General features: G+C 66.1%; 46 protein-coding genes. 27 read left to right on the top strand and 19 right to left on the bottom strand.

Going from position 1 to position 43,864, the window contains the following annotated elements; genetic code table 11:
- From Mrose_RS07580 to Mrose_RS07570, 3 genes are all read left to right on the top strand, one after another.
- A partial coding sequence (locus Mrose_RS07580) for a 2-oxo acid dehydrogenase subunit E2 (protein WP_119277041.1) occupies positions 1-945 on the top strand: 945 nt, incomplete at its 5' end.
- Between the two features lie 7 nt (positions 946-952).
- Positions 953-1,561, top strand: a complete 609-nt coding sequence (locus Mrose_RS07575) for a 5-formyltetrahydrofolate cyclo-ligase (protein WP_245969692.1) — start codon at positions 953-955, stop codon at positions 1,559-1,561.
- A gap of 184 nt (positions 1,562-1,745) precedes the next feature.
- Positions 1,746-2,429, top strand: a complete 684-nt coding sequence (locus Mrose_RS07570) for an HAD family hydrolase (RefSeq protein WP_182482723.1) — start codon at positions 1,746-1,748, stop codon at positions 2,427-2,429.
- Between the two features lie 57 nt (positions 2,430-2,486).
- Here Mrose_RS07570 and Mrose_RS07565 read toward each other — a convergent pair whose 3' ends face one another.
- Positions 2,487-3,194 carry an MIP/aquaporin family protein gene (locus Mrose_RS07565; protein WP_275052655.1) on the bottom strand — a complete coding sequence of 236 codons (708 nt, stop codon included), beginning with the start codon at positions 3,192-3,194 and terminating at the stop codon, positions 2,487-2,489.
- A gap of 62 nt (positions 3,195-3,256) precedes the next feature.
- Here Mrose_RS07565 and Mrose_RS07560 point away from each other — a divergent pair, with 62 nt between their 5' ends.
- Together Mrose_RS07560 and Mrose_RS07555 are read left to right on the top strand one after the other, a co-directional pair.
- Entirely contained in the window at positions 3,257-3,718 is a 462-nt protein-coding gene (locus tag Mrose_RS07560; RefSeq protein ID WP_182482722.1) for an HD domain-containing protein, read from the top strand.
- A 133-nt stretch (positions 3,719-3,851) separates the two neighbouring features.
- Positions 3,852-4,133 carry a YiaA/YiaB family inner membrane protein gene (locus tag Mrose_RS07555; RefSeq protein WP_119277028.1) on the top strand — a complete coding sequence of 94 codons (282 nt, stop codon included), beginning with the start codon at positions 3,852-3,854 and terminating at the stop codon, positions 4,131-4,133.
- A gap of 134 nt (positions 4,134-4,267) precedes the next feature.
- Here the strand turns inward: Mrose_RS07555 and Mrose_RS07550 are convergent, their stop codons facing one another.
- Positions 4,268-5,056 carry an enoyl-ACP reductase FabI gene (locus Mrose_RS07550; protein WP_119277026.1) on the bottom strand — a complete coding sequence of 263 codons (789 nt, stop codon included), beginning with the start codon at positions 5,054-5,056 and terminating at the stop codon, positions 4,268-4,270.
- 237 nt (positions 5,057-5,293) lie between these two features.
- Here Mrose_RS07550 and Mrose_RS18570 point away from each other — a divergent pair, with 237 nt between their 5' ends.
- Both Mrose_RS18570 and Mrose_RS07545 read left to right on the top strand, forming a co-directional pair.
- Positions 5,294-5,518, top strand: a complete 225-nt coding sequence (locus Mrose_RS18570; protein WP_147371585.1) for a hypothetical protein — start codon at positions 5,294-5,296, stop codon at positions 5,516-5,518.
- A gap of 83 nt (positions 5,519-5,601) precedes the next feature.
- A complete protein-coding gene (locus Mrose_RS07545) occupies positions 5,602-6,132 on the top strand; it encodes a DinB family protein (RefSeq protein WP_119277024.1) in 531 nt (176 codons plus the stop codon).
- 179 nt (positions 6,133-6,311) lie between these two features.
- Here the strand turns inward: Mrose_RS07545 and Mrose_RS07540 are convergent, their stop codons facing one another.
- Entirely contained in the window at positions 6,312-6,554 is a 243-nt protein-coding gene (locus tag Mrose_RS07540; protein ID WP_119277022.1) for a hypothetical protein, read from the bottom strand.
- A 694-nt stretch (positions 6,555-7,248) separates the two neighbouring features.
- On the opposite strand from Mrose_RS07540, the gene Mrose_RS07530 reads away from it, so the two are divergent.
- The 6 genes from Mrose_RS07530 to Mrose_RS07505 all read left to right on the top strand — a co-directional run bounded on the left by Mrose_RS07530 (position 7,249) and on the right by Mrose_RS07505 (position 14,872).
- Positions 7,249-7,755, top strand: a complete 507-nt coding sequence (locus Mrose_RS07530) for a (2Fe-2S)-binding protein (RefSeq protein ID WP_119277019.1) — start codon at positions 7,249-7,251, stop codon at positions 7,753-7,755.
- 70 nt (positions 7,756-7,825) lie between these two features.
- A complete protein-coding gene (locus tag Mrose_RS07525; RefSeq protein ID WP_119277017.1) occupies positions 7,826-10,210 on the top strand; it encodes a xanthine dehydrogenase family protein molybdopterin-binding subunit in 2,385 nt (794 codons plus the stop codon).
- Between the two features lie 74 nt (positions 10,211-10,284).
- Positions 10,285-11,118 (top strand): FAD binding domain-containing protein, encoded by an 834-nt coding sequence (locus Mrose_RS07520; protein ID WP_119277015.1) that lies wholly within the window; start codon positions 10,285-10,287, stop codon positions 11,116-11,118.
- A 254-nt stretch (positions 11,119-11,372) separates the two neighbouring features.
- Positions 11,373-12,278, top strand: coding sequence for an AAA family ATPase (locus Mrose_RS07515; RefSeq protein ID WP_119277013.1), 906 nt, complete (start codon positions 11,373-11,375; stop codon positions 12,276-12,278).
- Positions 12,275-13,495: a vWA domain-containing protein gene (locus Mrose_RS07510; protein WP_119277012.1), complete on the top strand. Its 1,221-nt coding sequence runs from the start codon at positions 12,275-12,277 to the stop codon at positions 13,493-13,495. The genes Mrose_RS07515 and Mrose_RS07510 overlap by 4 nt, the downstream gene beginning before the upstream one ends.
- A 126-nt stretch (positions 13,496-13,621) precedes the next feature.
- On the top strand, positions 13,622-14,872 hold the full coding sequence (locus Mrose_RS07505; protein ID WP_119277010.1) for a TCR/Tet family MFS transporter: 1,251 nt from the start codon (positions 13,622-13,624) through the stop codon (positions 14,870-14,872).
- A gap of 290 nt (positions 14,873-15,162) precedes the next feature.
- Here the strand turns inward: Mrose_RS07505 and Mrose_RS07500 are convergent, their stop codons facing one another.
- Entirely contained in the window at positions 15,163-15,642 is a 480-nt protein-coding gene (locus tag Mrose_RS07500; protein WP_119277008.1) for a macro domain-containing protein, read from the bottom strand.
- Between the two features lie 150 nt (positions 15,643-15,792).
- Positions 15,793-16,863 (bottom strand): C45 family autoproteolytic acyltransferase/hydrolase, encoded by a 1,071-nt coding sequence (locus Mrose_RS07495; protein ID WP_119277006.1) that lies wholly within the window; start codon positions 16,861-16,863, stop codon positions 15,793-15,795.
- A 120-nt stretch (positions 16,864-16,983) separates the two neighbouring features.
- Between Mrose_RS07495 and Mrose_RS07490 the strand changes: the two genes are divergently transcribed.
- The 3 genes from Mrose_RS07490 to Mrose_RS18565 are packed head-to-tail and all read left to right on the top strand — an operon-like array spanning position 16,984 to position 18,294.
- Positions 16,984-17,523 (top strand): chromate transporter, encoded by a 540-nt coding sequence (locus Mrose_RS07490; RefSeq protein ID WP_119277004.1) that lies wholly within the window; start codon positions 16,984-16,986, stop codon positions 17,521-17,523.
- On the top strand, positions 17,520-18,041 hold the full coding sequence (locus tag Mrose_RS07485; RefSeq protein WP_119276997.1) for a chromate transporter: 522 nt from the start codon (positions 17,520-17,522) through the stop codon (positions 18,039-18,041). Before Mrose_RS07490 ends, Mrose_RS07485 begins: the two co-directional genes overlap by 4 nt.
- A gap of 49 nt (positions 18,042-18,090) precedes the next feature.
- On the top strand, positions 18,091-18,294 hold the full coding sequence (locus tag Mrose_RS18565; protein WP_147371584.1) for a hypothetical protein: 204 nt from the start codon (positions 18,091-18,093) through the stop codon (positions 18,292-18,294).
- Between the two features lie 40 nt (positions 18,295-18,334).
- On the opposite strand, the gene Mrose_RS07480 is transcribed toward Mrose_RS18565, so the two are convergent.
- Both Mrose_RS07480 and Mrose_RS07475 read right to left on the bottom strand, forming a co-directional pair.
- Positions 18,335-19,147, bottom strand: coding sequence for a GNAT family N-acetyltransferase (locus tag Mrose_RS07480; protein WP_119276995.1), 813 nt, complete (start codon positions 19,145-19,147; stop codon positions 18,335-18,337).
- A 37-nt stretch (positions 19,148-19,184) separates the two neighbouring features.
- On the bottom strand, positions 19,185-20,150 hold the full coding sequence (locus Mrose_RS07475; RefSeq protein WP_119276994.1) for a GNAT family N-acetyltransferase: 966 nt from the start codon (positions 20,148-20,150) through the stop codon (positions 19,185-19,187).
- A 31-nt stretch (positions 20,151-20,181) separates the two neighbouring features.
- Here Mrose_RS07475 and Mrose_RS07470 point away from each other — a divergent pair, with 31 nt between their 5' ends.
- Positions 20,182-20,376 (top strand): hypothetical protein, encoded by a 195-nt coding sequence (locus Mrose_RS07470; RefSeq protein ID WP_119276992.1) that lies wholly within the window; start codon positions 20,182-20,184, stop codon positions 20,374-20,376.
- On the opposite strand, the gene Mrose_RS07465 is transcribed toward Mrose_RS07470, so the two are convergent.
- From Mrose_RS07465 to Mrose_RS07445, 5 genes are all read right to left on the bottom strand, one after another.
- Complete coding sequence (locus Mrose_RS07465) at positions 20,373-21,434, bottom strand: GNAT family N-acetyltransferase (RefSeq protein ID WP_119276990.1); 1,062 nt, start codon at positions 21,432-21,434, stop codon at positions 20,373-20,375. The two genes, Mrose_RS07470 and Mrose_RS07465, sit on opposite strands and share 4 nt — an antisense overlap.
- A 105-nt stretch (positions 21,435-21,539) precedes the next feature.
- Positions 21,540-22,511 (bottom strand): GNAT family N-acetyltransferase, encoded by a 972-nt coding sequence (locus tag Mrose_RS07460; RefSeq protein ID WP_119276988.1) that lies wholly within the window; start codon positions 22,509-22,511, stop codon positions 21,540-21,542.
- Positions 22,508-23,455, bottom strand: coding sequence for a GNAT family N-acetyltransferase (locus Mrose_RS07455; RefSeq protein WP_119276986.1), 948 nt, complete (start codon positions 23,453-23,455; stop codon positions 22,508-22,510). Before Mrose_RS07455 ends, Mrose_RS07460 begins: the two co-directional genes overlap by 4 nt.
- Positions 23,452-24,399 (bottom strand): RIO1 family regulatory kinase/ATPase domain-containing protein, encoded by a 948-nt coding sequence (locus Mrose_RS07450; protein ID WP_119276984.1) that lies wholly within the window; start codon positions 24,397-24,399, stop codon positions 23,452-23,454. Before Mrose_RS07450 ends, Mrose_RS07455 begins: the two co-directional genes overlap by 4 nt.
- Before the next feature lie 342 nt (positions 24,400-24,741).
- On the bottom strand, positions 24,742-25,443 hold the full coding sequence (locus tag Mrose_RS07445; protein WP_119276982.1) for a class I SAM-dependent methyltransferase: 702 nt from the start codon (positions 25,441-25,443) through the stop codon (positions 24,742-24,744).
- 150 nt (positions 25,444-25,593) lie between these two features.
- On the opposite strand from Mrose_RS07445, the gene rsmI reads away from it, so the two are divergent.
- Together rsmI and pfkA are read left to right on the top strand one after the other, a co-directional pair.
- Positions 25,594-26,391, top strand: coding sequence for a 16S rRNA (cytidine(1402)-2'-O)-methyltransferase (gene rsmI / locus Mrose_RS07440; protein ID WP_119276981.1), 798 nt, complete (start codon positions 25,594-25,596; stop codon positions 26,389-26,391).
- Between the two features lie 76 nt (positions 26,392-26,467).
- Positions 26,468-27,436 carry a 6-phosphofructokinase gene (gene pfkA, locus Mrose_RS07435; protein ID WP_119277035.1) on the top strand — a complete coding sequence of 323 codons (969 nt, stop codon included), beginning with the start codon at positions 26,468-26,470 and terminating at the stop codon, positions 27,434-27,436.
- A 114-nt stretch (positions 27,437-27,550) separates the two neighbouring features.
- Here the strand turns inward: pfkA and Mrose_RS07430 are convergent, their stop codons facing one another.
- From Mrose_RS07430 to Mrose_RS18560, 7 genes are all read right to left on the bottom strand, one after another.
- Positions 27,551-27,757, bottom strand: coding sequence for a cold-shock protein (locus Mrose_RS07430; protein WP_027891870.1), 207 nt, complete (start codon positions 27,755-27,757; stop codon positions 27,551-27,553).
- Between the two features lie 157 nt (positions 27,758-27,914).
- A complete protein-coding gene (locus Mrose_RS07425) occupies positions 27,915-28,391 on the bottom strand; it encodes an 8-oxo-dGTP diphosphatase (protein ID WP_119276979.1) in 477 nt (158 codons plus the stop codon).
- Positions 28,388-28,738: a carboxymuconolactone decarboxylase family protein gene (locus tag Mrose_RS07420; protein ID WP_119276977.1), complete on the bottom strand. Its 351-nt coding sequence runs from the start codon at positions 28,736-28,738 to the stop codon at positions 28,388-28,390. Before Mrose_RS07420 ends, Mrose_RS07425 begins: the two co-directional genes overlap by 4 nt.
- An 18-nt stretch (positions 28,739-28,756) precedes the next feature.
- A complete protein-coding gene (locus Mrose_RS07415) occupies positions 28,757-29,428 on the bottom strand; it encodes an HAD family hydrolase (RefSeq protein ID WP_119276975.1) in 672 nt (223 codons plus the stop codon).
- 47 nt (positions 29,429-29,475) lie between these two features.
- Complete coding sequence (locus Mrose_RS07410) at positions 29,476-30,756, bottom strand: sensor histidine kinase (RefSeq protein WP_119276974.1); 1,281 nt, start codon at positions 30,754-30,756, stop codon at positions 29,476-29,478.
- Positions 30,753-31,430, bottom strand: a complete 678-nt coding sequence (locus Mrose_RS07405) for a response regulator transcription factor (protein ID WP_119276972.1) — start codon at positions 31,428-31,430, stop codon at positions 30,753-30,755. Before Mrose_RS07405 ends, Mrose_RS07410 begins: the two co-directional genes overlap by 4 nt.
- A 149-nt stretch (positions 31,431-31,579) precedes the next feature.
- Positions 31,580-32,059 (bottom strand): hypothetical protein, encoded by a 480-nt coding sequence (locus Mrose_RS18560; RefSeq protein ID WP_147371583.1) that lies wholly within the window; start codon positions 32,057-32,059, stop codon positions 31,580-31,582.
- Positions 32,060-32,285: 226 nt separating this feature from the next.
- On the opposite strand from Mrose_RS18560, the gene Mrose_RS07395 reads away from it, so the two are divergent.
- From Mrose_RS07395 to Mrose_RS07360, 8 genes are all read left to right on the top strand, one after another.
- On the top strand, positions 32,286-33,677 hold the full coding sequence (locus Mrose_RS07395; protein WP_119276968.1) for a TolC family protein: 1,392 nt from the start codon (positions 32,286-32,288) through the stop codon (positions 33,675-33,677).
- Positions 33,674-34,720 (top strand): TolC family protein, encoded by a 1,047-nt coding sequence (locus Mrose_RS07390; protein ID WP_119276966.1) that lies wholly within the window; start codon positions 33,674-33,676, stop codon positions 34,718-34,720. The genes Mrose_RS07395 and Mrose_RS07390 overlap by 4 nt, the downstream gene beginning before the upstream one ends.
- A 65-nt stretch (positions 34,721-34,785) precedes the next feature.
- On the top strand, positions 34,786-36,249 hold the full coding sequence (locus Mrose_RS07385) for an efflux RND transporter periplasmic adaptor subunit (protein ID WP_119276965.1): 1,464 nt from the start codon (positions 34,786-34,788) through the stop codon (positions 36,247-36,249).
- Positions 36,246-39,581 (top strand): efflux RND transporter permease subunit, encoded by a 3,336-nt coding sequence (locus tag Mrose_RS07380; protein WP_119276963.1) that lies wholly within the window; start codon positions 36,246-36,248, stop codon positions 39,579-39,581. The genes Mrose_RS07385 and Mrose_RS07380 overlap by 4 nt, the downstream gene beginning before the upstream one ends.
- 83 nt (positions 39,582-39,664) lie before the next feature.
- Positions 39,665-41,026, top strand: a complete 1,362-nt coding sequence (locus Mrose_RS07375; protein WP_119276961.1) for an efflux RND transporter periplasmic adaptor subunit — start codon at positions 39,665-39,667, stop codon at positions 41,024-41,026.
- A complete protein-coding gene (locus Mrose_RS07370; RefSeq protein ID WP_119276959.1) occupies positions 41,023-41,739 on the top strand; it encodes an ABC transporter ATP-binding protein in 717 nt (238 codons plus the stop codon). Before Mrose_RS07375 ends, Mrose_RS07370 begins: the two co-directional genes overlap by 4 nt.
- The gene (locus Mrose_RS07365; RefSeq protein WP_245969690.1) at positions 41,736-43,028 is read left to right on the top strand and encodes an ABC transporter permease; all 1,293 of its coding nucleotides are present in this window, start codon (positions 41,736-41,738) and stop codon (positions 43,026-43,028) included. Before Mrose_RS07370 ends, Mrose_RS07365 begins: the two co-directional genes overlap by 4 nt.
- Positions 43,029-43,085: 57 nt before the next feature.
- A complete protein-coding gene (locus tag Mrose_RS07360) occupies positions 43,086-43,661 on the top strand; it encodes a hypothetical protein (protein ID WP_119276957.1) in 576 nt (191 codons plus the stop codon).
- Positions 43,662-43,864 lie beyond the last annotated feature (203 nt).

Here is a 43,864-nt window from a genome sequence, read left to right as displayed (position 1 = left end):
GGCCTCGACCTCGAGGCGGGTGGGCAGCGAGGTCGAGGCCTTCCTGAGCGAGCGCAGCGCTTGAAGGTCGAGGCGCGGGAGCTGGGCGTGGACCTGCTTCAGGTCGCCGGGTCAGGCCCGGCCTACCGCATCTCCGAGAGCGACGTGCGCCGCTACGCCGAAGGTGGTGCCCCTGCGGCTCCTGCCGGTGTCCCCGTTACCGTCCCCGCCCCCACCCTGCCCGACTTCAGCAAGTTTGGCCCTACCCGCCGCGAGGCCATGTCGGGCGTCCGCCGGGCCACGGTGCGCTCGATGGCCCAGGCCTGGAGCACCATCCCTATGGTCACGCACTTCGACCAGGCCGACGTGAGCGAGATAGAGGCCCTGCGCAAGAGGTACGGGCCCAGGGCCGAGAAGAAGGGTGGCAAGCTGACCATGACCGCCATCCTGCTGAAGGTGGCCGCGGCAGCGCTCAAGGCCTTCCCCAAGTTCAACGCCTCCATCGACACCAGCACCAACGAGGTGGTGTTCAAGGACTACATCCACATCGCCGTCGCCGTGGACACCTCCACGGGTCTGCTGGTGCCGGTGATCCGCGACGTGGACAAGAAGGGCGTGATCGCGCTCGCCGTCGAGCTGGGCGAGATCGCGGCCAAGGCTCGAGACCGCAAGCTCACCCCCGAGGAGATGCAGGGCGCGAGCTTTACCATCTCCAACCTCGGCGGCATCGGCGGCAGCGGCTTTACCCCCATCGTCAACTGGCCTGAAGTCGCCATCATGGGCGTCTCCCGCTCGGAGATGCGGCCCGTGTGGAACGCTGAAAAGGGCACCTTCGAGCCCCGGCTGATCATGCCCTTCAGCCTCACCTACGACCACCGCCTCATCGACGGTGCCGACGCCGCCCGCTTCTGCCGCTTCGTCGCGGAGATGCTGGAAGACCCCTTCCTGCTGGGCTTTGAAGGCTGAGCCCTCGGTGGATTTCCCCTTGGAGCCTGATCCCAACGACAAGAGGGCGGCTGCGCTGCCCTCTTCCTCCTCGAGCAAGGTCGAATGGCGCAGGTGGGCCAAGAGAGCCCGCTCGAGGCTTTCCATCTCCGAGCTTTCACAGCCGATGAACGCCCACCTGGCCGCGCTGCTGGCTCAGCACACGGTGCGGCACGTCCTGCTCTACAGCGCCTTCGGCCACGAGCCCGACCCGGCAGGGGTGAGGGAACTGTGGCCGGCGCAGTACTACCTGCCCCGCACCGAGGGATTGGAATTGCGGGTTCACCCCTTGCCCGCGCCGCTGATCAAGCACCCCTACGGCTTCCTCGAGCCCTCCCCCACCGCCCCCCAGGCCGAGCCTGGCGCGCTCGAGGCGGTGGTGCTGCCGGGGTTGGCCTTCGACCTGCGGGGATATCGGCTGGGCTATGGGCAGGGGTTCTACGACCGCTTCCTGCCCACAGTCCCCCAAGCTCTCTGGATTGGATTCATTCCCCAGGATTTGATCGTGCCAGCGCTGCCTACCGACCCCTGGGACCTGCCCGTGCACTACCTGGTCAGCGAGCAGGGCGTAACCGCTTGTTACTCCCGGACAAGCTAAGGCGACCCCCACGGCTTACACCGCCGAATCTGCGTGCCAGACAACACAGAAGCAGCACATACAACTCATGGGTTGGCTGCCCCTCCCACCCCCCAGCACTTGTGCAGGTTGGCCTTACCAGATAACGCCCCCTATTGTCAAATCTCACAGGGAAGGGCAATTGCGTGCCCCTAGACTGGCCTGGATGGTCATACGTGGCGTGCTCTTCGATCGTGACGGGGTTCTTCTCGAGTCCAACGATGAAACCTACGACCACTTCGTGCACTGGTTGGCCAGCTATGGCCCCACGCCCAGCCAGGTGATGCGCGAGGTCAGGCGGGTGTCGGAAAGGCAGCTCGAGAAGATCCGCAAGCTGGAGATAACCACCCCCGAAGCTGAGAAACAATACTGGCTAGAATCGGCCCAGAGTCTGCTGGACAACCTGGACATCGGCTCCAAGGGACCCACCCCACAGGAGATCGCGGTGCTGTGGCCGTACTACCGCTTCCTCAAGCCGGTGCGCGGCGTGGCACGGGTGCTGCGGGAGTTGCGCGCTCAGGGCCTGGTGCTGGGGGTGCTGTCCAACGCTCTGCCCTCACTGCGGGAGAGCCTGGCCTACCACGGCCTGGACCTGAGCTTCCAGCACTTCTTCGCCTCCAGCCGCATGGGGGTGGCCAAGCCCGACCCCAGGGCCTTCGAGATGGCCGTAGCCCAGATGGGCTTGACCCTGGGCGAAGTGATCTACGTGGGGGATAACCCCCACCACGTCGAATCCGCTCGACGGCTGGGGATGCCGGCCTACTCGATGCAATCGCAAGGAATCCCCGATCCGCGCAACAGCTTTCACCTGCTGTGGCAGCTCGAGGACCTGCTGTCACTGGTCTCCTGAGCACACCATGAACCGACGGGAGGCTGTGCGGCCTCCCGTCGCGCTTTGCCATGGCTTTTAGGACGAAGGCCGATCCGAGGTGAGGTCCACGGGCAGCTTGGCCTCTTCCTTCTCGTCGACCATGTAGATCTGGGTGTAAAAGATGGCGGCGATGGCGGCCCCCACCAATGGCCCCACCCAGTAAATCCAGTGGTCGGCCCAGCTCCCGCCGATGATGGCCGGAGCCAGCACCCTGGCCGGGTTCATGGCTGCTCCCGAGATGGCCCCTCCGGCCATGATGTCCATGACGATGGTCAGGCCAATGGCAAAGGCTGCCACCGGCAGTTTATGGTGCAGCGCGGTCGCGAAGATCACCAGCACCAGGAAGAAGGTCAGGACGATCTCGGCCACCAGGCCCTGCGGCGCGCTGAAGCCCAGCCCCACCGCCGGGGTGCCCTTGGCGACCGCCTCGCTGCCATACAGCCCCGCCAGCAAGGCCGCCGCGGCCAGCCCACCCAGGAACTGGCTGACCCAGTAGCCGATGGCCGGGCCAAGCTTGATGTTTCCCGTGATCAGCATGCCAAAGGTCACCGCCGGGTTGAAGTGCCCGCCTGAGGCGTGTCCCACAGCCAGGATCATCAAAGCAATCGCCAAACCATGGGCCAGTGCCACCGCAGTCAGTTCCCCACCCTCGGTAACGTGAATGGCTCCAACCCCGGCGAAAACCAGGGCAAAAACACCGATGAACTCTGCAATAAACGCCTTCATCGTTTTCCTCCTTCGCATCCAGAGCCCTCTCAGATGGAACCCATTGGTTTTACATCACAGCGGAACTATATCATGGGAGTGTGGTTGGGCGATTCCGTCGGCTGCTGCGAGCTTTTCTACCCTCGCTGTGTCAGCCGGACGATGCCTGGGCGCTCGAGCGCCTTTCCCCCGAGGAGGTTACGCTCTACCAGGCCATGGACGTGCGTGACCGCGAGCACGCCCTCGAGGTAGCTCAAACCCTGCTATCCCGCCACCCCGACGCCCCGGACTACGTCGTGCGGGCCGCCCTGCTGCACGACAGCGGCAAGGCCCTAAGGCCCTATCACCCTCTCGAGCGCATTCTGGTGGGCCTGTACAGCCCCCCTGTTCCCGCCGAGCCCCTCAGAAGTGGGATTTACGGCGCCTGGCAGGTGCGCCGCCACCACCCGGAGTACGCCGCAAGGCGCATCAGCGATGAGCGCGTGGCCGCGATCGTGCTCGAGCACCACCATCCCCAGAGCCTGTGGGGAAGGCGCTTACATGCGGCGGATCAGGAGTTTTAGGAAAATATCAACAATTCGATTGAACATAGCGAGAACAGTCTCGCAGTCAGGGCTTTTCAGGCTTGCCAATCTTGGTGCATCCAGATAAGATTATTGCTAGAGTTCCATAATATCTAGGTGATAAGGAGTCCACATGTTCGACGAAGATCGCATACAGCAAGACTCGCCAGCCTGGGTCGCCTTCGTACAGATCTGCTTTGCGATATCGCTAGGCTGTACGGCCTTGGGGGTCATCTTCCTTCCCGTAAACCTCTGGGTTAAGGGTTATTTAGGGATGGGCCTGCTCTTTACCGTCGGCTCGACGATCATCCTCTCGAAAACCCTGCGCGACCAGCACGAGGCTCGAAAGCTGATCAAGCGCATACGGGATGCTAAAACCGAAAAAATCCTGACCGAGTTCGAGAAGGTAAGTTGAGGCCTTCACATGCCCAACTAAGCCCCCTTCAACGGGTTTACTTCCATCCTGGGGCCCCCCAAAGGGCTCAATTCGCCTCACTGGGAGATCGGCCATAATGGGAAGCTTCCCGTACGGTTTCCATATTCGGAAAGCTACTCCTCGCTGAAGTCCATGCCCATGATGCTGTAGCCGGCATCCACGTAAACCGTCTGCCCGGTGGTGCCGCTGGAGAGCGGCGAGAGCAGATAGAGGCCCAAGTTGCCCACCTCCTCGTGGGTGATCATGCGCTTGAGGGGAGCGATGGCGTTGTACTTGGCGGTCATCTTGCGAAATCCGGGAATGCTCATGCTGGCCACGGTGCGAATAGCCCCCGCCGAAACCGCGTTGACGCGCACGTTTTTGGGCCCCAGGTCGTAGGCTAGGTAGCGCACGGTGGCCTCGAGGGCGCTCTTGGCGATGCCCATGACGTTGTACTTGGGCACCACTTTCTCCGCGGCGTAGTAGCTGAGCGTCACCACCGAGGCCCCCTCGTTGAGCAGCGCTTCGGCCTCGCGCACCACCGCCAGCAGGGAGTAGGCCGAAACCTGCAGGGCCAGCGTCCAGTCTTCGCGGGTGGTCTCGATGTAACGGCCTTCCATCGCAGGCCGGGGTGCGAAGGCGATGGAGTGCACCAGGCAGTCCAGGCCGCCCCAGGCCTCCTTGAGGTCGGCCATCATGGCCTTGATGGCTTCCTCGTTGGTCACGTCCACTTCGTACAAGCGCACCCCGTGCATGCCGGTGGTAAGCTTTTCGATCTTCTCCCTCAGCCGTTCACCCTGGTAGCTGAACGCCAGGGTAGCCCCGGCCTGGTGCAGTTTCTGGGCAATGGCCCAGCCCAGGCTGCTCTCGTTGGTCACGCCCATCACCAATGCTTTTTTGCCCGACAGGTCGATCGGAACCATAGTGATGAGTATCTTATCCCACTCCCCACCAAGCCAAGCCCGCGGCTCGAGCCGCCCGAAGCACCTTTACTGAATCTTTAGTGATAACGTTTGCAATATTTTGTTCGACTCAAGAAATACCAAGTTGAAATATCCCGCTGGGGACATTCATCTCTATTTGTGTTCGTGTAGGCTTTGTGATACAAATTGATGCATCCCTTAACCCCAACGTCGCAAGTCAAGCAAAAGGAGGACCATATGTCACCGAAACAACCCAAAATTAAGATGGGCGAGAAGGTCGAATGCCGTTGGGTTCCGGGGACACTTGACCGGGTGCGGTTGCTTCTGGAGGACAGGGAACTCGAGGTCGGCATCGACCAGTTCGAGCGGGTGCTGGGCGGGCACGCCCTGCACGATCTCTACCTCAAGGGCGTGGTGCGGCTGAGCCTCGACGCACAAGCCCGCCGCAGGCTGATCAGCTAAAGCTTTACCAGGCTGCGGGCCACCCTTCAGGGGGTGGCCCACTTGCTTCAAGCGGGCCCACCGGAGGGTCGTAGAATGCCCTCATGTTGAGCGACCCTGAATCTCTCAAGCGCTTCGGGGACAAGGCATATTGCCTGTGCCACCTCGAGCGCACCCGCCGGGAGTTGTTGCACCAGCTCGAGGCCATCCCCGAAGAAACTTTTTTTCGCCAGCCCGATCCCGAAACCTGGAGCGTCGCGCTACTCATGGAGCACGTCGCCCTGGCCGAGGGCTCCTTTGCCCGGGTTATTCGCCGCCTGCGTCGCATCGCGCAGGGGGAAGCGCTCGAGGCGGTTACAGTGCCTGCCGGAGAACTCAAGGGGGGTAAGGCCCAGGCCCCAGCCATCATCCGCCCCAAGGGCGGGCTGAGCAAGGCCCAGATCGCCCAGTTGCTGGCCGAACAACGGGCCTTCCTGCTGGCAGAGGTGGAGAAGAGCGGCGAGCTGCTCGAGCACCCCGCGACCTTCCCCCACCCTTTCTTTGGCGAGCTGAACGGCCTGGGATGGCTACAGACCGCCGTCTTCCACGAGCGTCATCACCTCGCCCAGATCCCCACCCGCCTCGAGGGTACGTAATTTCCTTGTCCAGGCCGGGCTTCTTGCATACCACTTTACATTTTTGCATATCCGGTTATATTAAGGATATCAGCGGCCGAGAGCCGCGATTTTTTCGTTAGGCGCAGGTGGTGCGTCTTACGTCGTACGCCCTACGCAAAATGCTAAACGCTTTGGCCCTCGGCCAGTAGCTCCCCTCGCTAGTTCAACCACCGGCTCCGCTGGTAAGGGCACTCGGCCATGTGGGGGCATTTGCGCCGTCCCTGGCGGAGGGCTTCTACTTCGGCGTTGTTGAGCCGGTCGCCGCAGAGGGGGCAGCGCAGGCGGCTCGAGCTGCCGGGGACGGGCGCGCTGCCGAAGCGCTTGGGCCAGAAGGCCCGGCCGATGCGGAAGAGGAAGTACACCGCGAGGCCGAGGATGAGGGCGGCGAGCAGGATGTCCACCAAATCATCTTACGCAATGCACCATGAGCATCTGGCATGCCATGTGTGACGCTCTAGCGTATTCCTCGAGCGCGTGGGCGATCCAGCTGCCGTCCGCCCGATGGCGTAGATGGCCATCCCTGCACCGGTGGGCAGGTTCAGCACCCGCGCCAGCACCGCCAGGGTCATGTCGATGGTGGGTTGTTCAGCCAGTTCGTGCCGCAGCTAGGCTACGAGTTCGCGCACCAGGGCCATGGTGAGGGTGTCCTTGCAGCGCGCGCCCAGGGTTTGCAGCAGCGCCAGGCCGCGTGGGTCGCCCTCGGAGTAGATCCTGTGGCCGAAACCAGGAACCCCTTCGCTACTTCCCAGTGGATGTTTGCCTGTGGCATCGACACGAGGCCGAAAAATCGCGTTTCGCGCATGGTGCGAATGGAGTGGAGTTCTTGAAGTGGCCGTGGGCTTAAGGGGTATAGTAATTGGCGAATGGTTATCAAGATCTGAAATGGGCCGACGTACGGGACTCGTCGCGCCGTGGGTTTTCCCTCCATTAAACCCCGACTCCAGGAGGTGCGAATTGACGCCCATCAGCTGCAACGGGAGCAAGGTCACCAGCCAGAGCACGTTGGCGTCGGGCCGCTTTACAGGCGGTCAGGGTCCTCCTGGGCTGGCTCCAAGGCTCGGATTCGGAGAGGGCTTTTGAACATCAGGAGGCGCTATGGCAGAGAAGGTCAGGATCAGCGTCACGGTCAACGGGGTCCAGCACACCAGCGAGGTGGAGCCCCGGCAATTGTTGGTGCATTACCTGCGCGAAACCCTGGGGCTCACCGGCACCCACATCGGCTGCGATACCAGCCAGTGCGGGGCCTGCGTGGTGCACGTGGACGGCCAGGCGGTTAAGTCCTGCACGGTATTTGCCGTGCAGGTCGATGGTTCGTCGCTCACCACCATCGAGGGGCTGGCCAAGGATGGCCATTACCACCCCGTTCAGGAAGGCTTCTGGGAAAAGCACGGTCTGCAGTGCGGCTTCTGCACCCCCGGCATGATCATGGCGGCGGTGGATTTGCTCAAGAAAAACCCCAACCCCAGCGAGGGGGAAATTCGCCACGCGCTCGAGGGCAACCTCTGCCGCTGCACCGGCTACCAGAACATCGTGCTGGCCATACAGTACGCCGCTGCCAAGCTGCGCGGCGAGCCGGTGACGGGAGCGGTGGCGGACGACTAGAGATGCCGATGGCGGGTGGCGAAAAAGCTATTCGCGCTGAGCCATCAGCGCGACCGAAGGGAGCACAGACATGGCCGATGTAACCAAGATGGTCGGCAAAGCCATTAAGCGCCGCGAAGACCCCAAGCTGATCCAGGGACGGGGAACTTTCATCGACGACATCAAGCTCCCCGGCATGCTCCACGCGGCGGTGGTGCGCAGCCCCTACGCCCACGCCAAAATCAAGCGCATCGACGTGTCCAGGGCCCTGGCCCACCCCGGCGTGGTGGCCGTGTTCACCGGCGAGGACATGATGGACATCAACCCCATGCCCGCGGCCTGGCAGGCAGGCGGGGTGAAGAGCAACGCCGTAACCCCCAGGGCCCTGGCCGTGGGCAAGGTGACCCACGTGGGCGACGGGGTGGCGCTGGTGGTGGCCGAGGACCGCTATACCGCCCGCGACGCCGTAGAGCTGGTCGAGGTGGAGTACGAGCCCCTGCCAGCGGTGGTGGACGCCCGCAAGGCCACCGAGCCCGGCGCTCCCCTAATCCACGAGGCCGCTCCCAACAACATCTGCATGGAGTGGGAGTGCGGCAGCAAGGAGAAAGCCGATGCCGCCATCGCCAGCGCCGAGGTGGTGGTCAAGGAAGAGATCATCAACCAGCGCCTGATCCCCACCCCCATGGAAACACGGGGCTGCGTGGCCCGCTACGATGCGGCCACGGGTGAGTTCACGCTGTGGATGACCTCGCAGGCCCCGCACGTTCACCGCCTGCTGCTGACCGCGTTCGTGTTCGGCATCCCCGAGACCAAGCTGCGCTGCATCGCGCCCAACGTGGGAGGCGGCTTCGGACAGAAGATCTTCTGCTACGCCGACTACGCTTTTACCATGTGGGCCGCGCGCAGGCTGGGCCGCCCGGTCAAGTACGTCGAGGAGCGCTCGGAGAACTACAAGGCCTCGACCCATGGACGCGACCACGTCACCGAGGTGGAGATCGCCGGGACCCGTGATGGCAAGGTCACGGGGCTGCGCGTGAAAACCTGGGCCAACCTGGGCGGGTACTTCTCCACCATCGCCGGGGGGATCCCCACCACCCTCTACGGGCGCATCATCACCGGGGTGTACAAGATTCCCGCCGCCCACGTCAAGGTTTGGGGCGTGTACACCAACACCGCGATGGTGGACGCCTACCGGGGCGCGGGCCGCCCCGAGGCCAGTTACCTCATCGAGCGGATGATGGACCGCTTCGCCGCCGAGATCGGCATGGACCCAGCCGAGGTGCGGCGGAGAAACTTCATCCAGCCCCAGGACTTCCCCTACGACAACGGCCTGGGCATGCTGCCTTACGACAGCGGCAACTACGAGCCCGCCCTGAATAAGGCCCTGCAAATGGTGGGTTACGAGAACTTCCGCAAAGAACAGGCTGAAGCCCGTAAGCAAGGGCGCTATCTGGGGCTGGGCATCAGCTCCTACGTGGAGATCTGCGGGGTGGCCCCCAGCGCCTGGATCGGCGCGGTGGGCCAGGGCTGGGGCGCGGGCTTGTTCGAAAGCGCCAACGTGCGGGTCCACCTCACCGGCAAGGTGGTGGTGACCACCGGCTCGCTGCCGCACGGACAGGGGGTGGAGACCACCTTCGCCCAGATCGTGGCCGACGAGCTGGGCGTGCCTTACGAAGACGTGACCATCGAGTGGGGCGACACCCTGGCGGCCCCCTTCGGCTACGGCACCTACGGCAGCCGCAGCCTGGCGGTGGGCGGCACGGCAGTGCACAAGAGCGTGCAGAAGATCAAGGAGAAGGCCAAGATCATCGCCGCGCACATGCTCGAGGCCGCTCCCGAGGACATGGTCTTCGAAAACGGCAAGGCTTACGTCAAAGGCTCCCCCGACAAGGCCAAGACCCTGGCCGAAATCGCCCTGCAAGCCTCGCTGGCCTACAGCCTGCCGCCGGGGGTGGAGCCTTTCCTCGACGAGACCACCTACTACGACCCGCCCAACTGCACCTTCCCCTTCGGCACCCACATCGCCATCGTGGAGGTGGACGCGGAGACGGGCAAGGTAGAGCTCAGGCGCTACGTGGCGGTGGACGACGTGGGCAACATCATCAACCCCCTGATCGTGGAGGGCCAGCTTCACGGCGGCATCGCCCAGGGCGTGGCTCAGGCCCTCTACGAGCACGGTTACTACGACGAAGACGGCGAGCTTCGCAGCTCCAACCTGCTCGAGTACGCCGTGCCCACCGCCGCCATGCTGCCCAGGTACGAATTGGATCACACCGTCACCCCTTCCCCCGTCAACCCCATGGGCGTGAAGGGCGCGGGAGAGGCCGGAACCATCGCCAGTGCACAGGCGGTGATGAACGCCGTGATCGACGCCCTTTCGCCCTTCGGCATCAAGCACCTGCAAATGCCGGCCACCCCGGAAAGGGTCTGGCGGGCCATCCAGAACAGCCGGCAGATGCGCCAGGCCGCTGATTAGCGTCGTGCGTCATACGCCGTACGTCCTATGTCAAGAGCATCCGGCGTACGACGTACGACCCAAACGGAGGTTCCATGTACACCGCTCCTTTTACCTATCACCGGGCCCAAAGCCTCTCCGAGGCCCTGCAGATGCTTCAGCAGAACCCCGAGGCCAAGCTGCTGGCAGGAGGCCACTCGCTGATCCCGGCCATGAAGCTGCGGCTGGCCACCCCCCCGGCCCTCATCGACATCTCCAGGGTGCCCGAGCTGAGGGGCATCCGCCGCGAGGGCAACACCCTCGTCATCGGCGCGGCCACCACCTATTACGAGATTGAAAGCTCGGAGCTGGTCAGGCAAAGCATCCCCGCCCTGCCCGAGGCCATCGAGCAGATCGGCGACCCGATGGTACGCAACAAGGGCACCATCGGGGGCTCACTGGCCCACGCCGACCCCGCCGCCGACCTCCCCGCCGTGGTGCTGGTCCTGGATGCAAAGCTGAAAATCCAGGGACCCGGCGGGGCGAGGCTGGTAGACGTGGATTCCTTTTTCCAGGGCATGTTTACCACCGCCGTCGGACCAGGCGAAATCCTCACCGAGGTCCACGTCCCCCTGCCTCAGGGCGTTGCTCGGATGGCGTACGAGAAGTTCCCCCACCCCGCTTCCCGCTACGCGGTGGTGGGGGTGGCGGTGGCGATCGGGCCCAATGGAGTGCGGGCCGCGCTCACCGGCGCGGGCGACCACGCCGTGCGCCTGAGCAAGCTCGAGCAGGCCCTCTCCGGCCAGCCTCTCAACGCCCAGAGCATCGAGGCCGCCTGCCAGAACCTGGTGGACGCTGGCGAGCTGATGGGCGACCACAACTTCTCCGCCGAGTACCGCGCCCACCTGGTGGACGTGCTGGCCAAGCGGGCGCTGCTGCGGCTGGTTTAGCGCTCGGGGTCGAGGGCTGAATGCCGGGCGTGGGTCGTACGTCCTACGTCGTACGCAAAACGCCAAACGCAAGACGCGAAACGCCAGACGCTTGCCCCCCTTAGCAAGGGGGCTGGGGGATACCCCTCCCCGCCGGCGGGGAGGGACGGGGTGGGGTAACCACAGGCCACTAGCTGACGGCTGACCGCTGATGGCTGAAAGCCAAGTGTCGCTCGTCTTGCGTTCGGCGCTGGCCGTTGGGCGAAAATAGAGCCATGATGCCCTCCACCGTCGAGGAAACCCTCGCCTCCCTCGAGGCCCACCGCTACATCGCCGACAAGGGGCTGGCGGTCTCGGTCTTCTTAGCCCTCAAGCTGGGGCGGCCCCTGCTGCTGGAGGGTGAGCCCGGCGTGGGTAAGACCGAGATCGTGAAGGTGCTGGCTGACATGCTCTCCACCCGCCTGATCCGCTTGCAGTGCTACGAGGGCCTGGACGTGAGCAACGCGGTCTACGAGTGGGACTACGCCCGCCAGATGATGCAAATCCGGCTGCTGGAAGCCTCGGGCGAGCGCGAGGCGGCTAAAGTGCGCCACGAGGTCTTCAGCGCGGAGTTCCTGCTCGAGCGCCCCCTGCTGCAAGCGCTGAGGAGCGTGAATGGCAAGGCCCCGGTGCTGCTCATCGACGAGCTCGACCGCGCCGACGAGGAGTTCGAGGCTTTCTTGCTCGAGTTCCTCTCCGACTGGCAGATCACCATCCCCGAAGTCGGCACGGTCAAAGCCGAGAAACCCCCGGTGGTGGTGATCACCTCCAACCGCACCCGCGAAATCCACGACGCGCTCAAGCGCCGCTGCCTGTATTTCTGGATCAACTACCCCTCCTTCGAGAAGGAATACCGCATCGTGCGGGAGAAGGTGCCCGGCGTGCCGGAGAAGCTGGCGAGGCAGGTGGTGGCCTTCGTGCAGGAGTTGCGCAAGGAGGACCTCTACAAGGCCCCTGGGGTGGCCGAGACGCTGGACTGGGCCGCCTCGCTCTTGGCCCTGGACGCGACCCGCCTCGAGCCAGGGCTCGTCGAGGAGACCCTGGGTGCGCTGCTGAAGTACCAGGACGACGTGATCAAGACCAAGAGCATGGCCCACGACCTGCTCGAGCGGGCCCAGAGCAACGCCCTCAGCCCCGCATGAACCCTTCCCTCCCCAGCGGCCACCTGCTAGCCCACGTGGTGCGCTTCACCCGGCTCCTGCGCGAAGGGGGGGTGGTGGTGACCCCGGGCCAGACCATGACCTTCGTCCGCGCCCTCGAGCAGATTTCCATCCTCGACGCCGGCAGCTTCTACTACGCCGCCCGGAGCAGCCTGCTCACCCGGCGGGAGGACTACGAGCGCTTCCACACGCTGTTCCTGCGCTTCTGGCAGGAGTTTGGTAGCGAGAACAGCCTGAGCGAGTTGTTCAAGGACGCGCGGGGGCTGCTGCCCGCCAAACCCCGTCCCCGCCCGCTGGAAGTGGCCTCGGTGCCCCGCTCGGGCGAGGCGCAATCCGATAAGCCGCCCGTTCCCCTGGTGGACCGCAGCCTCACCTACAGCAGCGACGAAGCCCTCAGGCAGCGCTCTTTCGAGGCCATGAGCGCCGAAGAACTCGAGGCCGCCCGCCGAGTGCTGCAAAACTTCGACTGGCGCATCTCCGAACGCCCTACCCGAAGGCTCCAGCCCGCCGGATCGGGGGCCTTGCTCGACCTGCGTCGCAGCTTTCGCAAGGCACTGAAGCACCAAGGTGAGTTCGTGCGGCTGGCCTGGCGCCAGCGCAAGAGCAAGCCCCGCCCGCTGGTGATCCTCGCCGACGTCTCGGGCTCGATGGAGCGTTACGCCCGTATGCTGCTGCACTTCCTGCACGCCTTCGCCCAGGCCCAGACCCGCCAGGGCCTGCGCACGGTGGAGGCCTTCGCCTTCGGCACCCGGCTCACCCGCATCACCCGCCCCATGAAAAAGCGCAGCGTGGACGCAGCTTTGCTCGAGGTGGGCCGGTTGGTGCGGGACTGGTCGGGGGGAACGCGCATCGGGCAAAGCCTGCACGAGTTCAACCGCACCTGGGCCAAGCGGGTACTGGGCCGGGGCGCGGTGGTGCTCATCGTCTCCGACGGCTGGGACCAGGGCGACCCCGAACTGCTGGCCTTCGAGATCGAACGGCTGCAGAAATCCTGCCACCGCCTGATCTGGCTCAACCCCCTGCTGGGCACTCCCGGCTACCAGCCGCTGACCCGTGGCCTGGTGGCCGCCCTGCCCTTCGTGGACGACTTCTTGCCCGTGCACAATCTCTACAGCCTCGAGCAACTCGCCCGGGCCCTGGAAAAGCTCCCCCAGCGGGGCGGAAGTCGGCGCTCGGGTCTGGCTCACCCCGCGAGCTGAGCGGCTGTGGTTATGCTTAATACATTATTAAGTATGCTAAATAAGCTTTGAACATATCGCAGTGCTCGAGGTATCCTACGGCGCTATGAACCCAGCGGGCGCACCGATCGATCGTTGAGGTATGCGGTGAGGCGTCAGGCCAGCATGGTCTTTATCCTGGTCAGCGTCCTGATCAACGTGATGGGTTTGGGGCTGGTCATCCCGGTCCTGCCCAAGCTGATCGAGCACCTCGCCGGAAGTGTGCAGGCGGGGGCCTACTACAACGGTATTTTCATCGCCATTTACGCCGCCATGCAGTTCGTCTTCGCCCCCATCCTGGGACGGCTGAGCGACCGCTATGGCCGCCGCCCGGTGCTGCTGGCAGCCTCCTTCGGCACCGCGCTGGACTACCTCATCGCCGCCGTTACCCCTGCCCTGTGGCTGCTGTTCGTGGCCCGGCTGGTCGCGGGTATCCTTGGGGCGAGCTTCAGCACCGCCAACGCCTACATCGCCGACGTCTCCAGACCCGAGGAACGGGCCAAGAACTTCGGCCTCATCGGCGCGGTGTTCGGCCTGGGCTTCATTCTGGGGCCGGGGATCGGGGGCATCCTGGGCCAGATCGACCTGCGGCTGCCCTTCTACTTCGCCGCGCTCTTGTCCTTTGTCAACGGGCTGTACGGCTGGTTCGTGCTTCCGGAGTCGCTCAAGCTGGAGAACCGCAACCTGAGCCACACCTCCAACAACCCCTTCGCCGCGCTAAGCATCCTGAAGCGCACCCCGCTGCTGCTGGGCCTCAGCGGGAGCGTGATCCTGATCAACCTGGCCTTCCAGATCCTCCAAACGGTGTGGGTGCAGTACACCACCTACCGCTTCGAGTGGAGCATCCTCCAGACCAGCCTCTCGCTGGTGCTGGTGGGCGTCACCGCGGTGGCGGTGCAGGGAGGGCTGGTACGCCTCATCGTGGGGCGGCTGGGTGAGCGGCGCTCGGTGCTGCTGGGGCAGGGCGCGGGGATCGTGAGCTTCACCCTCTACGGCCTGGCGACGCAGGGCTGGATGATGTACGCCACCATCCTGCTGGGCTCCATCGGCAACGTGAGCCAGCCCGCCAGCCAGGCTTTGATCTCGAGGTCGGTCTCCGCCCGCGAGCAGGGGGCCGTGCAGGGCGCGCTGAGCGCCCTGGTGAGCCTCACCGGCATGGTGGGCCCGCTCTTCGGCGGCTTCCTGCTAGGCCAGGTGGCCCGCGCCGGGGTGCCCACCTGGATGGTGGGAATGCCCTTCTTCGTCGGAGCCTTGCTCTACGGCCTGGGCTTCGTCAACACCTGGCTGACCTTCCGCCGGGTACCGCCGGGGGAGGCGGAAGAGGCGCCGGTTGCGACGCCGGTGGCGGAACACGCGTGACGACTCCTCGGACTTCAGTCCGAGGCTTTTCGGTTCTCACGGGGCTGCTTGTGCAGCGCCCATCCCCGAAGGCCCCGTCCGGGCCTGTTGTGTGGTTTTCCATACCGATGTTGAGGCTCTTCCCCTTCTTTCACCGGGACGGTCCCGTTCAAGGTTTTACGCGGGGAACGAGGGTTTGCTACCGTCATGACCAGGCAAACACTTTGTCCCCGCAACCCCCTACCTCGACTTTCAAGGTACTCGGGGAACGCTGTCCCCAAGGGGATTATAGCCCCCCACACCCCCCTCTTCTAAAGCTGCGCTCGGATTGCGTCTGCGTCGGCCTGGGAGTAGCCGTAGAGCGTGACTTCCAGGCTTTCATCTGCCGCGCGGAGTTCCTCGAGCATCACCCGGATCACCTCGTCGCGTGGCAACCCGGCTACCCCCGTGCCCAGCAGGGGGAAGGCTATGGTTTTGAGGCCGTGCTCGAGGGCCAGCCGCAGGGCGTGGCGGGTGGCGGAGCGCACGGTTTCGAGGGTGGCGGGCTCGTCGCCCATGGCCGCCGCGTGGATGACGTACCGGACCGGCAGGCGGCCCGCGCCGGTGATGGCGGCCTCCCCTACCCGGATTTTGCCGTGGCGATCGCACTCCTCCTGGATCTCGGGGCCGCCCTTGCGGTGAATGGCCCCCGCCACCCCGGCTCCCAGGATCAAATGGTTGTTGGCTGCGTTGACGATGGCATCCCCCACGAAGTCGGTGATGTCGCCCTGGGCGACGTGGATGCGGGCCATGAGACGATTGTAGCCTCACTCATCAGCCCGCAGGAGTAGCTCGGCTTTGGGGCTCGAGGCGGGCGAGGGTAAGGGCGTAGTCGGCGGAGTTGAGCGCGTCCACGCGCTCGAGGCGCCGGGCCAATTCGAGGTCGATGACCATAGCAGTTCCTACAAGACGTAGTGCTCGTAGGGGTTCTCGTGGGGCGGGCCGTCGGAGATCCACAGCTCGAGGGTGCTTAGGTTCATGATCACCGAGGCCACGGTGCGGTAGGGCTCGCCCAGCTCGTACTCCTCGGCGCTGGCGGTGCGGCAGACGGCGTAGGGTGCGCCGTCGCGGTCGCGCAGGGCGTCTTGCAGGTCGGCCAGGCCCGGCTTTTCCAACTGCCGCAGGCGCTCCTCTAGCCGCCGGTGGCGGTGGCCGGAGCGGTCGAGCCACTCGATGGGCGGCACCTCGATGCCGTGGGCCTGGGGGTCGAGGAAATGGTTGGCGTGGACCAGTTGGCGCTCGTCCTGCCAGCGCACCACCTTGGCGGGGGAAACCTCGAGGTCTACGGCCACCTCCCCCTGCCCCAGCAGGAAGTTGCCGGAGGCGGTGCGCGGGGCGGCGCTCACCTTGGCCTCGGCCTCGGCCAGCGTGCGCGAGCGCAGGGCCTCGTAGGTGCGCAGGTGGAAGGGTTTGCCCAGCCCCGCCCAGTCGTCGCCCACCGCCACCAGCCCGTTGATGCACAGGCCCAGCCCGTAGGAGTTCAGGCCGATCTTGCCCCCGAAGATCCCGGCCTCGGTGAAGGCCAGCACCCGCGTGCCGTCGGGCTCGGTGACGTGCTGGAGGGCACCTCTGGCGTCTTCGATCCAGTCCCAGTTCTGACCCATCCACAACGCTCCGTCGGCGCTGTGGGCGGGCAGCAGGGCGAAGGCGGTGCAGCCGTCGGGGACCTCGCGGCCAAACTGGTGGTAGAGGATCTCGTAGCGCACGTTGAGGGTGGCGATGTCCACCAGGCTCTGCCCCGAACCCGTCGCGATGCCCTCGAGGCCCTGGGCATAGGCCGGGCTCTGCTGGCGAATGGCTCCCAGGTAGGTCTCTCCGCGCCGCCGGGCCTCGGCAGGTGGCAGTTTGCCCTCGACTTCGAAGCGGCGGAAGTAGACCTCGAGGTTGTGCGCGATGGCGTCGGCCAGGGCCCGGCCCTGGGTGAGGCCCTGGTCGTAGGACGAACCGGAAAGTCGGACGTAAGGCAGGCTCATGAAATCTCCGTTTGGAAAGGCTATCAGCTATCGGCCATCAGCAAAGTACTCCAGACCATAACCGACGGAATTGGCGGGTGTTCGTGGGAACCGCTCTGAGCATAGTATTCTCCTTCCAGCATGCGTGTACCGTTGCCTCAACTCTTCACGGCCTTCTTGTACATCGGCCTCACCGCCTTCGGCGGCGGGGGCACCGCCCACATCTACGAGCTCATGGTGGTGCGGCGGGGCTGGCTGAGCGAGCGGGAGTTCCTGGAAACCACCGCCGTGTGCCGGGTGCTGCCGGGGCCGGTCTTCGCCAACCTGGCGGCCCACCTGGGAGCGCGGCTGGGCGGGGCGCTGGGCGGGTTGGTGGCCCTGGCGGGGGTGTTGCTGCCGGGCTCGAGCCTGATGCTCCTGCTGAGCCTGGCCTACTTCCGCTTTGGGGCCCAGCCGGGCTCGAGCGCCGAAGGGGCTTTGAGCGGGGTGGCGGCGGCGGCCATCGGCCTGGTCCTGGCGACCATGCTGCGCCAGGTCAGGGTGGGGTTGGACTCGCTCAAGGCCATCCTGCTGGCCCTGGCGGTGTTCGTGACCTATGGCCTGCTGCATTGGTCGCTGCTGCTGGTGCTGCTGCTCACCGTGCCGGTGGGGGTGGCGCTGTACTGGCAGGAGGCCGAGTGAGCGAGGGGCTCGAGGTCTTCTTTACCTTCCTGCGCCTGGGGCTGGTGAGCTTTGGCGGGGGCATGGCCAACCTGCCCGAGATGGCCCGAGTCCTCATCGCCAAGGGCTGGGTCACGCCCCAGCAATTCGCCGACGGCTTCGCGATGGGCCAGTTCGTGCCGGGGCCCAACATGCTGGCGGTGGTGTTCTACGGTCTCAGCGCGTGCGGGCCGGTCGGGGCCGTGGCCGCCGCGCTGGGGATGTTCCTGCCGGGGGCCACGGGGGCCATCTTGCTGGTACACGGCTGGGAGTGGATGGCTCGCGCCCGCTGGAGCCGGGCTCTGCGCATGGCGCTGGTTCCGGTGAGCATGGGCCTGTCGGCCAGCATGCTGCTGGTGCTCATCGAGTTGGGGCTCGATAGCCTGTGGGGCCTCGCGCTGGTGGGGCTGGCAACGCTGCTGATTTACCGAGGCGCCAACATCCTCGCGATCATGCTGGCGGGGGGTGTGCTGGGCCTGGCGTTCACTTGGCTGCGCTGAAGCTGCGCTATCATCAGGGTGCGGAACAACCGCGCGGAAGGAGGCGCTTATGCCCCATCCCAGGATAAGGTGCCGGCACTGCGACCAGGTCATCGTGGTGCCCAACATGGAGTTCACCGACCGCCAGAGCTTCGAGGACAGCGATATCTCCGAGGTGCATACCTTCTGCCCCCACTGCGGCAGGCTCAACATCTGGAACAAGGACGAGGTCATCAATTCCGCTGAATTCCCGGTGAGCGTGTCCTGGAGGTAGCTGCCCCAGACCGCCGTCGCCACGGTCACGCTTCGAAAGCTCACAGCCGCTCTTTGGGGTGCCACTCGAGCCCCCACATGCGCTCGCTGAGGCGGAACCCCACCGACTCGTAGATCTTGATGGCCACGTAGTTGGGGTCGGCCACCATCACCAGGCTCTGGGCCCCCATCTCGCGCAGGCCGATGCGGGCGGCGTGGTACACCAGCGTGCCGCACAGGCCCTGGCGGCGGAAGAGCGGGTGGGTCTCCACGGTCTGGAAGCGGCCCAGCCCGTCCCACACGAACAGGCCCAGCGTGGCGGCCAGGCGGCCCTCGAGGTAGGCGCCGAACCACTGCCCCAGCCCTGCCGCGATCATGCGGCGGTACTCCTCGGCCTTACGGACCGCGAAGTCGCGGTAGCCCTCTCCCTCGCGCTTCTCGGGCGGCTCGGCGGCGTTGACGGCCAGCGCCAGCTCGACGCGCTCCTCCCAGTCGGCGTCGCTCAGCAGGGAGCGCACCTCGCAGGCGAGGTTGAGCTTGGGGGGCTGGACCACGCTGCGGGCGCTGAGCACTGCGCTTTGCTCCAGGCGGAAGCCAGCCTGGAGGAAAGGCCCCACCGCTCCGGGCTCCGAGCCGTCCCAGCCAAAGGCGAAGTGGGTGTAGGCAGGCGGGGTCCCGATCTCGCGGGCGAAAAGGGCCTTCCAGCGCTCGAGGTCGCCCTCCCGTGGGGGCCGGTCGAAGATCAGGAAGTTGCCCCAGCGGTAGCCGGGGTTGCGCGGGGTGCGTACCACAAGGTAGTGCTCGCGCTCGACCACCTCCCCCTCGAAGCGGCGGAACAGCAGGTCGGTGCGATAGCCCAGCGATTGCAACTGCATGACGGGTGCTCCTTGATGGGGGTGCCGGGGCGGGCGTTCAGCCCTGGCGGAAGACTTTGACGAAGTCGATCCAGGCGGGCTGCTTGACGAAGCCCAGCGCCTCGTTGATGGCGAGCATGGGCCGGTTATTGGATTCATTGCCGGTGCGAATCTCGCGGGCCCCGTGCTCCTGGGCGAAGCGGATGCCCTTGAGCTTCAAGGCCAGCGCCAGCCCCTTGCGCCGATAGGCCCGGCGGGTCCCGGTCAGGCCGGTGGCCAGGTAGTCGCCGTCGGTCTTCCACAGGGTGCTCAGCGCCACGTACTCCCCGCTCGAGACCTCCACCGCCACGAAGTGGGCCTCGGGCAGGTAGTACCGGCTGTCGAAGACCCACTTGCAGTACTCCTCGAAGGACACCTCGCTCATGGCCTCGGGGCGGGGCACGTCGAGGCGGGCCTCGAGCCAGAGGTCGTAGAGCTTGCGCCGGTGCTGGGGGTCGGTCTCGAGTTCCTTCAGGCTCTTGAGCTCGAAGCCCGCCCCCTCCACCGCCTCGATGCGGCCCGCCCAGGGCGCGAAGTCGAAGGCGGCCACGTCGAGGCGCGACTCCCAGTAGCGCATCCTCTCCTCGTAGCCCAGCTTTTGCAGCCAGGCGAGGGCTGCGGCCTGGTCCTCACGGGCCGTGCTGAGGATGGAGATGGGGTCGTGGGGCTCGAGGGCCTCCATCAGCCGGGCATAAAGGGCCTTGCCGATGCCCTGGCCGCGGAACTCGGGCCGCACCGTGACCCAGGCCGCGAACTTCTGGGGGTGGTACATCCCCTCGAGCTGGGTGTATTCGGCGTGCCCCACGACGCGCCCGTCGAGTTCGGCCACGAAGCGCCCCCACTTGATCTCGGGGGCGTGGTCGTCGTCCTCGCGCAGCCTGGCCTCGGTGTGGGCCTCGTCGGGCCAGGCCGCGTTGGAGACCTCGGCAATCGCGGCATAGTCACGCTCTTCAAAGGGGCGAATGCTCAGGTTGAGGGTTTTCATACTTCCTCCGGTGGTCGGCTATTCTTAGGGCGTGGACAAAGCCCGCCGTTTCCTGGCCAGCCTCGTCACCACGCTGATCTTCGGCTTCATCCTCTACAAGGTGCTCGAGCGGCTGTTCGTGGTGGTCTGGGTGCAGATGCCCTGGTGGGGGCTCATCCTCCTGCTGGTGGTGCTCTTTCTGCTCATCGACTACATGGTCAGCCGCCTCTTCGGCCTGCGGGATTAGCCTTCGGCTCGTTCGTAAACACGCTCCTCGAGGCCCCGCCGGTACTTGCTCTCGTCGAAGGGCTCGACCGGCTGGCCGTCGAGGCGCTTCATGTAGCGCAGCCTCGAGGGGTAGGGCTCGAAGCCGATGGCGAGGTTCATGCCGTACATCACGAAGTTGGGCGGGTCGTTGAAGGTGCGGATCTCGCCGCCGCCATTGGCCTGCACGTAGCGCATGCCCCGCAGCTTGAGCGCCTTGGCCAAGCCCTTGCCGCGGTACTCGCGCAGCACCCCGGTCATGCCGATCACCCAGAAGCCGGCGGGGTTGTTCATCAGGCTGGTGTAGCCCACGAAGTGACCGGTGAGGGGGTCGTGGCGCTTGGGGTCGAGAGCGACGAAGCTGGCTTCCTTGACGAAGTGGGGGTCGTCGAGTTCCTCCTTCATCCACTGCTCGAACTCGCGCTTGGTGAAGGTCACGCCCATGGGCACGTCCTGGAAGAGGATCCAGTCGAGTTCCCACAGCTTGCGGGCAGCTTCGGGGTCGGCGGTCATCAGTTCGGCCAGGCTCCTGATCTCCAGCCCCGCCTCCCGCACCCGCGCTTCGATGTGGGCGTAGGGGGCGAAGTCGAAGCCCTGGGTTTGCAGGCGCGACTCGTAGCGCTTCCACTCGAGCACGAAGCCCCGCTTCTCCACGAAGGCCCTGGTCTCGGGCTTGTCCTCCCCGAACATGCACAGCACCTTTTTAGGCGCGACGGGAGCTTGGGTCTGGAGGTGGTTCATCAGGTGTTCGTAGAGCGCGCTGCCGATGCCCTTGCTGCGGAAGTCGGGATGCACGCGCACGTTGAGCCAGTACTTGCCCTCTTCCCAGGCCCAGTCGTCCTCGCCCAGCCCGGCCACGGCCACCACCCCGGCGTCGGCGTACTCGGCCACGAAGTCGGCGCTGTGGTACTTGGGATTGCGCTGCTGGTCCCAGCGCTCGACCATCTCGGGGGTCACGGGCCACTCGGGGTCCACGGCGGTGAGGACCTGGGCAATGATGGGAAAATCGGCGGGTTTAGTCACGGGGCGAATCTTGATCATGAGGGGTTCTCCTTGGCGCTTGCTGGTTTGGCAGCGCAGGTGTTATTTAGCCTAGAGCATAACATACTGACTTGGTTTTGATTAAGTCGAACTCAGCCTCGAGGCTCAGTCCCCTTCTGCGAAGTCCTTGCGGAAGGTGACCCAGGCGGGCATCTTCCGGAAGCCCAGCCGCTCGTTGATCGAGAGCATGGGCCGGTTGATCGAGTCGTTCCAGGTCTTGATCTGGGCGTAGCCCTCGCGCTTGGCCCACAGGATGTTTCGCACCTTCAAGGCCAAGGCCAGGCCCCTGCGCCGCCACTCGGGGCGGGTGCCGGTGGCCCCGTTGTAGAGGTCGGGGCTCTGTTGCGTCTTCCAGAGGGTGCTCACCGCCACGTACTCCCCGTCCTTGAGCGCTACCAGCCAGCTATCGGGCGAGAGGTCGGGGCTTTGCAGGTAGCGCTTGACGAAGTGCTCGAAGTCGTAGCCGGTGTAGGGCTCGGAAGAGGGCATGTCGCGCTCGACGGCCAGCTCGAGCGCGTAGAGCTTGCGGTCGCGCTCAGGGTCGGCCTCGAGCTCGCGGATGCTCTTGAACTCGAAGCCCTCGGCCTCCAGGCGCTCCAAAAGGGGCAGGTAGGGCGCAGGGTCGAAGGTCTGCACGTCCAGGCGCGACTCCCAGGCCCGCCGCTCCTCGGCGAAGCCGCGCTCCTGCAGGAAACGCACCCCGCGCTCCATGTCCTCGCGCACCCCGGCCCGCAGGGCGAGGGGCTTTAGAGGGGCCAGGGCTTCCATCACCTGCTGGTAGAGGGCCTTGCCGACGCCCCTGCCCTGGTGCTCGGGGCGCACCCAGCCCTCGAGCCAGAACTTGCGCGGGTGGTAGTTGGTGGCGCTCTGGCCGTACTGAGCCACCCCCACCACCTGCCCGTCCAGCTCGGCCACGAAGCGGGCGAAGCGGTGCTCGGGGTTGCGGTTACGGTCGGCGTGCTGCCACTCCTCGACCGAGTTGGGGTAGTCGGGGTAGACCGCGTTGCTGCTCTCGACGGCAGCGGGGTAGTCGGCTTCGGTGAAGGGGCGAATGCTGAGCTTGAATGGCTGCTTCACGACTCCTCCTTGACGAGCAGGCTCTTCTTGAGGAAGAGCTGGGCGGGCTCTTTCTCGAAGCCCAGGGCCTCGTTGATGGCGAGCATGGGGCGGTTGACCTGGTGGTTGTTGGTGTGCACGTAACGGTAGCCCTGCTGCCGGGCGTACGCGGCGGCCCGCAGCTTGAGGGCCAGGGCGATGCCCAGGCGCCGGTGCGAGGGGAGCACCCCGGTGAGGCCGGTCTGGAGGGTCTGGGGGCGCGGCGAGCGCCACAGCTGCGACACCCCCACCATGGCCTCTCCTTCGAAGGCGATGAAGTTGGCCTCGGGAATGAGGTTCTTGTCCTTCATGGAGCGCTCCTGCCACAGCTCGAAGGGCCACACCTCCACCGGCTGGGCCGAGGGCACGTCGCGTAGCAGGGCCGCGATCAGGGCGTAGTACTGCCGCTGCGCTGCCTGACTGTGGTAGTCCAGGTCGGCCAGGGTGCCAATCCGGATGGACTGGGGCAGGGGCCGCCGAAAGGGGGCGGGGTCGAAGCGCTCGAGGTCGAGGGTGCTGGCCCACATCCGGTCGTAGACCTCGAAGCCGTGCGCGGTGTAGAAGGCCGCCTGGGGCCAGTCCTCGCGCACCCGCGTCACCAACGCCTCGGGCCGGTAGGGGGTGATCTCGCGCTCGAGCACCCCCCACAGCGCCTCGCTCAGGGGCTCGTAGCCCGGCAGCAACCCCCACTCCACCTCGAGCTGCCCCGGCACCGGGTTGAAGCGGGGGGTCATGAAGGCGAACCAGCCCACCGCCTGGCCGCCGTGCTCGACGAAGAAGGTCTGGGCGATCTCGTCCGGCCCCTTGGTGGCGTCGAAGTGGCGAAGGGCCTCGAGGGTGCGGGGCTGGTCGGGGTACACGGCGTTGTGGAGCCGCACGTAGAGTTCATAGTCGCCGTCGCTGTAATCGAAAGGCCGGATGTTCACAAATAACTCACCTCCATCGGGGTGTAGCGGGTGGGGTTGGCATGCGCAATTTGCCAGACCCGCCGTATCACCGCCTCGGGCTTTGGATGGATCCCCAGATGGCCAAAAGTGCGACACAACCCCCGTACGTCGCGCTCGAGGATCTCCATGGCCAGGGGGTTTTTGTCCCACTCCACCATCTGCGGAAAGTCGATGACCACCACCCGGCCCTCGTGCCACAGCAGGTTGAAGGTCGAGTAGTCGCCGTGGATCTTGCCTGCCGAGAGGATCAGGCCCAGGTTGTGGACGGCCTGCTCGAGCGCCTCCTGGGCCTCCTCCCGGCTCAGGCCCGCCTCCGACAGACGCGGGGCGGGGCCGTCCTCATCGCCCACGAACTCCATCAGGATCGCATTGCCCGCGTGGGCGACGGGCCTGGGCACCGGCACGCCCAGTTGGTGCAGGGCGTGAAGCTGGCGGTACTCCTCCTCCACCCACAGGATGTTCTGGGCGCTGATGCCGTAGTCCGAGCGCTGGTCGATGGCTTTCTTCATGCGCTGGTCGCTGACCAAGCGGCCCTGACGGTACAGGGCGTCGTTCTTGAGCGAGCGCACCCGGCTATCGACGTAGAGCTTGACCGCCAGCAGGGCCTCGGGGTTATCGGGCCAGGACTTCTCGGTAGCCCGCACCACGTAGACCGTGGCCTCCTTGCCGCTGCGCAACTCCCACAGCAGTTCGCTGAAGAGCTGCTTTTCGTAGAGCTCCTGCAGGCCGGGGTCACTGAACTTGGGGGCTTTGGGGTCCTTCAGCCCCTCTTCCAGGAGCTTCTTGACCGAGCGGCGGCGCGGGGGCTTGCGGGCGAGGCGGTGAGCTCGCAAGCTGAAGTACTGCTGCGGTTGAGGGTCTTCCTCGAAGCTCGAGTCGGCCTCGAGTTCATCGTCCAGCCAGCTTTGGGAGTTGTGGAGCATTGAGTCAACCTCGAATTGGGGATGGCAAAGAGAAGTCCGGGGGCCTCTGGTGTGCCCCCGGACAGACCATCGCTTCTGTCTATGTTGCCGACATAATGGCACGGAGGCAGACCACGCTGACGGAGTCAATGGCTGCTTGGTGAAGGATGCAGTGGATCGTCATCATCGCGGTCACCTCCTTTCGGAGTGTTTCAATGGAAAGAGTGTAGCATAATCCCCCGCACTTTATGCAAGCCCCACCTCGGAAATTCGCTCAAAATCCCTCCGGCTCCCCGTTGCCCGCCGTCACCCACAGCGGCGGCGGGCGCGTAACGCTCCGGCCCCCGGCAGAAGCCGGCTGGGCTAAGACCTCAAACCCACGTACAGCCCACGCCCGGTAAGGCCCTGGGGGTCGAACTCGACGCTCAGCCCAGCCTGCCGGAAGGCGTCCATGTATTCCTCGTGGGTGAACAAGAACAGCCGCAGTTCCTCGGTGAAGTACTCCACGCCCTGGGGACGGGCCAGCAGGTAGTGAAACTCGAGCACGCTCTGCCGCCCTTCCTGGCGGCTCGTGTTCATGCGGACCACCTTGAGCTCGGGCTCGTCCACGAAGACCGCGTGCGGGCGACCGTTCTGCCAGACCTCGGGGGAGAGCCAGGGTTCGATCAGCAAGACCCCGCCGGGCTCGAGGTGCCGAGCCATCGAGGCCACCGCCCGGCCCAGCCCCTCCACACCCCCCGTGTGACCGATGGCGCTGAACAGGCAGGTCACGGCGTCGAAGCGCTGGCCGAGGTCGAAATCGCGCATGTCGGCCTGGTAAAACGCCACGTCAGGGTGGCGCTTACGGGCCTCCTCGAGCTGCCCCTCGTCGAGGTCGGTGCCCACCACCTGGTAATAAGCCTTGAGGTAATCGAGGTGCTTCCCCGTGCCGCAGGCCACGTCCAGCAAGCTGCTGGCCCCTGGGTTGCGCGAGTGGATGATCTCGCGGATGAGCGCCGCTTCGTGGGCATAGTCCTTGAAGCTGTATATCTTGTCGTAAAGCCAGCCGTAAGCGTTGCGGGCCATGGGGAGATTTTAGGGAAATGGGAGGCAAAAAGCTTTAAGCCGTCAGCCGCCGCCGTCGAGGGTCCAGGGCCAAAGCGTCTTGCGTCTTGCGTTTTGCGTACGACGTACGACCCGCATTGGGGCCCTCGACCTTGGCTTACACTAATCCCCGTGCGCCTGGTGCTCGTCCCCACCCCCATCGGCAACCTCGAGGACATCACCCTGCGGGCCTTGCGGGTGCTCAAGGAGGCCGAGGTGGTGGCCTGCGAGGACACCCGGCGCACCGGCATCCTGCTCAGGCACTATGGCATTTCCAAGCCCACCCTGCGGCTCGACCAGCACACCGTGGGGCGGGCCAGGGAACTGCTGGCGGGCTACAGCTACGTGGCCTACGCCACCGACGCCGGGACTCCCGGCATCTCCGACCCCGGCGCAGAACTGGTGGCGCTGGGGCTGAAGGAAGGCTGGCAGGTCGAGGTACTGCCCGGCCCCACCGCGCTGATCGTGGCGCTGGTAGCCTCGGGGCTGCCCACCGCCCGCTTCGCCTTCGAGGGCTTTTTGCCGCAGAAAGCCTCCGAGCGGCGCGAGCGCCTAAAGGGCATCGCCACGGGCCGCACGGTGGTGCTCTACGAAGCCCCCCACCGCCTGCGGGAGACCCTGAGGGACCTGATCCAGCTTTACGGCCCCGACCACCCCGTCGCCGTGGCCCGCGAGCTTTCCAAGCTGCACGAGGAGGTCTTTCGCGGCAGCCTGGGCGAGGCCCTGGCCCACTTCGACCAGCCCAGGGGGGAGTTCGTGCTGGTGCTCGCCCCAAGGCCGGACCTCGAGCCCCCCACGCCAGACGTCCAGGAGCTGCTCGAGCGCCTGCGCGCCCAGGGTCTGCGTGGCAAAGCCCTGGTCAGGGCCCTGGTCGAGGCTGGCATACCCCGCAACCAGGCTTATACTTTGGCTCATGACGCTCCGGCTTGAAGGCGGCGTCCTGCCAACGAACGCCGGAACAGTGCGTCAACGTCGGGCTCGAGCGTGAAACTGGTGAGGTTGAATGATGAAGCGAATCGGTGTGTTTACCAGCGGCGGTGACGCCCCTGGCATGAATGCGGCCATTCGGGCGGTGGTGCGAACCGGCACGGCGCATGGGCTGGAGATCGTGGGCATCCGGCGCGGCTATCAGGGCATGATCGACGGCGACTTCACCGTGCTGGGGCCGCGTGACGTGGCCAACACCCTTCAGCGCGGTGGCACCGTGCTGCTCACGGCCCGCAGCAAGGAGTTCACGACCGAGGAGGGCCGGGCCAAAGCCGCGCGAAACCTCAAGGACGCCCGCATTGACGGTGTGGTCTGCATCGGCGGCGACGGCAGCTACCGGGGCGCTTTGAAGCTAGCCGAGGAGCACCGCATCTCCATCGTGGGCGCACCGGGCACCATCGACAACGACCTCTACGGCACCGACTACACCATCGGCTTCGACACCGCCGTCAACACCGCCCTCGACGCCATCGACCGCATCCGCGACACCGCCGCCAGCCACGAGCGGGTGTTCTTCATCGAAGTGATGGGGCGGCACGCCGGGTTCATCGCGCTCGAGGTCGGCATCGCTGGGGGCGCCGAGGTGATCGTGCTCCCCGAAGACCCCACCACCGCCAGCATGTGCGCCCAGGTGATCACCGATTCCGCCAGCAAGGGCAAGCGCTCTTCCATCGTGGTGGTGGCCGAGGGCGGCTACGAGGGCGGGGCCGAGGCCCTGGCCCGCGACGTGAAGCTGTGCTGCGGCATAGAGGGTCGCGTGACCATCCTGGGCCACATCCAGCGCGGCGGCAGCCCCACCGCCATCGACCGCGTGCTCGCCAGCCGCCTGGGCGCCGCCTGCGTGGAGGCCCTGCTATCCGGGGCCAGTGGGGTGGGAATTGGCCTGGTCAACGACGAAATCCGGCTCACCCCCTTCAAGGAAGCCGTCGAGAAGCGCAAGGACATCAATCGGCGCAAGTACGAGCTGGCGAGGATGCTGGCGCTTTGAAGGCGGGAAGCGAGAGGGAGGCCGGTGGCTCGAGGGGATCCTTCCCCCGCTCTCGACCATCGACCAACAACAAAAACACCCCCCGCTGAGCGGGGGGCAGTTGTTTGCGAGGTGTTAGGCCTTGCGAACGTTCTTGGCCTGGGGGCCCTTGCCGTTGCGGCCCGGCTCGATCTCGAACTGGACCACATCGCCTTCGTTGAGGGTGCGGAAGCCATCGGTCTGAATGGCCGAGTAGTGCACGAATACGTCGGGGCCACCCTCCTGAGCAATGAATCCGTAACCCTTTTCCGCGTTGAACCACTTGACGGTGCCTTTGTTCATGAAACTTCTCCTTACGACCCTAGAAAACCCAACCGGATTTTTTGGGGACACCGCAACAGTAGCACGAGCGGGGGTGTAAGTCAAATCGGTTTCTCCAACAATTCCTTCACACGGTGCACTATGGCGTCGCAGTCGAGGCTCGAGCGCGGCGCAGGGTTCACGAGGGCCATTCCTCGTGCTCGGCGCGGGCCACCGTCTGGTTGTCCTCGCCGTAGACGAAGCGCATGCGCACCTTGCGGCCCTCGAGCACCCTGGGCATCCAGTAGCGCGCGTCGTCCCACATCTCCTGGTAGGGCAGGGCTCGCAGGTCGCACCACACCGGGGCCATCTCCTCGGTCTCCTGGGGCTCTCCCTCCCAGTGCTCCAGGCGGAAGACGTGCACGACCTGGCTCCACTCGGGCTTGTGGGGGAACTCGAAGGTCAGGTGGGCCACGTACCAGAGGTTTTGCTCTTTGGCCCGCACACCCGCCTCCTCCAGCAGCTCCCGGAGGGCGCACTGGGCCAGGGTCTCCCCCGGCGCGAGCTTGCCGCCGTAGCCCTGGATCTTGCCTACCTCCACCCCGCGCTTCTTGCGCCCCATCCCCAGCCGCCCGTTGGGCCGGTCGAAGAGCAGCACGTCGGAGCAGACGATCATGCCTCGCTCCGTTTGCGCAGCAGGGCGTGAAACATCTTCATGGCCCCCAGCGCGTTGGGAAAGCCCACGAAGAGCGCCGACTGGATGATGGTCTCGCGGATCTCCTGCTCGGTGGCGCCGTTGAGCAGGGCACCCTCGAGGTGGGTGGCGAGTTCCTTGGGCGAACCCAGGGCGATGAGGCTGGTGATCGCCAGCAGTTCGCGGGTCTTGAGATCGAGCCCGTCCCTGCCCAGCACTTCTTCATAGGCAAAGTCGCGGATGTAACCGTAGAGGTCGGCGTCCACCTCGCTGAGGCTGTGCTCGATGGCCTCGAATTTGTCCCCCCAGATGGCTCTACGAACGCTCATGGGCACTAGCCTAACGCCTCAAGGATCAATCCGCTCGAGCACGCCCGAGAGTTCGTGCAGGGCCTGGGGATTGCGGCGGTAGGGGTCGAAGAGGAGGGCTTCCACCCCGGCGGCGGCGGCCCCGCCTAAATCATCGGGTGAATCCCCGACGTGCAAAGCCTCGTGGGGTTCGACCCCCAGGCCCTCCAGGGCCACCCGGAAGATGCGGGGATCGGGCTTGGCCACGCCCACCAGCGCCGAAGCGGCCACGAAGTCGAAGTAGGGGGCCAACCCGGTAGCCTCGAGCACCCCCGGCAGCAGCGCATCCCAGTTGGAGACTACCCCCAGCTTGTAGCCGCGCCTCTTCAGCTCGCCCAGCACCTCCTTGGCTCCCGGCGTGAGCGGCCACACTTTGGGGTTCCGCCAGTTCTCGCGCAGGAAGCTCGAGATCTCCCCAGCGTGCTCGCCCAGACCGATGCCCGAGAGCAAGGTGCGGTGAAACTCGGCCCAGACGGGCAAGGCCGTCTCGACGGTGGTGGCCTGCATGTGCCGCTGGTTGTAAACCGTGTATGCAGCCATCACGGCTTCCATGAGCCTGGAAGTATCGGCCTTCTCGGCCAGCCCCCGCTCGTGCAACAGCGGCCACAGCCAGAGCTTGGGATGCCCGAGGATGAGGGTATCGCCCACGTCGAAAAGCACGGCGTGTTTCATGGAAGCATCCTACCTGATCGGGGTTACGATCCCTGACCCTCGACGCATTACACCCCCATCGGCAGCTCCACCCGGAACACCGCACCCCCTTCGGGGCGGTTGCTCGCGCTCACCCGCCCACCGTGCAGCTCCACCAACGCTCGCACGATGGACAGGCCAAGGCCGGTGCCCCCGGTCTGGCGGTTACGGCTTTGCTCGACGCGGTAAAAGCGGTCGAAGATCTTGGGCAGGGCCTCTTCGGGGATGCCGGGACCGGTGTCGGCCACGCTGAACCAGGCGTGCCCGTCTTCCTGGCCTGCCGAAATCACGATGCGCCCGTGCGCAGGGGTGTGATTGAGGGCATTGGTGAGGAGGTTACCCACTACCTGCGCCAGGCGGTCGGGATCGGCGCTGAGAGAGATGGGCTGGTGGGGAAGGTCGAGTTCGAGCCGCGCCTGGCGGGCTTCGGCGCGGGGGCGGAAGCTCTGGGCCGCCGAAGCCAGCAGCTCGCGCAGCTCGAGGGGCTGGCGCTCGAGGGCGAGCCGCCCGGCGTCGACGAGCGAGAGCGTGCGCAAATCCTCGACCAGGCGCGAAAGCAGCCGGGTCTGGTGGTGCAGGCGGGCGATCTCGGAGTCATCCAGCCGGATCACCCCGTCCTGGATGGCCTCGAGGCGACCCTGCATCACGGTGAGCGGGGTGCGCAGCTCGTGGGCGATGTCGGCGATCATGGCCCTGCGCTCCTTCTCCAGCCGTTCGAGCGACTGGGCCATGGCGTTGAAGTTGCGCGCGAGTTGCGAAACCTCGTCGTTGCCCTTGGGGGTGGGGATGCGCACGGTCAGTTCACCCTGGGCCAGACGGTTGGCCCCCTGGGAGATGGCTTCCAGCGGGCGAGCCAGGCGGCGGGCGAAGGCAAAGGCCATGAGGATGCCCAGTCCCACCGAAGCCAGCGTGGCCCAGGTCAGGCTCCGTTGCAGGCGTTCCAGGAAGCCGGCTCCGCGCCGGAAGCCAGGCGCCGGCGGACGTAGGGTGAACTCCTGGCTGATGAGCACGTTGCCACCCTCCATGGCCTGCAACACCACTATCCGCTCCCCCTGAACCCCTCCGTCGCTCAGAGCCCGGATGATGACCCGATCAGCACTGGTGAGCTGCCGGTTGATCTCCCTCGAGAGGTCAAAGGGCAAAGGCGCCGTGTCGGGGTTCTGCAAAAAGGCCTTGATGCTCGGCGAGAGGTAGCGGAACTCCTTCTGCCCCTGGTAGGCGGTGAGGCCGAAGGTGATGAGGTTGGTGACCACGGCCACCGCCGCCATCAGCAGCGCCAGGCGCACCTCGAGACGGTTCCACAGCTTCATGTCGGTACCCAAAGCCGGTAGCCCACCCCCCGCACGGTTTCCAGCAGGTTGGGGACTCCCGCGGCCTCCAGCTTCTTGCGCAGGTTCTTCATGTGCACGTCCACCACCCGCTCCAGCGCGTCGGAGTCGGGGTGGGCGGCCTCGAGCAGTTCGGCGCGGCTGAAGGCACGGCCCGGCGAGCGCGCCAGCGTCTCCAGCAGACGAAACTCGGTGGGGGTGAGCTCGAGCCTCACCCCGTCCACCCGCGCCACCACCTGCTCGAGGTCAACCTCGAGCAACCCCGCCCGGAGCACGGGCTTGGGCCCTTCGGAGGGGTGAGCGCGCCGCAGCACCGCCTTGACCCGCGCCACCACCTCGCGCGGGCTGAAGGGCTTGGTGATGTAGTCGTCGGCTCCCAGCTCCAGGCCCAACAGCTTGTCGAGGTCCTCGGCGCGGGCGGTGACCATGATCACGGGGGTGTTGCCGTCGGAGCGCACCCGGCGCAGCACCTCGAGGCCGTCGAGCTCGGGGATCTGGATGTCGAGCAGGATCAGGTCGGGCTTGGCCGCACGATAGAGGTTGAGGGCGCTGCGGCCATCGGCGGCCCGCTCGGTGCGGTAACCGTCGCGGCGCAGGTAGCCCTCGAGGATCTCCGCGATCTCAGGTTCGTCCTCGACCACCAGTACCAGTGCCATCAGGTTCAGTTTATCCGCAGTGTCCGGCATCATAACTCAGCTTGGCCCCAGGCGGTGAAGGGCGGGAGTGGAAATTGTGAAGGCCGTGTGTAGACGACGAAAGAGCCCCCGTGGGGGCTTTGTGGAGGCTCGAGGATGGGCGTACGGCTCTAGCTGACGGTGAGGGTGAGGGGGAAGGAGTAGGCCTCGCCGTTGACATTGCTGATGACGTTGATGTTGAGGGTATAGGTGCCCTCAGGGATGCCTGCTGGAACCTGGATGCTGTAGGTGTTGACGAAGGAGCTCTCGACGATCTCGGTCTTCTGGTCGGTCATCTTGGGGGTCTGCGCATCCTCGCTCACCAGGACGGGCTTCACGCTGGCGAGCCGGACCTGCCAACCCGCGGGCAGCCCATCGCTCGAGACGCTGAACCACTCCATCGAGTCGAGCCGATCTGCAGTACCGGCGGTGACACTCCGGCTCAGACCCCAATCCTCAGGCGACTGGCCGAGCTGTACATAGATGGTTTGTCCGGCCTGGACACTGATAGTAGCTCCGGGATCCACCGCGAGAGGGTTATACAGTGAACTCTGAGCCAGGCTGAGCGAAGCGAGGGCCAAAATTGCAAGGGTTGCGAACGTCTTCCACATAAAAACCTCCTTGGTGTCGAGAAGCCTTCTGGCCTCCCGGTTCAAGAGGTTGCCATCCTTTGGTGTAGGAGCGCCGAAGGGTGTGTGAAGCTATGGGTAGTTTTGGTGAAGACTCTGCATAGAAGTCGGTCTTCACACGATCTACACAATCTGTACACCCGTGCTACACCGCCGGTGCCGAAGCTTTGGTCAGATGAGCGTCCAGAGGTTAAGGAGAAGAAACATCATGCGAAGATCGTGGATTGGAGTGTTGGGGGTGCTGTGGGGTGCATCCAGCCTGGGCCAGGCACAGGGCCTGAGCCTGGAGGCTGCCCTGGCAGCATTACCCCGCACGGTGGAGTGGCAGAACGCCGAGCTGGCATACGAAAGCGCACTGCGCTCGCTGGAGGCGGCCCAGGCTGCGGTGGGACTGAAGGTGACGGGTAGCGGCAGCTACAGCCTGGGGGGCAGCCAGAGTGCGTCCTCCTCCACCTCCGGCCAGAACCTCAGCCTAGGAGCCAGCGCCTCTATGACGGTGCTACCCTGGTCGAGTGCCTACGACAGCATCGCCAGCGCCCAGCGGGCCCTGGAGCGCGCTGCCCTCACGCGGCGCGACAGCCGCAACTCCCTGGTCATCAACCTCACCTCCCAGTACTTTGCCTTGCGCCAAGCCCAGCAGGCCGAGGCCTTGGCCCAGGCTACCCTGCGCCTGCGGGAGAACCAGCTGCGCGTGGCCCAGGCCCGCTACCAGGCTGGCCAGGCCAGCTTCACCGACTTCCTCAGCGCCCAGCAGGACCTCGACAGCGCCCGGCTCGACGCTGCCAGCGCCAGCGGCAACCTCGAGATCGCCCGCCAGGCCCTCGCCAGCACCCTGGGCCTGGCCCCCGCGGCCCTGAGCAGCCTGAGCACCGCCCCCAGCGCCCCTACCCTGCCCAGCACCCCCCTGGAGAGCCTGATCGAGCAGGCCATGAGCCGCCGTTCCGACGTGCTCGCCGCCCTCTCCAGGCTGCAGGACGCCCAGGCCAGCCTGGCCAGCGCCCAGCGCGACCGCTGGCTGCCCGACGCCTCTCTCAGCCTCAGCTACAGCAACGGCGCTTCGGGGAGCAGCGGGGGTGGGAGCACCTCGGTCACGGCGGGGCTGAACTTCAAGAGCGGCTCTGCCAGCCTGGGCACCTCCATCCCCCTCGTCTCCAGCGCCACGTCCACGGGCACCTCGGTGAGCAGTTGGAACCTGGGGCTTTCGCTGGCCCTACCCGTCCTCGCGCCCAGTTCCGATGCCCAGCTCAGCAATGCCCAGACCGCCTTGGAACTGGCCCAGCTCTCCCTGCAGAGCGCGCGGAGGTCGGCGGAATTGGACGTGCGGCAGAAGTACCTGGCGGCCCAGAGTGCCCTGGCCAAGGTCAGCCTGGCCCAGGGCGCCCTGAGCAGCGCCGCCAAGAACCTGGAAACCGCCGAGGCCCGCCTCAAAGCCGGCACCGGCACCGCCCTCGAGGTGCAGAGCGCCCAGGTAGGTCGCCAGCAGGCCCAGAACAACCTCGAGGCCACCACCGCCCAGGCCTACCTGGCCTGGCTCAACCTGCACAGCGCCCTCGGCGCCGACCTCACCGCCCTCGCCAGCCCCCACGGAGGCAACCCATGATGCGAACCCTGTCTGTCGTCTTCCTCGCCTTGCTCTCGCCCGCCCTCGCCCAGAACTCTCTCTCCCTGGTCCAGGCCCTGCAACAAGCCTACGCTCAGGGCCCCTCGCTGCAAAGCGCCCAAGCCACCCTGCAGAACGCCCTCCTGCAGCTCAACGCCCTCAAGGCCGACCCCAGCACCCTAATCGTCGCCCGCACCCAGGCCGAGCAAAACGCCGAGTTAGCCAGGGTGAACCTCGAGGCCACCCGCCTGAGCGTGATGCAGAACGTGGTCAACGCCTACGTGGGGCTTTACGAGGGCTTGCAGAACGTGGAGCTGTACCAGGCCCAAGTCGCCCTCAACCAGCGCAACCTCGACGTGGCCAAGGCCCGCCAGGCCGCAGGTAACGCCACCGCCCTGGACGTAGCCCGCGCCCAGACCACCCTCGACAGCTCGAGGCAGTCGCTCACCAATGCCCAGGCCCAGATCCCCATTCTCTCGGCCCAGCTGGCCACCTTGCTGGGGGTGAGCGACCTGGGCAACCTCAGCATCGCTCCGCCCCCCGCTCCTCCCGTCCTGCAGGCCGACATCAACGCGCTTAGCAAGGACCTCTTCACCCGCCTGGCTAATGTGGTGCAGGCTCAGCAGGCCGTGGAGCTGGCCCAGCTCAACGTCAAGCTCTCCGATAACGACTACACCCCGGCGGTGAACCTCGAGTCGGCCAAAACCACCCTGCTCAACAACCAGCGCTCGCTGCAAATCGCCCAGCAGAACGCCCTCACCAGCCTGACCAACACCTACCAGGCCGCCCAGAACGCCTACAAGGCCATCGCCATCGCCCAGGCCACGGTGGCCAATGCTCAGAAGGTCGTGGAGCAAAGCCAGGCCGCCCTCAAAGCCGGAACCACCTCGGCGCTACAGTTGCAGACCGATCAAGTCTCGCTCAAGAGCGCCCAGTACAGCCTGATTCAGGCGCAAAACAGCTACTGGAAGGCCCTGGCGGCTTTTTCCGTGGCGGCAGGCCAGGACTTCACTGGCCTGGTCAGGGCAGCCAGCACGCCCTAGCTCAGCAACGAAAGCGCCAGGGCAGCTACACTGCTGCAAGAGCAGCAAAAAGGGGGGACGGTGGAATGCGGCTAAGGCAATGGATCACGGTTATCGCGCTGGTGTTGAGCGGGGGCGTGGCCGGATACCTCCTGCGTAGCAGTTCGCTTCCCGAAAGCTCCAGCACCCCTGCGGCGGGCTCAAACAGCCCCGCCGCAGGCTTTCAGGGCAACCGCGGTGGGGGAATAGGGCAGAACTTCGGGAACCGTGGGGGGGCGACGGGGCAGGGTTTCCGCAACCAGGGACAGGGCGGGAGCGGAGCCGTGATCCCCGTGCAAACCACCATGACCCGCACCGGTACACTCATCGCCCAGCGCCAGGCCGCTGGCACGGTAGTGCCGGTGCAGCAGAGCCAAGTCGCTGCCCGGAACAGTGGCACGGTGGCGCGGGTGCTGGTTCAGGTGGGGGATGAGGTCAGGGCCAATCAGGCCGTGGTCCAGCTCGAGGACTCCCAGCTTCGCATCGCGGTACACAACGCCGAGTTGGCGCTGCAAAACGCCCGCATCAGCCTGAGCAGCCAGACCAGCGCCACCCGCGAGGCCGAACTCAGGCTCAAGCAGCAGCTTCAAGCGGCCCAGGCCAGCCTGGCGGCGGCCCAGGCCAGCTATGCCGCAGCGCAGGAGGTGCACCGGCTCGGGGGCATGTCGGAGAGCGAGTTGCAAAGTGTCAGGAGCCAGCTCAGCACCGCGCGGGCCAACCTAGCAGCGGCTCAGGCAGCCCTCGAGCAAAACCAGAGGGCCGGCCAGGAAAACCTAGCCCAGCTTCGCCTGGCCGTAGCCCAGGCCCAGAACCAGCTTCGCCTGGCCCAGCTCAACCTGAGCAACGCCACCATCCGCGCCCCCTTCGACGGGCAGGTCGCGGCCATCGCGGTGGCTCCGGGCGAGGCGGTGAGCCCCAGCAGCCAGGTCTTCACGCTCGTGAGCACGACGCGGCAGGTGCGCTTCAGCGTTCCCCCGGGCGACGCGCCCTCGCTTTCGCCAGGGCAGGTGCTGCCCTTTAGCACCGGCAGCCAGAGCTTCGAAGTCAAACTCAACCAGCGTCCGGCGGCCCCGGTCAGCCAGAGCGTGAGCCTCACCGCCCGCTTCGTGGGCACGGCCACCCCCCCCGCCGGGGTGGTGGGCAGCCTGACTTACTCCGTGCGGCTGGCCCAGGGTACTTTGCTCCCCATCGCCGCTTTGCAAAACGACGGCGCACGCAGCTACGTCTACGTCGTGAGTGAGGGCAGGGCCAGGGTCCAGGACGTAACCGTGCTGGCTCAGGCTGGAAGCACCGCGGCGGTGCGGGGCCTCGAGGGTGGCCTCGAGGTCATCGTCAACCCACCGCCGGGCCTGCTGGATGGATCGGCGGTGGTGAGCCAGGACCAGGCCCAGGATGGCTCGAGCCCCCAGGGGCAACGCTTCCGGCAAGGCAACGACCAGGAGCGGGTGCGGCCCGGAGGGCTGGCTCCCTCCGGGCCGGGCGGAGCCCCCCCTGCGGGAGGGAGGCCATGAACCGCCTGCGTCGGCTTCAGACCCAGCTCTTCGACCGGGTGAACCCGATGGTGGGCTTCTCGGTCGCCCGCTATGTGCTCTCCATCGGAATCTTCGTGGGAGTGGTGCTGTTTGGCTACCTGGCCACCCGCGCCCTGGGCGTGGACCTCCTGCCCACCCCCAACGTGCCGGTGGTCTTCATCAGCACCCAATACCCTGGGGCCACCCCCGCCGCAGTGGACCAGCAGGTTACGCAGGTCATCGAGGGGGCGGTCTCGAGCCTCTCGGGCATCAGCAGCATCAGCTCCTCCAGCAGCGCCGGTAGCAGCCGGGTGGTGGTCAGCTTCGGCCCCGACACCGACCAAAAGAGCGCCGCCAACCAGGTCGCAGCCCAGGTCTCGGCGGCAGTGCGCCGCCTGCCCAACGGGGTGAACCCGCCCAGCGTGCAGTCCTTCGACCCCAACGCCCAGCCCATCCTCGAGTTCAGCCTCATCGGGGGCGGAGCTAGCCTGGAAGAGGTCTACGAGTACGCCCAAAACATCCTGGTGCCCGCCCTCCAGCGCATCTCGGGCGTGGCCAACGTGAGCCTGACCGGCGGACCTAGCCGCGAGTTCCAAGTGCTCTTAGACCCCAGCCGACTCGCCTACTACAACCTCACCCCCCAGCAGGTCACGCAGGCCATCAATAGCGCCTCAGTAGACCAACCCATCGGCACGCTCAGCCAGGGCGGCGATGCCCTCAACTTCGCCACCCGCAGCGTTCCCAGCAGCCTGGAGCAAGTCAGCCAGATCCTCGTCGACAGCAGCCGGGGAGTTAGGGTGGGCGACCTGGGCAGCGTGCAGGAGAAGTACAGCGTCGATAACTACGTGCGGGTCAACCAGCAGCCGGCGGTGCTGGTCTCGGTGCAGCAGACCTCGGGCTCCAACGCCGTGGCGGTGGCTGAGGCAGTCCGGCGGCTCATCGAGCAAACCCAGCTTCCCGCAGGCTACAAGGTCACCTTCTCCAACAACACCACTCTGCCCATCGCGGCCTCGGTGGAGAACACCTACCACGAGTTGCTCATCACCGCCGTGGTGGTAGGCATCGTGGTGCTGCTGTTTTTAGGCCGGCTCAACACCGCCTTCACGGTGATCCTGGCCATTCCCATCTCGCTGGCCGCAGCCCCCATCCTCTACAGCCTGCTGGGCTTCACCTTCAACCTGGTCTCGCTGCTGGCGATGATCGTGGCCATCGGCATCGTGGTGGACGACTCCATCGTGGTAGCCGAGAACGTCGAACGCTACCGCGAGGAGGGCCTGGGGCGCATGGAGGCGGTGCTCAAGGGCGCCAGCGAGGTCTTCAGCGCGGTGGCAGCGGCCTCCTTGTCGATCCTGGCAGTGCTGATCCCGGTGAGTTTCATCGGCGGCTTCGCCGGGCGCTTCATCCAGCAGTTCGCCCTGGGGCTCTCGGCGGCGGTGCTGATGTCGTGGCTCGAGGCGCTGCTCTTCCTCACCGTGCGCATGGCCTATACCCCCGACGCCCACCCTCTCTCCTGGCGAGACTTTGGTCGCAGCGTGCTCGAGGTGCGCCAGGCTGTGGCCTGGGGTCTGGCCTCCTTACGCAAGCCCTGGGCCATCCTGTTGGGGGTGACGCTGGCCGTCGTGCTGTGGCGCACCCAGCCGCCGGTGTACCTGCCGGCCCTGCTGCTCTACCCCCTGGCCCTGGGCCTGGCCTATTACCTGGGGCGCGCGCTGCTGAGCTTCCTGGAAGCCCTCACCACCACCCTGCACGGCCTGACCGAGGCTGCGCTTACCTATACACGCGAGGCCTACGCCCGCAGCGTGGAGCGGCTGCTGGCTCACAGCCCCTGGGTGCTGGGCGGAGCCCTGGCCTTCTTCGGGCTGACCCTCCTCCTCATCGCCCCCCGCATCCCCTTCAACTTCGTGCCGCAAACCGACAGCGGCTTCATCAACGTGAACCTGCGGATGCCCAGCGGCACCACCCTCAGCGGCACCAACCCCGTCGCGGCCCGCCTCGAGGCCTTCCTGCTGGCCCGCCCAGAGGTGGTGAGCGTTCAGACCACAGTGGGCAACACCAACGCCCGGCTGGTGGTGCAGCTCAAGCCCGTCGAGGAGCGCCCCAGCGTGTTTACCCTCATCCCCCAGCTCCAGCGCGCCATGCAGTCCCTCATCGCCGACCAGCCCTCGGCGCGGGTCTTCATCAGCGGGGGCGGGGGCTTCCGGGGCCAGGGCACCGCGCTCAACTTCAACCTGGCCTCGCCCAGCTACGAGTTGCTCAACACCCGCATCAACCAGGCCATCCAGTTGCTGCAATCCGATCCCAAGGTCCTCAGCGTCAACAGCGACTTAGGCCAGACCAACCCGCAGAACAACTTCGTACCCGACCCCAGCCGCATGGCAGGCACCGGCATCACCGCCAGCAGCGTGGCCCAAGCCCTTCAGACCTTCGCTAGCGGCTCGCGAGCGGGCACGGTCGAAATCGGCGGCCTGAGCTACCCGCTGGAGGTCCGGGTCAACCCGGTCTACCTGGCCGACGCTCAGTCGCTCTTGTCACTGCCCATCTACTCCCCTACCCTGCAAACCAACCTCACCGTGGGACAGCTCGGCAGCATCGTGCAGAGCCAGGCCCCCCTCACCATCAGCCGCACCAACCGGCTCTACACCGCCCAGCTCTCCATCAACCCGGCTCCAGGAGCCCCTCCGGCGGCGGTTTTCGAGGACGAACTGCACCGGCAACTCACCCAGGCCGGCATCCTCGACAACCAGGTAACGCTCTCCGAGAGCAACGCTTTCGGCCAAGCCGCGCTGTCGAGGCAATTGAGCATCCTGGGCCCCCAGGTCTTCGGCCTGGCCCTGCTGCTGGCCTACCTGGTGATGGGGGCACAATTCAACTCTTTCCGCTACCCCTTGTACCTGCTGCTGCCGGTGCCCTTCGCCATCACCGGGGCCCTGTGGTTCATCTATTTCTTTGGCAGGCAGCTCGACATCTTCAGCCTGCTGGGCTTCCTGCTCCTGATCGGACTCTCGGCCAAGAACGCCATCCTCTACTTGGACTTTGTGGTCGAGCGCATGGGCCGCATGTCCTTGAAGGAAGCCCTGGTCGAAGCTGCCGCCCTGCGCTTCCGGCCCATCGTCATGACCACCCTCACCGTACTGGTCATCAGCTTCCCGCTGATCCTGGGCGGGGGAGCGGGGTCGGAGTTCGGCCAGGGGCTGGGGGTGGTGATGCTGGGCGGTATCCTGCTCTCGGCTATCCTAACCTTCTTCGTCGTTCCCGCGACCTTCTACCTGTTTGAGCGGGGTCGCACCGGCCCACCCCACGCCGTGCCCGCCCTCGGCGGGACAGGCGACTGAGTCACCCCACCCGCGGGTGATCTTCACAAAATCTACGCAATGCATACACCGAACCTTCGGGCGGGCATTTCAGGATGAAACCCATGACGAATGCCCGCCCTAAACCCCGCATTACGCGCCTGTGGCCGGTTTTTGTGCTGACGCTGGCCGCGCTGGCCCTGGCCGGATGGTGGCTGCTGCGCTCCCGCACCACCAATACCCAGACGGCTCCCACGAACGAGACCGCCACCGTTGCCCGCTCCGCCTTCCGGGTCTCGGTGTCGGGGCCGGGCACCCTCGAGGCCGCCCAGACCCTCGAGGTCAAGCCCGAGGTCAACGGCGTCGTGCTCCAGTTGCCCAAGGTGGGCGAGTGGGTGCAGAAAGGCCAGCTCATCGCCCGGCTCGACCCCACCGATTACCAGCGCACCCTCGAGAACGCCCAGCTCGCGCTGCAAAAGGCCCAGGCCAACCTCGAGGCCCTGCGCGCTAGCCAGGCCAGCACCGAGGCCACGGGCCGCCAGAGCGTGGCCAGCGCCGAAGTGGCCTACGCCAACGCGAGCCGCGACCTGCAGAGCGCCCGTGACGACCTCGAGGCCACCCAGAAGCTCTACGACATCGGCGGCACCAGCCTGCAAAGCCTGCAGCAGGCCAAAGACGCCTATGCCAAGGCCCAGGCCAGCCTCCAGACCGCACGGGTCAATCTCGAGACCGCCCGCCAGTCCCTCAGCCTCAAGGCCAGTTCCAACGCCCAGGACCTGAAGAACGCCCAGCTCGCCGTGCAGCAGGCCCAGCTCGAGGTCAGGACAGCCCAGGAGAACCTGGCCGCCACCAAGATCTACGCGCCCTTCAGCGGGGTGGTGGCGGAGGTCAACGGGCAGGTGGGCAGCGTGGGGGTGGGGGCCACCAACAGCAACAGCTCGGCCCTGCTCACCCTCATCGACATCTCCAGCGTCAACCTGCCGGTGCAAGTCGACGAGAGCGAGATCTCCAAGGTGCAGGTGGGGCAAAAAGTCGAGGTCACCCTCGACGCCTTCAGCGACGAAACCTTCCAGGGCGTGGTGACCAACATCTCGCCCCAGGCTACCGTGGTCTCCAACATCGCGGTGTTCTACGTGACGGTCAACATCCCCAACCCCCAGCACAAGCTCAAGCCCGGCATGACCGCCGAGGGCGAGATCCTCATCCAGGAGATCCCCGACGCCCTCGTCATCCCCAAGCGGGCCGTACAGACCGTGCGGGGCCGCAGCTACGTCGAGGTGCTCCAGCCCGACGGCACCCAGGAGACGGTGCGGGTGGTACTGGGTCCCGACGACGGGGTGAGTCAGGTCATCACCGAGGGCCTCGAGCCCGGCCAGCAGGTGGTGCTGCCCACGCGCAGCTCGAGCGGCTCGAGCAGTTCCAGCCAGCAGCGTCAGGGCGGGGGCATCGGGCTGCCGGTGCGCATCCCGGCAGGGGGTGGGCGATGACGCCGGTGGTGCAGCTTTCGGGCATCCGCAAGGTCTACCACATGGGCGAGGTGGAGTTCGAGGCCCTCAAGGGGGTCTCGCTCGAGATCGTCCAGGGAGAGATGGTGGCTTTGATGGGGCCTTCGGGCTCGGGCAAGACCACCTTGATGCAGCTCATCGGCCTGCTCGACCGCCCCACCGCGGGGACCTACCTCCTGGCCGGGCAGGACGTAACGACGCTGAGCGAGAACCAGCGGGCCGAGGCGCGCAACCGGGAGATCGGCTTCGTGTTCCAGGCCTTCCACCTGCTGCCCCGGCTCAGCGTGCTCGAGAACGTCGAGGTGCCCCTGACTTACGCCGGCGTTCCCGCCCACGAGCGGCGCGAGCGAGCGCTGGAGGTGTTGCGCCGGGTGGGTCTGGCGGGCAAGGAAAAGAACCTGCCCTCCCAGCTCTCAGGGGGGCAGAAGCAGCGCGTGGCGGTGGCCCGCGCCCTCACCATGCGCCCCTCGATCCTGCTGGCCGACGAGCCTACCGGCAACCTCGACTCTCGCACCGCCACCGAGGTCATGAGCCTCTTCCAGGAGCTCAACGACGAGGGCACCACGGTCATCATCGTCACCCACGAGGCCGACATCGCCGACTACACCGGGCGCATCGTGCGCATCCGTGACGGGCTCGTCGAGTCGGACGGCCCCAATCCGCACCGCAGGCGGCCCGTAGGAGGCGTAGCATGATCCCCGCCAGGGCCTTTCCCAAGGACAAGCCCCACCGGCGCTCGAGCCTGGCGGGCATGAACCCGCTGCAGGTGGTGGCCATCGCCTGGAGGGCCATCCTGGGCAACCCCTTGCGCTCGGCGCTCACCGCGCTGGGGGTGATCATCGGGGTAGCGGCGGTGATCGCGCTGACCGGGGTGGGCCAAGGCTCCACCGCCAACATCACCCGCTCGCTGGAGAGCCTGGGCACCAACCTGCTCACCGTCTCCGGCGGGCGCGGGGGTGGCCCGCCCGGGCTGGTACGCTTCGGCGGGCCCCAGACCATCACCGTCAAAGACGCCCAGGCCCTGCAGGAGCAGTTCGCCACCCAAATCGCCGGGGTGGCCCCCGTCGCCCAGGGCAACCACCAGGTCAAGTTCGGGGCCAACAACACCAACGCCACCGTCATCGGCACCTGGCCCGCCTACGCCAGCGTGCGCAACGCCCAGCCCGAGCAGGGCAGCTTCTTCACCGAGGCCGACAACCAGGCCCGCAAGCGGGTGGCGGTGCTGGGCTACCAGGTGGCCCAGGATCTCTTCGAAGGCAGCGAGGCGCTGGGCCAGAAGATCAAGATCGCCGGCATCTCCTTCACCGTGGTGGGGGTGCTCCCCGACAAGGGCGACTCGGGCTTTGCCAGCCCCAACTCCCAGGTCTTGGTGCCCCTGAGCACTTACATCCAGCGCCTGGGCCGCAGCAACAACCGGGGCGAGCCCACGGTGAGCCAGGTCTACGTACAGGGCCTGAGCAAGGACACCCTCAAGGACCTGCAAAACCAGATCACCGAGTTCATGGCTGCGCGGCACAAGCTCACCAACCCCGACGAGTACGACTTCAGCGTGCAGAACCAGGCCGACGCCCTGGCCTCGGTAAACCAGGTCACCCAGACCCTCACCCTCTTCCTGGGCGGGGTGGCGGGGATCAGCCTGCTGGTAGGGGGCATCGGGATCATGAACATCATGCTGGTCTCGGTCACCGAGCGCACCCGCGAGATCGGCATCCGCAAGGCGCTGGGGGCCAAGCCCCGCGACATCCTCACCCAGTTCCTGGTGGAGTCGGTGGTGCTTTCGGTGGGGGGCGGCGTACTGGGCATCCTGCTGGGCCTGGGACTGGCGCGCAGCGTGGGCAACCTGCTCAGCATCACCCCGATCTTCTCGACCAGCAGCATGGCCCTGGCCTTCGCCTTCTCGGTGATGGTGGGCGTGTTCTTCGGCTACTACCCCGCGCTGCAGGCCGCCCGGCTCGACCCGGTGGAATCGCTCAGGTACGAGTGAGCCACTCCGATACGACGGCTTGAAGTACCTCGCAGACTTTCGATCCAAGGAGCCCTTATGGCAAGAACGATCCTCGCAACAGCTTTAGCTCTGCTCTGCTCGCTGGCGCTGGCCCAGGAGATCATCACCAACCAGCAGGGGCCTGGTGGGCAACAGCCCAACCCTGAGCTACGCAAGCGCCTCGAGCAGTACCGCCCGGTCTTCGAGCTGCAGAACAGCCTGCGGCTGATGCTCGATCTCGACAAGCAGAAAAACCTCTCCTTCAGCAAGGCCCAGGCCCAGAAGCTCCTGCCCATCCTCAAGGACCTGCAGACCCGCGCCGACCTCAAGCCCGCCGACGCCGGCAAGATCCTCGCCAACATCGAGGACAACATCCTCACCCCCGCCCAGCTCAAGTGGATGGACCAGACCCAGCTCAAGCGGCAGCAGGAGCTGCGCCAGCGGCGGGAGAACGGCGGCCAGGGTGGGCAAGGCAACAACCTGCAGGGGCCGGGCGGCCCCGGCGGGCAGGGGGGGCCTCGAGGCGGCGGCCTCTTCCAGGCCATCCAGCAGGGCAAGCCCTTCAACCCCTTCAAGGAGGACCCTGCCAGGAAGACCCTCACCGACCTGGTTGCCCTGTTGAGCAAGCGCTGAGCCCAAGGGGCTGAAGTGAAAGTAACGAGATCCGGCTCGAGGCTGACCTGGTCTTCCGCAAGCCCCAGCACAGAACATTAAGCCTCAAACCCTTGCTTCACCCTGGACTCACTTCGTAAACTCGGCCCATGCCGATTTACGAGGACCGTTCCAGAGAGCAGCGGTCACCCGGCCATGCCCCCCTCCAGGTGGGGAGAGTTCGG

Source organism: Calidithermus roseus (genome assembly GCF_003574095.1).
Classification (GTDB): Bacteria; Deinococcota; Deinococci; order Deinococcales; family Thermaceae; genus Calidithermus; species Calidithermus roseus.
The sequence above is the reverse complement of the archived record's forward strand: the minus strand, read 5'-3'. Positions and strand labels throughout refer to the sequence as shown.

Excerpts from the sequence above, each read along its gene's own strand:
- Mrose_RS07570 (WP_182482723.1), top strand. The coding sequence starts at position 1,746 with ATGGTCATACGTGGCGTGCTCTTCGATCGTGACGGGGTTCTTCTCGAG.
- Mrose_RS07565 (WP_275052655.1), bottom strand. The coding sequence starts at position 3,194 with ATGCGAAGGAGGAAAACGATGAAGGCGTTTATTGCAGAGTTCATCGGT.
- Mrose_RS07555 (WP_119277028.1), top strand. The coding sequence starts at position 3,852 with ATGTTCGACGAAGATCGCATACAGCAAGACTCGCCAGCCTGGGTCGCC.
- Mrose_RS07550 (WP_119277026.1), bottom strand. The coding sequence starts at position 5,056 with ATGGTTCCGATCGACCTGTCGGGCAAAAAAGCATTGGTGATGGGCGTG.
- Mrose_RS18570 (WP_147371585.1), top strand. The coding sequence starts at position 5,294 with ATGTCACCGAAACAACCCAAAATTAAGATGGGCGAGAAGGTCGAATGC.
- Mrose_RS07545 (WP_119277024.1), top strand. The coding sequence starts at position 5,602 with ATGTTGAGCGACCCTGAATCTCTCAAGCGCTTCGGGGACAAGGCATAT.
- Mrose_RS07530 (WP_119277019.1), top strand. The coding sequence starts at position 7,249 with ATGGCAGAGAAGGTCAGGATCAGCGTCACGGTCAACGGGGTCCAGCAC.
- Mrose_RS07525 (WP_119277017.1), top strand. The coding sequence starts at position 7,826 with ATGGCCGATGTAACCAAGATGGTCGGCAAAGCCATTAAGCGCCGCGAA.
- Mrose_RS07520 (WP_119277015.1), top strand. The coding sequence starts at position 10,285 with ATGTACACCGCTCCTTTTACCTATCACCGGGCCCAAAGCCTCTCCGAG.
- Mrose_RS07515 (WP_119277013.1), top strand. The coding sequence starts at position 11,373 with ATGATGCCCTCCACCGTCGAGGAAACCCTCGCCTCCCTCGAGGCCCAC.
- Mrose_RS07510 (WP_119277012.1), top strand. The coding sequence starts at position 12,275 with ATGAACCCTTCCCTCCCCAGCGGCCACCTGCTAGCCCACGTGGTGCGC.
- Mrose_RS07500 (WP_119277008.1), bottom strand. The coding sequence starts at position 15,642 with ATGGCCCGCATCCACGTCGCCCAGGGCGACATCACCGACTTCGTGGGG.
- Mrose_RS07495 (WP_119277006.1), bottom strand. The coding sequence starts at position 16,863 with ATGAGCCTGCCTTACGTCCGACTTTCCGGTTCGTCCTACGACCAGGGC.
- Mrose_RS07490 (WP_119277004.1), top strand. The coding sequence starts at position 16,984 with ATGCGTGTACCGTTGCCTCAACTCTTCACGGCCTTCTTGTACATCGGC.
- Mrose_RS18565 (WP_147371584.1), top strand. The coding sequence starts at position 18,091 with ATGCCCCATCCCAGGATAAGGTGCCGGCACTGCGACCAGGTCATCGTG.
- Mrose_RS07480 (WP_119276995.1), bottom strand. The coding sequence starts at position 19,147 with ATGCAGTTGCAATCGCTGGGCTATCGCACCGACCTGCTGTTCCGCCGC.
- Mrose_RS07475 (WP_119276994.1), bottom strand. The coding sequence starts at position 20,150 with ATGAAAACCCTCAACCTGAGCATTCGCCCCTTTGAAGAGCGTGACTAT.
- Mrose_RS07465 (WP_119276990.1), bottom strand. The coding sequence starts at position 21,434 with ATGATCAAGATTCGCCCCGTGACTAAACCCGCCGATTTTCCCATCATT.
- Mrose_RS07450 (WP_119276984.1), bottom strand. The coding sequence starts at position 24,399 with ATGCTCCACAACTCCCAAAGCTGGCTGGACGATGAACTCGAGGCCGAC.
- Mrose_RS07445 (WP_119276982.1), bottom strand. The coding sequence starts at position 25,443 with ATGGCCCGCAACGCTTACGGCTGGCTTTACGACAAGATATACAGCTTC.
- pfkA (WP_119277035.1), top strand. The coding sequence starts at position 26,468 with ATGAAGCGAATCGGTGTGTTTACCAGCGGCGGTGACGCCCCTGGCATG.
- Mrose_RS07430 (WP_027891870.1), bottom strand. The coding sequence starts at position 27,757 with ATGAACAAAGGCACCGTCAAGTGGTTCAACGCGGAAAAGGGTTACGGA.
- Mrose_RS07425 (WP_119276979.1), bottom strand. The coding sequence starts at position 28,391 with ATGATCGTCTGCTCCGACGTGCTGCTCTTCGACCGGCCCAACGGGCGG.
- Mrose_RS07420 (WP_119276977.1), bottom strand. The coding sequence starts at position 28,738 with ATGAGCGTTCGTAGAGCCATCTGGGGGGACAAATTCGAGGCCATCGAG.
- Mrose_RS07415 (WP_119276975.1), bottom strand. The coding sequence starts at position 29,428 with ATGAAACACGCCGTGCTTTTCGACGTGGGCGATACCCTCATCCTCGGG.
- Mrose_RS07410 (WP_119276974.1), bottom strand. The coding sequence starts at position 30,756 with ATGAAGCTGTGGAACCGTCTCGAGGTGCGCCTGGCGCTGCTGATGGCG.
- Mrose_RS07405 (WP_119276972.1), bottom strand. The coding sequence starts at position 31,430 with ATGGCACTGGTACTGGTGGTCGAGGACGAACCTGAGATCGCGGAGATC.
- Mrose_RS18560 (WP_147371583.1), bottom strand. The coding sequence starts at position 32,059 with ATGTGGAAGACGTTCGCAACCCTTGCAATTTTGGCCCTCGCTTCGCTC.
- Mrose_RS07395 (WP_119276968.1), top strand. The coding sequence starts at position 32,286 with ATGCGAAGATCGTGGATTGGAGTGTTGGGGGTGCTGTGGGGTGCATCC.
- Mrose_RS07390 (WP_119276966.1), top strand. The coding sequence starts at position 33,674 with ATGATGCGAACCCTGTCTGTCGTCTTCCTCGCCTTGCTCTCGCCCGCC.
- Mrose_RS07385 (WP_119276965.1), top strand. The coding sequence starts at position 34,786 with ATGCGGCTAAGGCAATGGATCACGGTTATCGCGCTGGTGTTGAGCGGG.
- Mrose_RS07380 (WP_119276963.1), top strand. The coding sequence starts at position 36,246 with ATGAACCGCCTGCGTCGGCTTCAGACCCAGCTCTTCGACCGGGTGAAC.
- Mrose_RS07375 (WP_119276961.1), top strand. The coding sequence starts at position 39,665 with ATGACGAATGCCCGCCCTAAACCCCGCATTACGCGCCTGTGGCCGGTT.
- Mrose_RS07370 (WP_119276959.1), top strand. The coding sequence starts at position 41,023 with ATGACGCCGGTGGTGCAGCTTTCGGGCATCCGCAAGGTCTACCACATG.
- Mrose_RS07365 (WP_245969690.1), top strand. The coding sequence starts at position 41,736 with ATGATCCCCGCCAGGGCCTTTCCCAAGGACAAGCCCCACCGGCGCTCG.
- Mrose_RS07360 (WP_119276957.1), top strand. The coding sequence starts at position 43,086 with ATGGCAAGAACGATCCTCGCAACAGCTTTAGCTCTGCTCTGCTCGCTG.